This is a genomic window from Streptococcus sp. 9903 (assembly GCF_013276625.1).
Taxonomy (GTDB): domain Bacteria; phylum Bacillota; class Bacilli; order Lactobacillales; family Streptococcaceae; genus Streptococcus.
This window is the reverse complement of record NZ_VMLI01000001.1, coordinates 161,049-213,902: the sequence shown is the minus strand read 5'-3', so window position 1 is coordinate 213,902 and position 52,854 is coordinate 161,049. Positions and strand designations below refer to the sequence as shown.

Sequence of the window (52,854 nt, the reverse complement as noted above, 5' to 3'; positions counted from 1 at the left end):
AATCCAGCTGTCGTTGACCCAGAGGACCTTGAAACTCTTTCTGATATGACCGTTCAAGCCATCAACTCTGCTCTTGAACAAATCGATGAAACTACCAAGAAAAAACTGGGTGCTTTCGCTGGGAAATTGCCATTCTAAAAACAAGGACCTAGAACAATACTTGTCGATAACAAAGGCTAAGAAAGGTGCAAAAATTATAAAAAACGCATAATAGCAGGTGTCAAAAACACTCAATATTATGCGTTTTCTAATGAAAAAATTCTCTTTTCATACTCATTTAATACTCTTCAAAAATCAAATTCAAACCATATCAGCGTCGGCTTGTCGTACTCAAGTACTGCCTGCGCCTATCTTTCTAGTTTGCTCTTTGATTTTTATTGAGTATAAAAAGCCTCTTCCCAAGGGAAAGAGGACTAAATCTTATTGATGAACAGCTTGAGCTGCTGTGATAAGAGTCAAATTGTAAACATCTTCTGCACTACATCCACGTGAAAGGTCATTAACTGGCTTATTCAAACCTTGTAAAACAGGTCCCACAGCTGAGAAACCACCGAGACGTTCTGCAATCTTGTAACCGATATTTCCAGCTTCGATACTTGGGAAAATAAATACAGTTGCTTGTCCAGCAACTTTACTTCCTGGAGCTTTTAAAGCTGCCGTTTCAGGGTGGAAGGCAGCGTCAAATTGCAATTCCCCATCTATTTCAAGATCTGGGCGTAGTTCGTGCGCACGTTGTGTAGCTGCTACTACCTTATCAACGTTATCACCAAAACCAGAACCTTTACTTGAATAGCTCAACATAGCAATTTTTGGTTCTATACCAAACATTTTCGCAGTGATTGCTGAATTAATCGCAATTTCAGCCAAGGCATCTGCATCAGGATTGATATTGATAGCACAGTCACCAAATAGGTAACGTTCTGAACCACGAGTCATTAGGAAGGCACCTGAAGTACGAGTAACATTAGGACGAGTTTTAATGATTTGAAGGGCTGGACGAACTGTTGCAGCAGTTGAGTGAAGTGCACCTGAAACCATACCGTCAACCAAGCCCATATATACTAGCATTACACCAAAGTAGTTAACGTCTTCACGTAAGAGTCTAGTAGCTTCTTCTTCTGATATCTTACCGTTTCGACGTTCAACGAGCGCAGCAACCATTTCGTCAAACTTAGCGTAGTGGTCAGGATCGATGACTTCATAACCCTCGTGAATCCCTTCAATTTCAAGGTAAATTTTAATTTTTTCTGGTTTACCAAGCAAGACTGGAATAACATCTGTTTCTTTTACCAAGCGTTTCGTAGCTTGAAGAATACGAGGTTCTTTTCCTTCAGGTAGAACGATGCGGACATTTTTACCAACTAGGTTGGCTCTTAGACTTTCAAAAACTTCCATGAGTTTTCTCCTTTAAAATAATAAATTATACTCTAATATATTTTATTGAGTATTAGTTGATAACTGTTTAATAAGGTTACTGAAATCATCCGGCAAGAGACTTGATACCTGCAAGTCTTGCTCTAAAAATGGATGATAAAAGGATAGGTAATGGCAATGCAGGGCCTGACGTTGAATGCCGTCGTCCAGACTACCTCCGTACAAATCATCGCCCAACAAAGGGAAACCAATATGAGAAAAATGGACTCGGATTTGGTGGGTACGTCCAGTATGCAGGCGAATGTCGACCAAGTGGATATTTCCATAAGAAGCGACAATCTTGTAGGAAGTATGGGCGTACTTCCCACCTTTAGCTACTCTTCTAGTGATAATAGAGTCTTCATCACGCGCAATCGGAGCAATAATTTCTCCTTCAGGCTCTAAATATCCATCTCCTTTAACCAGAGCAAAGTAGCGTTTTTCAATGGACTTCTTCTGCAACTGCTTGTCTAATCGTGCATGGGCATAGCCGTGCTTGGCAAAGAGCATCAAGCCAGAAGTATCTCTATCAAGCCTGGTTACAATGTGAACCTGCTGATTTTTATAATTTTGCTTGACATAGTAACCCTTGATAAAATTGGCAATGGTATTGGAGTGGTTGACACTAGGAATAGACGCCACTCCATAGGGTTTATTCAAGACTAGAAAGTGGTCATCCTCATAGAGAATATCCAGTGAGCGCTCGATAGCTTCCAGAGTTTCAAAGCCTTCCTCAGCGGGAATATCAATAGTAACGCGGTCCCCAATATCCAATAGATATGTTGCATTTTGCGGTTGGTCATTGACCAGAATAGCCCCACCTCGAAACTTAATCTTGGCCAGCAGCCCCTTAGAAACCTCGTGCTTTTTTAAGAAGGTCTTAACCTTGATATGTTCATCTGCGATAAATTCAAACCTCATTCGTCCACCTCGCCGATAAAGGCATCCTTAACGCGGTTCCAGAAACTGGTATGGCTAGGAGTCGCGACAAAGTGAATCTTATGATGATCAATTTGATACTCGATTCGCTCGATACTACGAAAAGAATAGACACTATTGTCAACCGAAATGGTGTGGTAATCATTTCTTGTTGGAATGAGTTCAATCTTATCCTTCTTAGGCACAATAATGGAAGAGCCCAGCGTTCGATAGACACGATTATTAAGGCTGGCAATTTCCGTTAATTGCAAAGCTTCAATGGTAGGATGTAAAACAGCACCACCAAGAGACTTGTTATAGGCAGTACTACCAGTCGGTGTCGAAACTGTTAGCCCGTCTCCACGAAAACGTTCAAAGGGAACACCATTGATGACAATATCTGCCACCATGGTTCGATCAGACCTGCGAATGCTGGCTTCGTTGAGGGCACGAAAAATCTTGACCTCTCCATTTCCAAGAAAAACCTTCACATTTAGAACAGGGTAAGAAACCCTTGCTCCGGTATCTAGCTGCAAATTGGTCATTAACTTATCCAACTCAAAATCACGATAATCGGTATAAAAGCCCAGATGTCCTGTATGAAGACCGATAAAGCGTACCTTATCAAGTTGGTCTTCGTACTTATGAAAGGCCGACAAGAGCATGCCATCTCCACCAATGGAAATGACAATGTCCGGACTGCTATCATTGAGTATAAACTGATTTCTCTTCAAACGATCTCGCAATTCATACAAAACCCTTTGACTCTGCGGTTTTCTATTGGCTATCAGATCAATTCGTTTACCTGTATTCTTCATCTGTATCGTCACTGTTTCCTACACCGTCATTTAATTTTCTACTCAAGGGATCAAAAAGAGCCTGGGCTTCCTGGATATCATCACGAATTTCACCCATTTCTTCATCCAACTGATGGGCGATTCTAGCTGTAATTTCCAGTCGCTTCTTAATCTCATCTGGGAAATCCCCTTGGTACTTGTAGTTGAGAGAATGTTCTATCGTTGCCCAGAAATTCATGGCCAAGGTACGAATTTGAATTTCTGCCAAAATGGTCTTGGCTCCATTGATGGTATCAACCGTATATTCTACTACCACATGATAGGAACGGTAGCCTGAAGCCTTTCGATGAGTAATGTAATCTCGCTCCTGTATGATTCGCATATCCTGACGCTTATGCAAAATCTCCACTACTTCCTTGACGTCATCTACAAACTGAACCATCACACGTAAGCCAGCAATATCCTGCAAATCGTGCTCTAAGGTCGCATAAGTAATGCCACGACGAGCCATTTTTTCTTTGATGCTCTCAATTGGCTTGACCCGACCCGTCACAAACTCAATCGGAGAATGCTTATTTTGCTTACGATATTGCTTGCGAATACCACGAAGTTTAATCTTTAACTCACCAACAGCTTGAATGTAAGGATCTAGAAATTCTTCCCATTCTAAGGTCATATATTCTCCCTTGTTCTCATATTATCCGTCAAAAATATCTTTGATTTTTTCTCCAGATTCATATACAATAAATACAATGCTTATTATACCATAAGTGAAAAACGTTTACAAATAGTTATCATCACTTGTAAATAGTTGAGTTTTTACTTATTTTTCCTTAAAATCATTTACACTAATTTCCATCGTTTTTTTAAATCGTATTCATCTTCGTATTCATTTTTACAATCATCTTTGCCCGTATAGTTGAGAAGGTTCCAACTTAAAGTTCAATAGTTTACAAATAGAAAACTGTGATTACTCACGGTCTTTTTTTTTAAAAAATAAAATAAAAAAACTCCATCAAAACTCTTGACTTTCTCGGTATACCGTGATATAATATAATCAAGATAAGGAAAGGGGGTGATGAAGTTGAACAAAGAAGATTGGCTTAGGTTACTTGAAAAGGCAATAGACAATATTCCTGAAACAGTAACTGCTATCGCAAGTCTAGTGACCGCAATAACGGTCGCAAGGCAAAACAAAAAGCGTAAACCGAAATCCCGCAAAAGAAAAAGGTAAACGCTAAGAGGTTGGGGCGAAAGCCCCTCACACCTCTATTTTATCAAATGGAACGAGGAAATGCAATGGTTAGTGCAATAGCTATTTTTATAATTGCAATTAATGTATACATTTATCTAAAAAACAAAAAGGACAAATAAGATGAGAAAAGTTATTCAAGAATTGTTAGACAGTTCGATGTCTACATCTGCTATTTCGCAAGGCGCTGGAGTTCCATGGACTACCGTTTCTGACCTCAGAAAAGGAAAAACAAGTATGGACAAAATGGCACTTCTCACAGCGGAAAAACTTTATGAATTTGCTACAACTGATAAGCAGTGATTTCGGTCACTGTTTTTTTATTTTTAACAAAACACCGTTTTTGACAATAATACCCTGCCATTACTCCTCCCTATTCTTCAAGAAAACGCTTTTTTGAACAATAGGATTTAGATTTTGATTTCTAATCGTTCAAAATACGTGTTTTTGCAAAATAGAAATACAAACTCTAATTTTGTTAACGTCAACAAAATTGACAACCAAGCGCTTTGTAAAGCTATTTGTTGATGTCAACAAGTCAATTTCAGAGCAAACAAAAAAACCGCAAGCCTGAGCCTGCGGTGAAAGAACATTTTAGAAAGTTTCCTTTCTATTTATTTAACTGTAATCAAGCCTTCTGGCTCAACTGTGAACTCTGGCTTGTCTGCCATTGTTCCGTCTGGTTTGATGTAGTACCAGCCTGTTCCGTCTGCGGACTGGATAAAGGCGTTTGATACCATGGCACCTTCTTTACCGTCTAAGTAGTACCATGTGTCCTTGTACTTGACCCATCCTGTCTTCATGGCACCTTCTACGTCGAAATAGTACCACTTCTCAGCGATTTTCTTCCAGCCTGTGGCCATTTCGCCTGATTGATCAAACCAGTACCAGTTACCATCTGTGTGCTTCTTCCAGCGGTTCGCAAGCATGTAGCCTGAGCCGTCGAAGTAATACCAGGTTCCGTTGACTTTCTCAAACTTGTCTTTTTGATAAGAGCCGTCTGAGTGTACATACCAATAGCCTGTATCATTCTTCTGCCAGCCTGCCTCAATCGTCAAGCCGTTTTCAATATCCTGCTTGAACTGTTCACGGCTAACGCCCCATTTGGCAAGATAAGGATACGGGTCAACATGGTCTGAGTTGTTGTTAGGCTGGTTATTGGTACAGTATTCATGCGTCTTGATACCTGCCAAGTCATCTGTATCAAGCGTTTTCGGCAAACCTGCTTCATCAGCTAGATTGCGTAAGAGTTCGATATAGAGGCGGTAGTCAGCCATGAACTCTTCTTTAGTTGAATGGCTTTCAATCAATTCAACTGCTGCATAGCTTTCCGCATTCCAACCGCCTCCAACGTCCCAAGATCCGTTATTTACAGGGCCTACTTGCATGACACGACCGTTACCAACGACATGAGAAAAGAATCCAAGTTCAGGGTTCTTTCTATAGTGGTAGTCCGCCTCATTCTGAGCGGTTGAGTTGCGGTTGCCTGTTGAGTGAGCATGTACTTGTCTATAAGGTTGCACTCCGACTTGTGGCAAGCCTGTACGTAGTCTGCTTGTATCGATATCCATTACTCTTGTCCTTTCCAAGCGTCATTCATCTGCTTCACTGCGGACTCCACAAAGGTATCCAAGTCCTTGTCGGTCATGCTGATGTTATATTTGAGCAGCTCTGCACGGATTTTAGCGCGAGCCTGTGCCAGTTTTTCATCTCCCTTGTAGCCAGTTTCAGCAGCAACCTGCTCCACGGCATTAACTGCGTTCTTGGCTAGGATTTCAGCGATGATAACCGCTTTCTCTCCACCTTTACGCAAAAGATAGTCTTTCACTGCTTTTACAATACCGCCTACTGCTACTGCTAAAAAGCCTGTCGCAAAGGCAATGATGAGTTCGTTAAATTGTGTCATATGTTGTTTCCTTTCTATTTTGGTTCATACACATCATAGATAGTATGGGGGTCTTTCGTTCTGATAGATTCATATTGAGCCTTTGTACCAACCCAATATTTCAAGGCTTGCCCACCGTTTTGGTTGATGATGTTTTGGCCGGGCGCTCCTGCTGGGCCACGTTCTCCTGTGGCTCCTCTAGCGCCTGCTGGACCTGTTGCACCATCACTGACATTATCAAGACGTGTGCTAGCAGCTGCTTTAATGCCGTTGTGCGTTACAACTATGTAGACCTCAAACCAGCCTCCTGAACGCTGAGTAGCGTTCCACTGACCAAATTTACCATTTGCATCAGGCGTTTGATTTCTCAAAACACCCCAGCTATTATTCCCAAAACCTCTGTAGTAATAATCAAGAGTATAGCCACTGGTTAACCGTGTTCCGTCATAGTAGACGTCCGCGATCAAATTCAACTGACTAGTCGCACCGTTTCGATAGCTTCCCTCAATACGTACATTCGCATTTAAGCTGTGGCCATTTTCCCCTTTTAAGCTTTCTCTCTGGCTGGAGGTCAGATTGTCAAATGACGGGCGATTTTCCAAGGCGGAAATCCTAGCCTTGATGGGGATATCATTGTACAACTCCCATTTTTGGGCATAAGTAGACAAGTCTTGGTGGGAGGTCAAGTAGCCTTTCTTTTCCAGCTCCGCTTTTGTAACGAGGGTTTCTGGATTGACTCTCGGTCTACTCTCAAGGGAGCCCAGTCTTTCCTGGACTTCCCTATCCTTTAACTCTGAATCTTCTTTGATTGCCTTGACATCCTCACCGATTGCTCTTGCTAGATTTTCAAGGTTACTCATAGCACTCACGCTTTCGCTGCGTTATAGGTTGCGACCAAGTCAACATTGGCAATCTGATCTACACGTCCGCTGACTTCAGTTACTTTGCCAAGAAGTGCGCTATTTTCATCTTGTCCCATACTTGTGATTTTTTCCGCGATTTCTTTCAGTGTGTCAAGATTTTCAGGCGTTCCCTCACCCAAGATTTCAGCCTTAACTTCAGATTTAGCTTGGGCGATTGCCTGATTCATGGCAGACGTGCTGACTTTCGTTTTCAGCTCTTCGTTTACCTTTTTGTTATCTTCCCCCACTGCCTGCGCAAATGCTGTTAATTTTGTAGTATCCATTTTGTGTTACACCTTTCCTAAATTGTAATAAAAGAGCAGGTCTGGCAATTCCTGACCTGCTGGGCTCTCGCCTACAGTTCTACCTGCAAGCTGTTTTTCGACTTCTTTTGCAATATCCAGCTCTTTTAGAGCGTGGACTTCTTCTGTGACCAATTCCTTATCTGAGGCGACTATCTTGATATGGACAGATTTATCACTGGGGAAAACATAGCCTCCAGCCGTGATTTCCAAGCGATAACTCCCAATGGGCAAGATAGCGTCCAGATGAAAACTCACACCTTGACTGGTAACAGCTACCTGCTTTTTCCACTGGTAGCCCTCCTTGGTCAGACTGATCAGCGCCTCCTCCCCTTCCAGAGAGGAGATGACTTGGTAGTCTTCGTCTAAGAGGGCAAAACCAAAGGTGGAAGCCAAGTCCCCTTGTTTAATCAGGTGACCGCCGTCAATCTGCCGCAAATTGGTCATATTGAGATTACAGACCATTCTGCACCTCTTTCTATCTAATCATCTACTAAGATGTCTTCCTTAATCTCCAATTTTCCAAAATCGTTGAATAAGCGGTCTATGTAGCCATTACCTCCTAAAGCCTTGTAGCTTTTGTGCAGACTTTCCACTAGGGAAAATTCGTCTTTTGAAGTGAACCCTCTACGAATAGCCCGTCGCATATCACGGTCAAGGCGCAACTTCATAGTATTTAGATGCGCCTCGTCGTGCACTTTTAGCTTTTCCTGTACTTCATCGATTTTGGAATTGCTATCTTTAGCGGTAGTCTGGACATCTTTGATCTGTTTCTTGACTTCGCTCAACTCTGAAATGATTTGGTCTGTCTGTTCCTTTGATTTCTTCGGCAATTTGTAGCTGAGCCAAGCTATAATAATCGGTGAAGCTGCTGATAGCACGTTCATGAAGAAATGCTCTATTGATTGTAAGACGTCCATAAGCACCTCGCTAGTCTGCCAGATGGCTCAAACCACGTCGCTTCAATTCCTTGCGCACACGGTCTTTCCAGCGTTTATGTACCCATGAAAAGTCAACTGCTCCACGTTCCAGTAGGTTGATGTACATATCGATTTTTGCTTGGTCTAGTGTAATCTTACTCATTGCTGCTACCTCCATTGTCTTCACTAGGGCTCTCTTGGTTTGTCGTTTCAGAAATGTCATCTTCTTTCTCGCTTTCTTTGTTATCTTCTACCGCTGGGGTTGGTTGTGTAGGCGCTTCTGCTACTGGTTGTTCAGTAGTTGGCTGCGCTGAGGCTGGGTCATCAGCTTGGTTTTCTGTGTCCGTAACCTGAGGGGCTTCCTCTTCTGCCCCCTCTTTCTCCCCCTGGTCAGGCTCTCCTTGAGCTTCCAGCTCTTCCAATCGCGCTAAGATATCTTCAATATCCTGAGCATTCTGGAGATTGACCTTCTGCATGCCATCCATGAGTTGGTTGGCTTTCTCCAGCGCTTCCGTCGTTTTAGCCAACTGTTCTTGGTTTTTGACAATAGCGCTTGTTGGGTCAAGTTCGGTGCGAACCAATTCCAAAACCGCTTGGATAAGGGCGTCCTCACTATCCTGTGTATGGTCATCTAGTAATTCGCACTGCTCATAAGAATAGCGCCCCTTGTTTTCCATCTTGATGGCGACAACTGTTACATTTTCCCCACCTTTCAAGTAGGGCTTAATTGCAAGTTCATAGCTCATTTGTTAGCTCCTTTCATTTTTACTTGCGTTTCTTCAAATAGTTCTTTAAGGGCTGGGTCATATTCCAGCACCGCCTTAAAGGCCTGTAATTCAGCCAAAGTCAGCGTATAACGTGCCTCTAAATGAGCACGACCCAATTCGCCTTCTGCCAAGCGGTTAACGAGTGACTCAGCGACTAGCTTGTCGATTGTGTTATTATCCATGTAGTTTCTCCATTTCTTTGATTTTTTGGTCTAGTTCTTGGACTGCTTTCAGCAAGTAGGGGACGAAAGCAGTATAGTCGATGTGCAGATAGCCATCTGGATTCTCAGGGTCTCGTGAGATAACTTCTGGAACGATAATCTCAGCCTCTTGTGCAATCAAACCGATTTCTTCGTGTTTCTTGCTTTCTATGAAATCAAAAGCGACTAAGTTCAGTCTGTTGATTATATCCAAGGCTTTCACAGCTGTTTCTGTGATGTTTTCTTTCAAGCGTCTATCTGAAGATTTGTCTATCCAGTGCTTTACCGTTCCCTCGCCTACCTGGTTCCACCACACGACCTTATTTTGATGTCCCTCCCTCGGACTCCAACCATTTCCCAAAATTTCTTGTTCGTACATATGAATCCCATTGACAAAAATAGGCGATTTTTGAAATTCTGTCCGTCCATAAAACCTAGCATTTGATGTGTTTGAAAAGTCGACCTTAGCGTGAAAATCCGCATCATTCTTACAATTCATTTTTCCTGCGGTTGTCACGTACCAGGCATTAGGTCCTGCGTGATTCCAATTACTCCCCCAATTCGCCCAGAAGGCTGTTCGGGTATCACCGAAACTTCCACCATTTCCCATTCCTACCGCAAACGTATTTGTGCCAGATATCCACTTGCCACTCCCGTTTGGGAAACTCCCGATGGTAAACCCTCCAATTTCACCCTGATAGGCTTGTAGGAAGGTTGAACTAGATACGACAGACTCAATCTTGGTTGTGAAGATTTCCTTAGATGTCAACTTGTCAATCAAGGCATCTCTAGCGGTCAGGTTCCGAATCAGGGCATCGTCTACGCTGATTTTATCGCCTGTGATGGCACCTGCTTGGATATGGTCAGCAGTGACAGAACCAGCGGCCATCTTCCTAGCTGTTACAGCACCATCTACCAACATATCTGACTGTACTCGAACGTGCGGAGCGATGATATCCACACCTCTAGGGCTTGCGGAAATGGTAGAAGCTAACTGCTCGCCCGTCAAGGTAGTTGAGCCGATGGTCACACCTTCAGGCGTCACTTGTACCCTCGCACTATTAGCAGCATCTCGCACTTCCTGCCTGATTTCTCTGGCAGTTTGAGCAATAGCACTCTTGACATTCTTGTCAAAGAACTGAGTCAGCGCCCCTTGGTTATTCTGCTGGATTTTGCCCCATAGAGTACTGTTTGGATCTCTCAGTTCCAGTTCAATAGAACGCATATCCTTGAAAAGACCTGACAGGGTACGTTGCGTTACAGTAGGCTCCACGAAGCTAGTCGGGAAATCCCCCTGCTCCAGCTGAATATCCGTCAGCACCGTGTCACCCACACAACCCATATGGTGCAGTTTCAGCAGTTCATCTCGTGTCCGTGGCTGAAAGACCTTATAATACCGCCCGTTGTGCTCAAGAGCAGGCGAACGGACGTTTTGAATGGTTATGTCCATGTGTTACTACCTTTCCTCGTAAAACGTCATGTAGATATCTGCGTTTCGTGTATCAAATAACCTTTGAGCTTCATTAAAATCACCTGGGCTTTTTAGTTTAGCAATAACGTGAGAATTTCCATATCCTGCTCTCAAGGTGATTGCTATAAGTCTTTCGCTCCGACCTATATAAGCAACTTTTGGAAACGAAATATCCCTAAACGCATCACTGTAATTAAAAATATTCATTTCACTTGAATAGTAATTGTGTGAAACAGTCCCCATAAATCCCAAGTAAGGCACTATTGTTTTCCTTTTCTCCCAAACCAACTTATCACCTACATAACGCTGAGTGATTTCCTTGCCACCCACGTAAATTCCTTCTCTAGCCATACTACCTCCTATTGACTAAAAATATCGTAGATAGTGTTACTATCCTTGTTGGCAATCGCGTCATATTGAGACCTTGTACCAGACCAATATTTCATTGGTTGCCCGCCGTTCTGATTGATGATGTTTTGCCCTGGCGCTCCATCCGCACCTCTAGCTCCTGCCGGTCCTGCTGGACCCTTTGCACCAGTCAATCCTCTAGGCCCTTGAATGCCCTGCAGTCCTTGTTGCCCTCGTTCACCTTGGACACCCTGCGGACCACGCAAACTTTCTCTCTGTTGACTCGTCAAGTTCTCGAATCGCATAACACCGTCCGCGCCTCGTGGTCCTGTTTCCCCACGTTCTCCACGGTCACCTTTCGGACCAGTCAGATACTGCAGGTCTGAGAATTGGTCAGTACCGTTTCCGACCTTGACCTTACCAGTGTCGCTCTCAATACCTAACTCACCATCGAGTAAGACCAGAGTGCTACTTGCCCAGTCACTCGCTGACATACGTTTATGTTGTACCCTGATAGGTACTACTTCAGGCGTTGTTTCCGTCATGTTCTACCTCCATCAAAAATAAAAGTTGGGGTCTCACTCCAACTTCCCTCATATCTAGCATTTTGTCCGTCAGCAACCGTCTTGTAGACTGGCGCTAGTTCAATCCGTCTTGTCTGATTATCAATCGTCAAAGACTGCTCTACATTCTGATACCAGTCCCCTGAGAAGGTCAGACGATAGGCACCGTAGTAGACTGCCAAGACCTGCTCCTCTTTCTGGACAAGGTCTTTGTCAATCACTGGCATGACTGTATTAGCAGGCGCAAGATGAACGTGTCCACCGTAAAATATAGGCTTATTCACTGCCACAATCACATCAGTCTTCCCGTAAGGTGTACAGGTTGCGGACCAGCTGATGACATACTGCTTGCCTAGTTCGAAACCCTCTCCATTGTGACCGACTTCTACGAAATCCATTCCGTAACTGATTTTCTTAGCCGTGCCACCATTGAGACGGTTCTTGTTGTACTGAGTATTCCCGTCACCACCAATCAGACTAGCGTTAACCCTTGCAGTCTCACTGACCTGCTCCAGTTTCTTGCTTAATTCAGCAATTGAGTCAGCACCACTCATCAGCTCCTCACGGATTCGCTTCACGAACTCAGGACGCTCTTTCTCCATTTCCTCGTGGATTTTAGCGCCCATTTCTTCCGCCTTAGCCTTGTACTGCTCGATGGCATCCGTAATAGCTTTCTCACGCTTGGCAAACTCAGCGTCAAACGCACGGTCAGCGTTTGCGATTTCCTTTTTCAAACGTTCTTCAAAAATCTGATGCAGATTTCGGCTTTCATTCAAAACGGCATCATTGACAATCCCACCTATCGCATTCGCAAGACTGGATTGGAAGGTTCCGAATCCAATTGTCTTTAAGCGTTTTGCCATTGGCGAATAGGTGTATTTCGTGATTTTCTTACGAACATCAAGACCATACCATTCATGGTAGATACTGACAACATCGAACATCCGAACCGCTACATCGCTCTGGCCGACAACCGAGATTTCAAGATTATCTTCTAGCATGTCGCACATACTTGTCCGAAAATACTGCTTACCGTATTCAATCAAGCTAGCTTGGTCTTTGACATTCTGATCATTGACCTCAACAACTGCTTCATAGATTTGGCTGTATTTCCCAAGCAAGGGACTATCAATCACCACTACATAATCAATGTCAGGCGCCTTTTCTCCTTCACCTTTAACAGCCGTTTTAAAGGTTATCCGAGTTTTCAAAGACTTCGTTGAGGTCTTATGTTGGTAGCTAGACAGGTTTTTCTTGTACATAAAAAGCGATTCATTCTCAGAACCGCCATTTTTCAACAAGCGTAAATTGTAGCCATTTCGCACCATATCTCCGCCCCACTGACCAAGGATAGAATGCTTGTCTTTCGCCAAGACCTCCATCGCATTCTTGTCCTTGATGTTGAGCGTATGCCTATCGTCAATATCTGAGAAGAAAGAAAAAGGATTGGCTCTAGTAATACTACCAGCAAAAGCACTCAACACCCTTGTGCCACTGACACGATCCACATCGATAGAGCTGACGATGTAGTTATTTAACAGGCTGATAACCTGATTGGCATAGACTTGGATATATCCTTGTTGTTTTTCAACCTCAAAAATATAAAAATCCTGCTCGCCATGCAGGTCATCAGCTGTCAGAAAAGTTTCCTCTTTCAGCAATTCCCACTTGGGATCCGATGTAGGAAAACGAAAGGTCAGTTGATAGGTATTGTTTCGTTCCTGGACGATTTCGTCATTGTAGGCCTCATTTAAAGGCGTATTGCCTTCAGTAAGATAAATCATAAAATATACCTCCAATTCGGCCGAACTGTGACCTTACGAACCGCACCAGTAAAGACCAGACCGTTACTACCGACTGCCAACTCAAAGAAGCCTCCACGTTTTCGTAGCGTATTTTGAACCGCACCATCTGCGTTGTAGATATTCTGTTTCTTATGTCTACAATCAATAGTCACTTTTCGTCTAATGGTCAAGTGCATGGTTGTCCGTCCGATAGTCAAAGAAATATCACCGTCCCCTTCAATCTCAATCACAGGCTCACTATAGACAGAGCCTGGATTGTTGACATTACCGCTTGCGGTAAAGATAAGAGGAGCAACATTTTTCTGATAACGGAATGGTTGCATACTCAGCTTGATTTCTAATTTCCAGCCGTGCATACCTTGGGGCTTGTATTTTGCACTGACGAAATCAGCATAAAAAATAGAGCCTAGTTGGTAGCTAAACTCTAGCGTATTATCATTTGGTTGGAATCTCTCAACGATTTTAGACGGGTCTACCGTCCTTGGAAGGTAAAATGCAAAAGTCCTTTCGTAACTTTCGTAAGCACCGTCCAAGACACGGTAATTCCCGTTAACCCCAAACAGGGTAGCATCTTCAGCCACCCTAGGCTTAGCAGCCTCTACCTCGCCAAAATCCGTCACCACACAGTTAGGAATGGTTGAAGTATTGAAACCATTGATAATCATGTATTCCATTAAATTCCCTCCCTAGCATAAATTGCACCTTGACGTTGGTAGACGCTCATTGAAATTTTATCAGCGTCCAGGTAAGTATCTGACGGCTTTTCAAGGATAGCAGTAAGGATCTTCTCCATACTTGCTCTCAGAATCGCTATCTCAGACACGGTTTGACTGTCTTTTGCCTCAATTTGAGCACTTGGCATGGCCAAACTTGCTTCAATATTTTTGGCAATAGTCGGTGTTCCACTCAAACCAAAATCATCGTTTGAAAATGCGTTTGAGATTTCACCAGCCATTCCACTGACAGATTTCTTAACACCCTTAAAACGGTCTTGCAACCCTCTATTCAAACCTTGCATAATCGCATTACCAGCAGGAATCAAGAGCTTACGGTCATACTCAATCGGACCTTTGTGGTCACGAATCCAGCTAGCAATACCACCAACGAAGTCAGTTACTGCACTCCAAGCAGATTTCAAACCATTTAAAAAGCCATCAAGGATAGCCTTACCAGCCTCCCAAAGGTCAATGTTTTTGATTCCATCGAATATGCTTGTAACCTTATCAACAAGATCACGAACACCTTGTTTCATGCTTTCCCAAGCATTTTTAGCTCCTTGTACAAGTCCATCAATCAGACCTAAGACGGTTGATTTCAAACCTTCCCAAGCACTGCTTGCGACAGATTTGATCGTGCTCCAGATGTTAGATAATATCTGAGCGAAACCATCAAAGATAGCCTTACCTGCAGCAGACAACCCTTTCCAAATTGTACTAAGAGTGGTAGAAAAGTTTTCAAAAATAGCAATACCATATCCAACAATAGCATCTACAATACCAGAAAAGAATGTTTTAATCCCTTCCCATATCATAGAAACACTATTTTTAATACCTTCCCAAATTAGAGAAAGATCTGCACTTAGTTGGTCAAAATTCCCTGTCACAAGGTCAATGATGATTAAAATAGCACCTAAGAAAATAGACTTGATGAATTCCCAAGCACCTTGGAAAATCATCTTAACCCCTTCCCAAATTTGGGTAAGACCATCTGAAATATTGTTCCAAATATTCATGAATCCATCAATGAACGGTTGAACAATAGCCATCACTGCTGTTGTGATAGCTGTCCATGCCACAGATGCAGCTTCTTGAATACTTACCCACAAGTCAGAAAAGAATGTTACAACGGCATTCCAGGCTGTAACAACTCCATCCCACAATGTACTAGCACCTTCAGAGATGCCAGACCAAAGGTTTACAAAGAAATCAGCAATCCCCTGCCATGCCTGTTTGATCCAAGCTACAAAAGATGACCAAATTTGTCTACCTGTTTCAGTTTGAGTAAAGAACCAAGCCAAGGCAGCAACTGCAGCTGCAATCCAACCAATCAAAGGTATGGATGATATTGCTGCCGTTATACTTGTAGCAAACGTTGTTATTGCCGTCTTAGCAATTCCAAGCACTCCACTAATTCCACCCAAACCTTGTAAAAAGTTTGCGAATTTCACTACTGGTAAACCAACACCAAGTGCAACTACCGCTGTCTTCAGTAAATCAGCTGCTAATTTATTTTCTTTGAAAAAACTAGTGATTTCTTTTAGGATAGATGAGCCGGTTCTCAATGCTGAACTCAAAATTTCAAAAGCAGTTCCAAGAAGATTGACTCCCTGCTCACCACCCTGAATTCCTAAGAGATCGCCTACAAAATCAGCTACGATGCTACCAACATTACCGATAACTGAACCGATATTCTCGAATGTTGTTCGGATATTCTCTGCAATATTGACAATTTGGGTTGCCGCTTCATCACTAAATCCAATGGTGTTTAGGATGTCTATATTTCCTTGCCTATCCATAGACCCGAAAATCATATCGAAAAAGGTATCGAAAATTCCTGTTACATGCGCAATCTGTTCAAAGACTGCATTTCCAAAAGCTTCTCCAAAAAGCTGAGAAGCTAAAGAGCTTACACCTTCGGTCAGTACTACTCCTAGTCCTGATAAGATATTGCCTATCATTGGTAAGAAGTTACCAAAAAGGAAAGTCTTTGTGGTTTCTAATAGCGATTGCAAAGCTGGCGTTACATTTTCGCCAATCGCAATTTTACCAAGGACATTCTGAGCAGCTGCTTTCATCGATTCAAAGGATCCTGTGAAAGTCGTTGCTGCCTCTCTCGCTGTTGTACCAGTGATGTCCAAATTCTCTTGGATGGCGTGAATGGCGCTATAAACATCTGACAAGTTATTTATGTCATACTTAACACCTGTCAATTTTTCTGCATCAGCTAAAAGCCGTTGCATCTCTTGTTTTGTACCACCATAACCCAATTTCAAGTTGTCAAGCATGGTGTAGTTTTGCTTGGCAAACCCTTGATAAGCCAGCTGAATGCTTTCCATAGATGTTCCCATCTTGTTAGCATTATCCGACATATCAATCATGGCCATGTTTGCCGTTTCTGCTGCTTTATCTGTATCTCCGCCAAGAGATTGCAACAGACTGGCTGAGAAGCCTGTTACATTTTCCATATAGGCATTGGCTGACAGACCTGTTGTCTTGTAGGCCTCATTCGCAAAGCCTTTAACCTTATCAGCTGAGTCTTTAAATAAGGTTTCAATACCACCAAGCGATTGTTGAAGTGCTGCCCCTTCGTTTATCGATGCTCCAATTGCCTTACCAATTCCAGCAGCAGCAATAACTCCTGAAACAGCCCCCATCATTTTGGATCCGAGGGATTCGCCTGCGCTAACGCCAGCTGAGGCGACTTCACCACCCATTTCCTTTTGAATCATGCCACTAATACCTTTAGCAGATGGAATGATTTGAACGTAGGCTTTTCCTAATTCGGTCGCCACTATTCCTCACCTCCTGTTTTCGCAAGTAAAGCCTTGCGATAGTTTTCAAAGTCCTCACCAGATTCAAAGACGAGATAATCCCTTTCGTCACTCTTTTCTTTGTGATTTTTTGTTAGCATTCCAGCAATTGATGCAGGACGATTGGTACCCTTTTGCCCATCCTTAGTTTGCAACCACAAAGAAAGAGACAGTCTGTCTACGATATTTGCAAGTAACGTCGTTTCCAGAGGGACGATTTGGTCAGACATCATCTGCTTTATCCGCGAATTATCACGCAACCCATACGCAAAAACAGCCACCTCATTTAAAGGTAGCTGTTTATAGTCGTATATTTGATAGGTTTCTGCTAAATCACAGACAAGAGCATCCTCGTCTAAGCTAATCATCTGAGCAAGGACTAGGATTTTTTTAGGTCTTTGTTGGACTCAAAAATACTCTTGATATCTGCGAATAGTACCTCAGTATCAATGAAGTCGTCTCCATCATCTAAATGAGACAAGAATGCTTTCGCTTGTTCTTTACCAAAGAGAAGATTCAGCAATTTTTCAGCAGCTTCAAAATCCCCCTTCTCCATTTTGGACGCTTCGCGCATGAGATAAAAGTTTCTCAATCGTTTTTTAGGGATTTTGTACTCAAACCCTGATTCTGTTGTTCCTTTTAAGATTTCTTCCATTTACTTTACGCTCCTTGAATATATTCGTAGTGAGTATTCTCACTGTTGTCTGGTAATGCAGTGATCGTCAATTCATAGCCGATAGGCTCGCCGTCTTTATAGCTAATTTCGCCAATTTCGCTAACCTTACCACGAGGAATGACAACACGTTTCACATAGCCGTTTTTCAACAATGTATCAATAACCAAGCTATGTTCTGGCAATTCTTTACCATTAGCTTTTACAGTGATACCTGTTTCAAGGGTTCCTGAAACGTTATCTGGCCCATACACTTCTTTCAAGACTTCAATGTTCAGACCTTCAATCAACTTGTATTTGAAAGTATCTTTCTTTTCAGTTTGAGAAGACAAGACTGTTTGTCCTCCCCAAGCCTTGACTTCTTCTGACTCTGGTGAGTTCTCGTTGGTCAAGCCATCTTCTGAAATGTATCCTAGCGTTTTAAATGCAGCATCCAATACTGTTTTGGCATTTAGTGGTAGGTTTGTTCCAGCTGGTGCAGTAGATACTGCTCCTCCAATTTTAGGCTTAGCAGCCGTTACATTTGATGCTGATGCAGTCGTCATATTCTTTCCTCCTGTTGATTCTGCATTTGGTGTTCTTATTTCTGTCGCTTCTAATTCTGGCGCCAAAACTACACCTCCTTTTTAAAAATAATTGATGTCATATACCGCTTGATAGCGATATTGCTTCGTTTCCGTGTCTGTAAAGTTGTAGTCACTATTGTGATGCACACCGCTGACTTCGTTGACTGTGATGAGATTCTCAACTACTTTCTTGACTTTCTCATTCAGCTCAGCAGCCTTTTCGAGTGATGGTGCATAACTTTGAAAAGCGAATGTGGCGGAATGAACGTAGTCGCTTCCACCGCTTCCAGTCTTTTCTAAAATGACATAACTTTCAGGCATTTTCGGTTTATGCTCAAAAAAAGACGGAACATCTAACTGTCCGTCCAAAAATTTCTTTATAACTAATTCGATCATCTCATAGCCTTCAGTAAAATATTATGTTTTTTATTTCTAGCCATGCTCTTGATGTCAGTTGTACTAATCTTTGCATTGGCACGCTTTTGCCCTGGCGATACAGTCAATTCAAACCCCTCACCAGCTCTTTCAGCAATCCCTTGCCCTTTCTCTTCTAAAATAGCTTGCATTTCAGGAGAGCGTAATAGAGCAGATACCCCTAGTGGATTCAATTGAAACTTCATATTACTCATAAACTTCAACCATAACCTTTCTATTCCAAGATAATGGAATCATTGACTCAATCCCCTCTTGAGGGATGCCAATCGTCCGCCATTTACGACCAAAAAACTTGACCTCACGGTTTTCCCACTTGTTAGTATCTCCTTTGGGAATACCAAGTGTATAGACCGCCTTCTTTCCAGTCAAGTTCATTTGATTGATGACGTCCTCTGATGAAGTTGGGGCAACTAATACATTTTGAACCTCAATCTCAACATCACGATGGATTGGATGACCGAAATCGTCGTTACCAATTTCTACCTTGTCCACTAAAATGACAGGGATCCCTTTTAGGTAGGTCATAAATTTCAATCGCTCCATATCGTTGTTTTTTCTTCAAACCAAGCCTTTTGAGTTCGGTGTCTTTGATAAAAAGACCGCCCCCAGGAACAAGGTAAGAGCCACTAAACGAATAACCCAAGGCACTTTCAGCAACCTGAGTCATTGGTTCATGGTCTGTTGAGGTCATGAGGGTTCGTGCCACGATATCGACCGTGACAGACTTGGCAACACTAGCGAATGACACGCTTTCCGCCACCATATCGTCAAGATCTTTACCGACTTTTTCAGCTTCCACTCGCAAAGAATTAGATACAACTTCCAACAAAGCCTCAGCCCTTGCACGCTCATCAAATTTCAACGAGCGCCACAACAATTCCAAGTCTTCAATCTTTGCAAAATTTCCCATAGCTTAACCCTTGTTTTCCTCGTACAAGGCTACCAAATCGGATTTTTTTGAACTCTTATCGTAATCAATGCCCAATTCATCCAAACTAGACTTCAATTCCGCTACGGTCATATCTCCTCCGCTTGGTGCCGTATCTTCCACAGGTACCCAATCACCTCCGAGAATACACTCAGAGGCGATTATAACACCTGATTTTAAATCACGGTATAAAGCCATAAAATTTACGCTTTCACACGAGCGAAGGCTTCTTCATCAAGAATACCCCAGCCGATAAAGGCTTCTGCACGTAAACAGATTTCATTGTAAGCTTTAAGGTCACGACCAGCGCCGTCTGGATCCCCGTATTCAATGATTTCCATAGGAATGTTTTCGGCACAGCCCCACTTGAAGCGATTTTGGAAGTCACCTACAATAGCGTGGTCTGTTTCAGCAGTACCGCCATTAACAGTAAGATTCTTATTGATGTCTGATTTCATACCGTAGAATGAATCAGGGTTTTGACCAAAGCGGAACTCTGGATATTGAACAACACCGTTGACTTTGATTTTAGCCAAGTTTTGGCCTGCAGTTGGTGACAAGGCAATACCTGTCACTTCACCACCTTTTGCTACAATTGTTTGAACTGCGGTATCAATATTGTCATCAATATGTGCTTCATCATAATTAACAATATTCCCAGTAATCAATCCGTCAAATGAGTTTGTTGCACGGAAAGAAGCGTCCGTCATTGTTTTTGGTTCCAAACCATGAAGAGCAGCAAGGTCAAAGGCTTCCGCAATCTTCTTAGCAAATCCATCCATATAGGCTGACAAGAAGTTCATTTGTTTTTCTTCTGAAGCATATTTGAACTCATCTGTGATACGAGCTTGATAAACAAATTTAAGTGGTTTGATTACTTTAGATGTGATTTTAGCTTTACCAGCTTGTTTTTGTTCACCTTCTCCAACAATTTGAGCATTTCCTTCAAGGTTGAAGATAAATTGCTCCACTCCATTGAACGGAATTGGGGTTTGTGCTGACAATTTAGCTAGTACAGATTTACCCTGCACCTTGCTAATCAATTCTTTTACTACTTCTGGTTTAAAAAGTGTTCCAGCTTTCATTGCATTATCTGCCATAATTTCTATTCTCCTTTTGGTTGTAATTCACGAAGCATTTGCTTCATTTGCATAGTTTTGTCATCACCGATAGGGGGCTCCGTATCTCTTAGTGGCGCTGGAGGTGTCGCTGGACGCATAAAGCCAGCTAGACGCTCAGCGTCAGCCTTTAATGCCTCTTCGTCAGCGCCTTGAAGACGATCAGCCAAGTCATAAGGCAAGCCATTTTGTAAAGCGATACGAGTTCGCAAGCTAGCAGTTTCATAATTGCTTACTTGCCCCTGCAATTCAGTAATTTGAGCGTCTAATCCCGCTCTAGTTTGCTTGTCATCTTCAACAGTAGACTTCAAAGCACTGTTTTCAGATTCCAGTTCTGAAACACGTTTCTTGAGTTCATCATAATCACCGAATTTTTCACGCTCACGTCTGATACGTTCCTTCACGATGTTATCGAGTTCTTCTTGTGTTTCAATCGTTTTAAATTCAGACATCTTCATGTCTCCTTTCTCCTGCTTTCCCGGCAGTTCGGTAATTTTTTAGGCATCAAAAAAAGCAGTCTTTCAACCGCTCTTCTTAATAACTGATTTTTTGTTTTTTCTTAGGCTTAGTTGTCACACAAGCCCAATGCGCAAGCAAGGCGCTATCCATCAAAGAAATATCCATATCCGCAAAATGCGAGCGATAGCCAAACCCACCGTTTGAACCGATGTTCCGCTTCTCACAGTTGGTTGTGATTTTCTTTAAAGATGGTTGACCAGCATGGCACAAGGTTTTTTGATAAATCCCTTGTTCCCACATCGAGTTAGCCACGATGATTTCCTTAACCGTGGGCAATATCACGCTCTTCATGCGTTCCTTTTTCAACTCTTCATCAAGGATTTTCTGACCGCTTGCCCCATCGACTACGATAGTAGCTACATCGGCACGCTTGACAAAATCCAAGATCCAGTCATTCCCATTACGAACTGACTGACAGTCAATCGTCTCAACAAAAATCCGCTCATCTGCCGTACGAACAGCAATACTTAATGCCACGTTTGCGCCATCTTGACCATATTTGACTCCGACAAACAACTTACCTGACAAATCAGGCATAGAGTCCACGCACAACTCATTCCATTCCGTTTCCGAAATAGCAGATTTCTGGTTGTATTCAGGCCAATAACCCAAACGCTGAACATTATGGTCTAGCTTATCATCACCAAGCTCAGCTTCTATCTTCCGCTCATTCAAATGGTAACCCATTGAGGGATTGGAGTTATACCAGGCATCGACATCATCGATTTCTTTTTCCTCAGAGACCGACCACTCCGCCCAACCAGAGTATTTTCCTTTCCCGAAAAGGCAAGTCTTACGGTAATTTGTGAATACCGTCCCATTTGAAACAGGTGTAGGAGGTGTCCCACACATGATTGTGATTGGATTACTACTATCCGTTACCGTATATTTCAAAGCTGATTCCTGCTCAGTTGTATATTCCTGAGCCTCATCGATTACAAGAAGGTCAAAACCTTCTCCCAAACCACCATTAGATGTTCTGGTACGGAATTGTACAATCCCACCGCCGTCAAACAGTTCAATCCGCTCTTGTCCCTTGGCTCGTATAGAGCTAAAGTGTTCACCGTCCACATACCCCATTTTCTCAAGGTAACGTTTAACCTTTTCAAAAGAGGAATGGGAGGTAGATATTCGGTGGGCCGTGTGTAGGATATTTAATCCATTGTGCAGGCCCCAAAGTTCAAAAAGGTACAAGAGTTCGGACTTCCCATTACGACGAGGAATAGAGTAGCCAAATTTTTGATGCACCCACAAACCATTCTTGTCAACCGCCATGATGGATGTCAGTAAGTTGATTTGCCAAGCATAGCAAGAAAGACCCGTCCGTTCGTAGATTTCTACCGCTTCTTTCGCCTTAGAATTTTTCTTGACGTACTTTAAAATTACCGATTGAGTAGGATTCTGATTGCCAAGTTTCTTTCTAGCCATCCACTGCTCCTTTCAATCGTACCGCATGATAACCCTATCGCTGGGATGATTTAATTGATTACGTTCAAAATATAGTTTTTAGCAACATCTAGCATTCCCAATGCCTGCAAACTACTATCCCAGCTATAGCCAAGATTTATCTCACCATCTTTATCCAAAGAAACTACCAATACCGAAGTGTAGTCATGACTAGCCTCAAGATTTTCCTCCAAAATTTCTTTCACGGAAGCACCGCGCTCCAGACTAGACTTTTTCTCTGAAAAATCAATCGTGTTTCCCATTGTTACTCCTTTCTAAGCATAATAAAAGCACTTAGATTTCTCTAGGTGCTTAATACCAAGCAACTTGCCCTGATTCTTTCAAGCTGCCATCTTCATTTTTTAGATTTATGATGCATTTTGACACATAATCAAAACCATATTTCGGGGGATCATTTCGCTTTATCTCACGGGTAGAAGGGTTAAATTCAAAAATCTCCCTTCTACTCACATCACCCTCAGGAAAGACCTCGTAATGGTAAAAACCGTTCACAACTTCAATCAAATTAAATTTTAACATTATTCTTCCTTTCCAAATATCGAGTCAAAGCATTACCATAATTATATGTTTCATCTGTTTTAGCATGAGCAGTATCATAATCCATATTCCCTCTGACATACATATAATCATGCTCCAATCGCTCGTGTTTCAATAATATCAAATCATGTGATTGGATATCCTTACCAGTAATCAGACGCTCCCACGACTCTGCCATATTGACTTCTGGATGAAATAAGCTTTCCCCGTCTTTTAAAAGATGGATATCATTAAAAACATGATTAAAAGCAATATCAACATCTTCCTTGGTAAAGTCTTTCATTTCCTTAAACTTTCCAATGTTCGAGTAAATTTTTCGCTTCTCTAATTCTTGATTACTATTTTTTATTTTGTCATACGTAAGATAAGCGTGCTTTTCTGCTTTAATAAAATCTTTTGGCAAAATATCATCATTCGATTCATCACGAAAATAATTTCTTGCACCAGATTGAACAGGTAAGCCTACACCTTTTAATACTTCTATTTTAGCACTTTTTTGAGATTCCGCCCAACGTTTAGTATGAACATTCTGTTTCTTCCCATTACCAGGATGATAGTCAACAGTACATCTACAATTGCCATGCCGTCTATATATATCCTTGGGAACTTCTGGATAATTGTATGAACCTTCTAAACTCTTGCACCACTTGCACGGATGACCGACAACTCTTCGAACAATTTTCGGACTCAACCCCACTTTATGATGAAATTCCACATTTTTCCTAATGCTATCATCAACAATGCTCTGACTAAAATTTACAATCGGATCATCAAGCAACCATTTTACATCATCAAAACTTTCCTCACTTGCTAAACGATTAACCAGACCATCAATTTTGTCTTGATTCAATTCAGGAACCTGAGCAGCTAACCCAATTTTAGCCTCAGAGTTCAAATTCTTCTGAACTTGCTCAGTATAATCACTCACAAGCTCATGATTTCGCCCCAGAACGTCCGTCAGCACACGTTGAGCGATATTGTAATACATTTTACCGTCTGGTAGCGTTTCGTTCGTCAGAGAGGCTCCCAGAGCCTTAGAAAGTATCTCCCCAATTTCAATTGCATATTGATTGGCATCCAAATAACTTGCCTTGCTATGCTGCAATTTAGACAGCAAGTCTTTCAAGACCTCACTATCTAGCCTAGCACCTTCAAATTCAGACTTGATTTTCTTGAGCAGGCTCGGAACGATATCCTCCACCATCTGCAACCTCCTTCACTACTGGAGCAGGCTTGTCTGACCCTTTAATTCCAGTCAAGTCACGGATGGTTTCAGCATCCATATAGCCAGGCACCGCTTGGTTCAGTTTGATAACACCATCACCAATTAAGGTCAGCATGTTAGCATCCGCCTCAAACAAAGGCTCCCACTTCACGACCGTTTTATTGAACTGTTTCCTCAAATACGGAAACTCATCACGTAAACAAGTAGCCACATAAGCCACATTCAGCAAACCAGAGCCCAGAGAGCGCTGAGCCTTCCGACCAGCTAACCGCAAGTTCTCATGACTAGCCTTAATAGCTTCAACAGATGACGGATTGTCAGATACAAAGCCAAGATCATCTAAGGTCAAGCCCATCTCCCCAGCAAAGCCAGCAGCTGCAGTCCGTAACTGCTCAGTAAAAGGAGACATGCTGGATGTGGTGAATTGTCCTACATTCGGCTTATCTCCTTCATCATCTTTGGTAAAGGTCAGCAAGCTAGACACAGTTGCTTTCCAAGTATCAATCGCCTCAGCATCTTGACTCAATCCCAACACATACTTCTGAGGGAATGAATAGAACTCAGCAGTCACATCTGACCGTTCAAGCGTTCGTTTAGCGTATCTCTGATAGTACATCCCTGCCCGAGTAATTCGTGACCGACCAAACGGACGAACCGCATCAGGTCTATGAATGACTGGCACCAGCAAAGGAACACCCGTTGGATTTCCGATTGCAAACGGCTGACCATCTTTCGGATAGAACCAAGTCACATCACTAGTGAAGTAAGCCTCAAGCACGGCATAACCATTGTCATCCCTTTTCAAAACGGCATAGCCCTCTGTCAGCAAGCCAGTGATAGGATCCAGAACACCAGTCGCGTTGCTTGCCTCAATAACCTGCAACCGAGGAGCATCATCATCGTCTCCTTGCGAGATGTAGACAAAACAACACGACCCAATCAATGCTGAAAGGATCGCGCTATCAAAGAATACATCTGGATTGTTCTGAGCAAAGATTTCGTTTGCCCCAAACTCATCATTAGCAAACTCACGAAAGACCAAACGGTCTGCTAGACTATCAACACCTTTAGCAGCCCAACCTAAGACCGCCCGATATTGTTGCCTGATTTGAGGTGGTATCGTAATACCAACATCTATGTCATTGTGTTGCATAGCATACTGATTATATCTAGTATCTACACCCATTTTGTAATTGGCTAACTTCTTCCTGAGATAGCCCATACCTTTCAATGTCATTTTATACAACTACCTTTCATTTCCCGCGAGAAAAAATGTACAGTGACGGTGTGAAGCCCTGAAGCACCGAGGGGGAGGGGGTCATCCCCCCCACCTTGGCAGGAACACTCGTCCTCTTTTTTAATCTCTGTCTAATTATTTTTTTAAAACACGGTCTATTTATTTTTTAAATGATTACTGATGGTTTTAATATTAACTCTTATATTTAAACCAATCTGTACTTTGTGGCAAGTTCCTATTACCGATAACCTTTGTTCCATTTGTCTTCTCATCAGCATATAGCTTGTCAGACTTCTGTCTATTGCATTGCCAATGTGCTAACTGCAAGTTAGCAATATCAGATGGATGTCCATTCTTATTTACTGGAACGATGTGGTCAATGACTGGACTTAATGGATGAGGATATCTCAGGTCTTTGTCTACAGGCTGGCCACATATCCCACAAGTGTTTCTTGTCTTTAAGATAATCTTCTTGTTCTTCTCAAAGGCTACTCTATGTGGTCCGCTACGGTCTGCACGGAGGGGGTTGGTATTCATCTAAGGAGGGGGTCCTTTCTTTTAGGGTAGGGGGGTTGGTGTTCTCAAATATACCCCCTCGGTATCTTTCAAAACAGGGGTGTTTTTAGTGCACCCACCCCCTCTTGTATTTAACATATCTTATATTTTGTGACTTTCGAGAGAACCTGCTTTAACTCAGTCTAGGCAATGCTTCAACTACATTTCTGATTTATTGAATTTACCGTTTCTCAATATGATAAATAGACATGCTTTTAATACGTAAAAGTAAGCATACTTTCATCTATTTCATCTTGATTATAGCCTATATAGTCCAATGTTATATCTGGTGCAGAGTGATTAAGTATCTGCATTAAGATAGCTATATTACCATTCTGTTTGTAGTGATGGTACCCAAATGTTTTTCTCATTGAGTGAGTACCAATATGTTCAAGTCCAGAATGATTTGCTGCATCATTTAGAAATTGATACACAGCTACTCTTCCTATATGCTTGATTCTAAGTCCATCGCCCCTAACTTTCTTCCGGCTCGGAAAGAGGTAGTCGTAACTTTCAAGATTATTTTCTTTTATGTAGCGATTCAAGGCTTTTCTTAACTCTGGGTTAACTGCGAACCTTCTTACTTTCCCTGTCTTTTTCTCTTTTATTTCTATTCTGTCTTGGGTAACATGTTTTACTTGGAGAGGAACAATATCGCTTACTCGTAAACCTGAGTATATCCCAAATAAAAAGAGAATATAGTTTCGTTCACTTTTTGATTTTAAATAATTTTTCATTCGTTCGATATCGTCTAAATCACGAATTGGTTCTACTTTCTTCATGTACCTCTCCTTTCTACATAAAAAGCCACTAGTCGTGGCATTGAATATGACAGTAGCTGGAATTGAACCAGCTGGTCTAGCAGTAAAACGCACGCTTGGTAAAAGTTTCAAGGAGACCCAAACAACCTGCTAACCTGTCCTTACTGTCTAAGAGGTCGAAACCTCTATATTTTTAGGAGTCCTCATGACTGTTCGTTGCCAATCATTGGATAATACTATTTTAGCACCTTTTTCCGTTCCAATTCTCCCAAGATTTTCCCAGATTTTTCCCAAGATTTTCCCAGAAATCACTTGTAAACCAGAAGGTTGCTTGCTTGATAGGACTCCGCGAACTCTAAAAGAGCTTTGTTTAATATCCGATAATACTCACTGGATGAGTAGCCTAGTTCTGAATAAATACTGTAGTCTTCCCTCCTTTTCTTCCTGCAATATCGTTCGATTAGGATACGTGTGTATTCCATATCAGAAAGATTGTTGATTGCTTTAGCGATTAGTTCTAGGTCCTGCTGAGCTGATACTCTACGCAAGACCATGCTTTCTACCTGCTTACTTGTCTGACCACTTGATGATTTTGGTTCAAGCGAGTAGGATATTGTTATTTTTGGAGCGTATTCTTCTCCAGCTATCCGTCTCAGACGACTGTATTTTTTAAGGACTTTGATAGCTTCCTTTCTTGTCTTCTTTTCATCGATGATATCCAATAACTCTATTTGCACACGAACTCCTCCTCATGATATAATAGTTATGCGAAACTATAACACGAGAAGTCAGCTGTGCTGGCTTTTTTCTTGCCTTGCTCCCTTTTTAGGTGTATACTGTATGTATACTAAATAAAGGAGAAACAAATGAATACTGTTAAAACTCGTAAGGTTGGGAACTCTGTCACTGTGACCATTCCCAAAACACTCAACGTTCCAGAAGGTCAGGAAATGTTTGTCTACAAGGGTGTAGATAATGTCATTGTCCTAGCTCCAAAAATTCCAGACCCATTTAGCGGCGATGCAGACCTACGCATGGAAGATGACTTCGAGGGGGTAAAATTCCTTGACAGCGAAATATGATTACATTCCAGAAAAACAGGACATCATCTGGATTGACTTTGACCCGTCTGTTGGGCGTGAGATTCAGAAACGCCGTCCTGCTATTGTCGTCTCTCGTAGAGAATATTCGGAGCGGACTGGATTTGTGGCTGTATGCCCTATTACACACGGTCAAAACAGACTAGAAGAACAAGGTCTGCTCGTTCCAGTGCGTTCCAATAAGGTAGATGGCTCTGTCAATCCACTCCAACTCTATACTTTTGACTTTAGAGAGCGCAGGGCTCAAAAAATCACAACCATGGATACAACCAGTTTTCAGAAGGTTGTCCAACTCTACAACTTCATCTTCGAAGCCTAGTCCTTATGGATTGGGATTTTTTATTCCTCCAAAAATTCAGGGTTTTCGTAGATGTTGCCGATGACTTCTTCATGCTCAGTCCACGCATATCCTTCTCCCAAGTCTTTTAGGTATACAGCTGGCATTCCACCTATGAATGTACCACCATATTCTTTTTCTAAATACACTTCATGTGGACATCCTCTTGTGCATTTGATAATATCTCCGACAAAGACCTCTTTGCCGTTCTTATCCTTGAGTCCTGTTGATTGCATGATAGAGTCATAATCATCAAAATGTAACCACTTTTTTCTATCTTCAATCCAAATGACAGGACAAGTCCAGTTTTCATCATCTGTGTCACAATTGCCTACCATGACTTTGTAATTCATTTCTTTTCGCAGTCTATCCCACGCTCTAAATTTTGGTATCATAACATCACCTCATCCCCAACTTTCACTTTCTCATACACGTCCTTCGTAACCACGAACACCCCGTAGTCACGTATAGTAAGCATGTATAGCTTCCCGTGCCGTCCTTTCTCAAGGACCTTGCCAAATATCTCAGCGCCTGCGTTATCAGCCTTATAGATAACCATCGGCTTCTTTTCTTCTAAATCTCGAATCCTGTCCATCTGCCAGATGTTTAGTCCAGCAGATAATAATATCCATATTGCGATAAATCTTTTCAATCTGTGACCTCCTGCTGTGGTTTAAAAGGCAATTCTTTTCTTGCTTCACTCATAATATAAAGATTGTCTGTTGGCAATGTTGCGAAGTATGTTCTCGATACTGCCGCTTGACAAAAAATCATTTCGTCAAAAACTAGCTGACATAACTCTACCAAACACTCTTCAATATCAAATACTTCGTCATCGTCTTCACTATCCATTTGCTCTTCATAAAACTCTGCAATTTCACAAGCTTTTCTGTACAATTTACCTGCAAACTCTCTTTTCATTTCTTCCATCACTCAACCTCCTCAATCTCAACACCTTCACAATTGAAAACCCATCCAAATCCAGCTTCTTCTAGTTCTTTACAGGTGTGATGTGCTCTGTGTCCGTCTGAATTATTTTTATCTGTGACCGTCCATATATCAGCATTTTTGTGATAGCTCAAAAAGCTCAGTGCGTTTACGATACCTTTCATCTTTACCCGATACCGCTTCTCTTCCTCGACATCGTAGCCGTCAAGCCATGCACGAGCAAGTGTTTCTTGATTGCATTCGTGATAAAACCATCTTTGAAGGTCCTCACTATCTTCATCATCTATAGACTTCATTAAATCTTGTAAGTCCCAATTATATTCTTTTGCTTCTTGAATATATTTATGAACACACTGCGGAACTTTGACTTTTTCTGGTTCGTCTAGTTGTTTGATTGTATCGATGATTCTGTCTACATCAATACAATTGATAAACCTACTTTTACTTTCTTTTAAGACGTTACAATAATCAATCAATTCCTTAAGTTTCATCTTAGCTTCCTCCATAAATCAAATAAACTGCAATAACTACCTGAGCCATGCTTGGCGAATAGCTAATCCAATCATCAAACTCCTTAGATTTTGGCAACCAATCCTTGGTAGCTCCCAAATCGTATTCTTTAGGTCTTTCATCAGCGAAGATACATTCCATCACTCCCATAAACGTCATGCCATCTTCTGTCATTTCCCAGAAATAATCCGCCCGGTCTTTTACCGCTTGTGGTAAATCTTGCTTGGGAGGTTTGGGTTTCCCGTCTTCTACCGTCCAGTTGTATACTTCATTAACTTTTTGCTTTAACTCTTCCATCATCTTCCAACTCCTCTACTTTCTGTCTTAATTCTTTATTCTTTTTCTTCAACAAATCGCGCTCCAGCGCTCTAATCCGTCTCTTGCGTGCATCGCACGGTTTCGAATACTCGATTATCTTCTCTTCGTTTTGCTCGATTGTGCGTTTCAGTCCTTCAATCTCAGCCTGTTTGTCATACTTCAACCAAACACCTCCCACTAAAACGGAAAATCATCTTCTTCAAGGGCGTATCCTGGCATTTGTTCCTCAATGTTCGAACGGTTAGCAGTATCATCACGCTTTTCAAGTCGCTCAAAACCATCTGCGACCACCTCAGTCAGATAGACCCTGCGCCCCTCCTGATTCTCATAATTCCTTGTCTGGATGCGCCCTGTCACACCGACCAGATTGCCTTTCTTGCACCATTCTGCGAACAGTTCCGCCTGCTTGCGCCACATCATACAGTTGATGAAGTCCGCCTCTCGCTCGCCGTTTGCTCCCTTGAAGTTCCGATTGACCGCCAGAGTAAAGGTAGCAACCGCCACATTCGACGGCGTATATTTTAATTCAGGGTCTTTCGTTAAGCGCCCTACCAATGTAACGTTATTGATCATCTTTCTTTTCCTTTCTTGCTGCACGTTCCCCTATTAAGTAGCCGAGAAATAACCACAGAATCGCCATTCCAAATTCTTTAATAAGTTCAATCATTTTCTTCTCCTCCTGAAAAAGTCGCTAAATAGTAACAATCCTTCGCACCATAGTCAAACCGTGTCGTCCGCTGACCAATGTGCTTCTGAAACCTTGGATGAGTGATAGCCGAGAAAGCCCACTGATGATCTTCCATTTGCTCAATGAGATCATCGACATTGTCAAACCTCCCAAGGAAAAACTTGCAGTGCCCGTTATAGACGAAGTAAAGATTTAACATCAATACCTCCTAAAATTTCATAAAAGCCATCCAGTGAGTTGTCCCACGCTGTTGCCCAAAAAGTGGTTGTTGTGGGACTAATTCCAAAATTTCCTTAACATTTACTTGAGCATCAGACCACTTGAAAATAAGTGTTCCTCCTGTTTTCAAAACCCTAAAACATTCTTCAAAACCTTGTTGTAAATCTAATCTCCAAGTCAACAAGTCTAGTTGTCCATATTGCGCACGCATGAATGATTTCTGGCCAGCCCATAAAAGGTGTGGCGGATCAAATACAACAAGGTTAAATGTTTCATCATCAAATGGCATATCTCGAAAATCTGCAACAATGTCTGGCTTAACGTTGATTTTCTTTTTGTGAATCTCAAATTCCTCTTCACGTCTATCCATGTATGTTGTGTGTGGTTCCTTTTTATTAAACCAAAACATTCGAGAGCCACAACACGCATCTAGTATTCTGATATCTTTCATCACTCCACCTCAACAGGGTAAAAGTTCCCAAAGCAACCCCTCAATGCCTTACCAACCTGTACGGCTGCCCCACGAGAAACAAACCGCATGGCTTTCTTCTCCTCAGAATATGAAATGTCCAAACCAGTCACTCCGATAACTGCGGACATCAGAAAGGGCTTATCCTCTCTTGTCCCATGTCTTAAAATAAACATCAGCCACCTCTATTTTCAAGCCTTTCAAGTAATTCACGTTTCCGTTTTTCAAGCTCTTCCTTGTCCTCCTCGCTCGTGGTATTCACATAGTTAGGTTGAGACCATTCAGGAACATTTGATTTTTGATTCCCTGACTGACCCTTGATTTTACTTTCTTTGTAGGCTCGCTCACGTTCATCGACTGCTGCAATCGTCAAGACTCCGTCTTTTTTCCAATTCGTCAAAATTGCTTTAATATAACTAAAATTCCGTTTACCATTGTCAGCAGCAAAACCAATTGCTTTCAGAACAACTTTCGCTTCCATTCCATCCAAAGTGATGAACTCTTTCAAGATTTCAAATTGAGTTCCATCTAACGGAGCAATACGAGATTGATATTCTTCCACGATGAGCTCGACTGGATTTTTATTTTTATTTTTATTTTTATCTATATCTTTCTCTATCTCTATATCTATCTCTTTATCTATATCTATATCTCCGTTACACTTTGTTTCATCGGTGTTACAATGTAACACCTGTTTGTTCTCTCGAAACTTGCGAACCCTTCTGGCAGTTGCTGTTTCACTCCCAACCATCTCAGGAACTTGCTCTAAGAAATAGTCCCTGTCATTTTTTCTAGTCAACAATCCTTTGCTTTCTAAAAAAATCAATGTAATTTTAATATCTTCGACATTTTCGTCAATGACAAGAGCGATTTCTTCAGCTAGATTGTCAGCCAATCCATCGTAGTAAATATGCCCTCCGTCTTCCAAGCTAATTAACATCATTTTGAGATAAATGATGGTATGTGTATCTCCGCCAGCAATCTTGCGAAGTAGTTTCATCTCCTTTGACTTAAAGAAGTCCTGAGCAAGCTGGATCCAGAAATACCGCTTGTTTTTTAACGCCATAATTTCACACCCCATTTCCTACGGTTAGCGCGGTACTTCATCCGCATATCCTCATAGATGTACCTGCCTTCTAGCGCCATCTTCTCAACCTTTAGCAGTTTATTCTCAGAGACCACATCACGATAGTCCTTTGCTAGTTTTCCATAGTCGGTTAGGTATTCTTTGATAAGTGAAATTTTCCTGTTCTCGTCCTCTAAATATATTTCGAAATCAGATTTTTCTTCATCAGACGACATCATTTCTTTATTCACTCTCTCATGCCAGAATAGCCATTCAATCAATTCTTCCATTTCCTGCCCTCCTCATGACAAAAGTCTGATTGCAGACTGTTTAGGTTCTGGTAAGCCTAACGGCTCTGGACGCAAGCCTACAGGCGGTTCATTGTCGTAGGTGAAGCCCTTGAACGGACGACGAATATTCTTGCGAATTTCTTGCCATTTGTCCTCTCTACCACGTTCGTATGCATGATTACGCACTTGGATAATCATAGACGCAAATTCTTGCTCTTCTCGTCTCTCTTCTTCCTCTCGTTTTTCTTGCAGTTTGATATGACGATAAGCCCCTGCAAATCCAAGCAGCAAGGCTCCAACACCCATCAACTGGTCTAAAATCGGTGGTTCAAACATTTTTCTATCTCCTTACGCTCTTAATTTTCGTACTTCTTTCTCTAATTCCAAAATTTCATAAACATCATTGACATCGTACATAATATCTTTCCCTTGCTTACGAAATCTTAACCCTTTACGTTCTAATTTCTTAATATAGGCATGAGTAAAGCCAAACTTCTTCATCAAAGCCTGTTGATTGATTGGCATACGATCATTCTCTAACTGCTCCTTGACCTGCTTTTCAGCAAAAGCCAATAATTGATTTGTGAACAATTCAGCACTTTCGCCGTCTAATCGTAATTGTAACGTTATACCTTCCATTTTCTACATCCTCTCAACTATGCGGGCAAGCATTTTTGTGATATAATGGTTTAAATTGTTTTAGTATGCGCCTGACTTCGTCAGGTGCTTTTTTGCGTTCTTGTCAAACTGTATTACTTTCCAGCGCTCTGAGTTCTATCTCATGGCTGACTTGTCTAAATAGCTTCTCACACGCTATTTTAGCTTCTCTGTACGTTGTAGATTCACTGAGTAACTATTTTTAAATTCCTTATTTGCCATCTCTTCCTCTCCTTTCTATTTTTCTCTCCTTTTTGCTATAATAAAAGCAGAAAGGAAGTGATCTAATGCCACAAATCACCAATGATAATGTCCAGATTTGGACACTCTATATCACAGTAATAATTGCAGTTATCGGTTTTGTTTTTAATACCATTTCACTCTGGCAAACAAAGAAAGCTACAGAGGATATGGCAAAGCCTTATATTAATGTTTATGTAGATGTCTATGCAGTTAAAAATCAACAACGTACCTTTGTTTTTAAAAACTTTGGCCAAACTCCAGCATATATAGATAATATTCAGATAGATGGCGAATTGGATCCATTGAATTCTGTACACCGCTTCAACTCACTTATCGGAAATATGATTGCCCCAGGACAAAAATTTACATCATCAATAGACCCAGATTATAAAGGTCGAATTACACTGACAATTACTTACTCCGATAGCAAGAAACACAAATATATAGACAAGTTTGTACTTGATGCTACATTGGCATCTGCAATGTTCTACACTGTAAACGAGAGCAATAAAAGCGATTCTCCAGCTACAGCTATCAGACAATCGACCATGGCTCTATTACGCGATCTACGATAGAACCATCTCCGAGCGATTTTACAGTTCAAACATCACGTAAGAATTCAATTTTTATCTCAACAGTTTCATCGTCAAGTGTATTGGCGATGATTTTATTTTTTGCGTCAATCGCTTCGTTCAAGTCTTTACAAGTTAATTCATAAAATACATTTACATTTGCATTCATCTCTTCCCCTCCTACTCCAGCACCTTACTGCCGACTACCAACCGTTTAACGACAACGTCCATCTCCTTAAACTCGGCATTCTCTGCACAGTAGCGGACGCTCTCACTGATGATGTGACAAATAGATACGCCGTACTCGTTCGCCAGCTCCGTAGCGATCTCCCAGGCATCTCTGTCAATCCGTGTTACTTTTTGCGCTGCGTTGTTCATAGTATTTCCTCCTACAACATATCTTCTACCCTACACCCTAGCGCCTTGGCGATGACCACCGCCTGCGATAGCGTCACCGCCTTCAGGTCGTTCTCGATCCGAGACAAGGTCGTGTAGTCTATCAAAGTTCGCTTGGCAAGCTCACGCAAGCCCAGCTTTTGAGCCGTTCTCAGCTCCCTCATTTTCGCTCCATACATTGACTTTTTCCTTTCTACTAATAGGTCTTTTCAAAACTGTTGGTACTTGTCAACAGTTTTGATAGAATTATTCTATCGATTTTGAAAAAGTTTGACCTTTTTGACTTTTGTTTATTTTATCTCTTTTTGAGATATTTTCAACTGAAGAATAAGTCAGTTTCACTCATTCCGAATTTATTAGCAATAATTGCCATTTCATAATCCTGAAAAGGAAACTGACCTTTTTCTTTAAGTTCATACTGACGACGATTTTTTAACCCAATCAAGTCCGCCATGTATAACGTAGTAAGCTCTCTTTTTCTACGTTCTTCCCTTAATCGAATTTTAGGAAGAAGAAATTGAGAACGTATTTTCTCTTTATTTGTCAACAATAATTCTCCTCTCTTATATAAGCCAAGTAATAATGATAACTAGAATAGTTAAGGCAATCAAAGACCAAGTGATAAATTTAGCGGTTTTGTTTTGCATTTTTTCTACCTTGTGCTATAATGAAATTACACAATAGTGGTTGGGGCTTTCGCCCCTTCCACTCTCTTCCTAGAAGAGTTTTGATATAAGATTTACCAGTGCAGAGATTAGATTGATGAGGGCTATTATCAAACCGATCTTGACTTCATTGGTAAGTCTTTTCTTTTTGTGCTTTTTCATTTAGTCCATCCTTTCTGTTGTTTTCCTTGTCTTAAGATTGCCTTTCTCAACCTTACAAGACTATTATATCTCATTTTGAGATATAAGTCAATGATTTTTTATCACTTTTTGAGATTTTTTTATTTATTTTTTTATCTCATTGTGATATATTATAGGTAGAGAAAGGAAATGTTTATGAATATACTAGGTAATTCTATTAAAGAAATCAGAAAATCTAAGAAAATGACACAAAACGAATTGTCACAGTTGACTGGTTTTAAACAAAATACTATATCCAATCATGAAAACGGCAAACGACAATTAGACGAAACAGATATTAGAATTTATGCTGCTGCTCTCGAAGTTGAGCCACAACAACTATTTAGTCTTTCTAAAGTTACCACCCCCACAACGTCCCCAGATTCGCTCACACAGCAGATAACGGACAAGGTAGTACAATTAACCCCAGATAATAAAAGAATCGTGCTACGGACGTCTGACGAGCTTCTGAAGAGTCAAGACGCAAACGGCGAGATGTACACAGAGCAAAACGAAGAAGAAACGAAGATAAACGAAGTGTCGGAAGTTATCAGCTTGTATCAAGTTGAGGTTGTATCTGAGACGGCAGCAGCTTCTGGATTTAACTATGGATTCGGTTACGACGATATAGATAGAGAGACTATAGAGGTTGACGAGCAACCACCACGTCACGACATTGCGACTAAGGTCAGCGGAGACTCCATGCTGCCTGACTACCAAGACGGAGATATTCTTTATTTAGTAGACAAAGGACTGACCACCTACAACGGAGACCTAGCAGTTATCGCATACGGAGACCGTTCTTACTTTAAGAAGATCTATACCGAAAACGGACGCTTACGCCTGGTATCACTCAATGACAAGTACGAAGACATCACCCTAGACTTCCCACCAGCCGAAGACACACACATCAAGATCTATGCAGTAGTCGGGGTGTATAGAGGGGAGTAAGGAAAAAATGAATTACAACGACTTAAATGATCAGCAGGTACAAGAATTAATTAACAAACTGAAGTACCCAAAAAACGAACTTTCTTTTAATGAAATCCATACTACAATCTCGTCTTTATTTGGTAAAATAGATATAGACGAAGCTATTATTGATGATGATGACATTCAATATATACTTCACATATACAGAGGAAGGATGAATCCTGAGCGCTACAGCATTCATATTAGATTTAAAAATTCCCATAATCATTTAGTTAGGGTAGACATTAATCCATCTAATAGACATGTGAATCCTGATGACTCAATTGTAGAGGGGAATCACATTCATATATACTCCAATCACTACGATAAAAAGGATAGAGTTGCTATCCCGCTTGAAGATTCTGACTTCCCTAATTTAACTCACATTGTGGACGTATTTTCTGAATTCATCAAATATACACATATCAAGACGGAGGCTGATGATGAATAACTCAAATACACTAAAAAATATATATTTTGATTGGTTATTAAAAGAGTATAAGTTCAATGATCTAGAGAAAAATATAGTAGAAATTAGAACACCGTTTTTAGATAATGATTTTGATCATATCATCCTATATGCTGAGTTTTTATCAGATGGTAGGGTCACACTCACAGATGACGGATGGACCATTAACAATTTAAAAAGTCACGGCGTTAGTTTCTCAAATCGTTCAACATACAAAAATAACTTACTAAATACAATCGTAAACAATTTAGGTACGAGAGCTGAAAATGGAGAGTTGTTTATCACAACCAGCCTCGAAAAATTCCCACTTGCAAAGCAACGGTTGCTCCAAACTATTATGCAGGTGAATGATATGATAGTCTTACGAGATACAACAATTAAAAATGTTTTCCATGACGAAATAGAAAACACCTTAGTACAGAGAGAGGTTCTTTTTACAAGAAGGCCGTCTTATTCAGGTAAAGAGGGGATAACTGTGCAATTTGACTTCGCAATTCCCACAATCAAAAAAGAAAGACTTGTAAGGACTATTTCAAACGGAAATGATCTCAACAGGGCTAAATTACTCGCAATGGATACACGTATTTTACAGAACCATAAAGATAACGTTGAATATATTGCTGTAGTCGACGATATACACCATAGATTTGATAAAGTGGCAGAAACCCTAGCGGTATTTAACGAAAATAGCAAAGATAAAATAATATTGTTATCTCATAAAGATATCTTAGAAAATTCTCTTTTATTATCAAATGTGATATAAAAAATCCCCGCACTCGGCAATAGTCCCCCATATCCAAGAAGTCTATTGTGCAAAATTGATATTTTTTGAAAATTATATTACAATACAGCTATCAGGAGTTTAGCTCCATAAAGTTTAGGTTTGGATTTTAGATCCATATCGTGATGGTAGCCGTATTTGATACGGCTACTTTTCTTTTCATATTCTAGTAAACATAAGTCGTTAAAATAAGTTGACGTTTGACAGAAATTAAAAAAAGAAATACACTAAGAATGTAAAAAAGCCTTGTTCGTCAAGGATAAAATCGTCTGGTGTACTTCTAAGAGGTACACCTTATTTTATTATCTGACGAGCTGCCAACTGTTTCCATTTTGGAAATAGTTGGCATGTAAAAAACAGAAATAAAAATATGTGCAATAACTGATCCACACTAAAAGCTGATAGAGAGGTTTCATTATGAAACAAGAACGCAAAGTTTTAGGTATTTTAGCTATTATTTTTGGAGCAATTGCTCTACTTGGCTCATGGATGCCTATCATCAATAATTTTTCATTCATTTTGGCTATTTTAGCTCTTATCTTCGGTTTAATTGGTTTTGCAGTAAATCGAAAAAGACCAAAAACACTAGCTATTATTGGGACGGTTCTAGCAGTCGTGTCTATTGCTATTGTATTAGTAACTCAAGCAATGTACGCTAAATCATTGAAAGAACTAGGTAAAAACGTTGAAGAGACGGTTAGCTCTGTAAGTTCTTCTATCGAATCATCTCAAAAAGAGGAAGATGCTAAATTTAACTGGACAAAAGAACAGTTTGATGCGCTTCAAGTTGGCGATATTATCAACTATGGAGCCGGTGGAACTAACTACGATGACGTTGCTAGCGTTCACGGAGAACCTAACAATGTAACAACTAGTTCAGTAAATGACCACGACAGTAAGACAGTATCATACACTTCTACTGGTAGCAAATATAAGAGCGTTATTCTTTCGTTTTCAAAACAAGACGACGGTTCTTTCTTGTTGACTTCTAAAATCAGCTCAGGTCTAGAGTAAAAAAGACAACAAAAAATCCCCACACTCTCCATCGCCAAACTTTGAGTGTGAGGATTCAACTTTCCATCAAGCAAGCAATGGAAAGGATGATAAAAAAATACAACTATAGTTTATCATAAGTTCTACACCTTTTCAACTATGCGGGCAAGCAATCGAAAAGAAAGGACTTTTTTATGATAAAAAAATACATCACAAAAAAAGGAGAGACTAGATATCTCTTTCAAACATATTTGGGCATAGACCCTGCTACTGGAAAAGAAAAACGCACAACAAGACGTGGTTTTAAAACCATTAAAGAGGCAAAGGCTGCCGAACGTGACCTTCTCTTAGATGTTGAAGAGAACGGTTTTTCAAACAATGAAGATTTTCAGAACCCTACTTTCGCTGAAGTTGCTGAGTTATGGCTTGATAGCTATAAGAGCACTGTGAAACCAACAACCTATCAGAACGTTAAGAAAAAACTTGATGTTATGATTGACTTGTATTTTACAGATATGAAAATCCAGCAGATCAGTGTAGCTTATTGTCAAAAGGTTGCTATCCAGTTAAGTAATCGCTATATCCTCTATGCTAATTACTACTCTGTAATCAGCCGTATTTTCAAGTATGCCGTTTCTCTTGACATCATTAAGTTAAATCCCTTAGACAAGATTATCAAGCCTAAAAATAGACCCTTAAAGGCCAAAGAGAACCACTATACAAAACAGGAGCTAACGGAGTTTCTTAAAGTTTGCAGAGTAGATTGTAAGCCTGTAGAGTATACCTTTTATCACTTACTAGCTTTTACTGGTTTGAGATGTGGTGAGGCTCTTGGGCTCATGTGGTCAGATGTTGACTTTGAAAATAAACGATTAAGCATTTCTCGAACAGCTGTCGTTGTTAATAAAAAACAAACTGTTCAGGGCCCTAAAACCAAAATGAGTAAGAGGGTTATCACTTTAGATGATGAAACTCTAAATATATTAAAAATCTGGAAGCGTCAGCAGATAAAAGAATATTTTCGGGCTGGCGTACCTTACAAACATGATTCGAATTATATCTTTACGAATAGTTTCGGAGGATGGATTTCTCCTTCAGCTGTGAAAGAGAGACTTAGAAGATTCTTTTGTGAACATAAGGATGTCAAAAAAATCACTCCTCACGGTTTCAGGCACACACACGCTTCTCTCCTCTTTGAAGCAGGTGTTACAGCTAAAATCATTTCGGACAGATTAGGTCATAACAATGTTCAAACCACCCTTGATATGTATACCCACATCAATGATAATCAACGTTTTGAAGTCGTCGATCAACTCATGGATTTCATCCGCTCCAGCTAAAAGTCATGCCGTATTCAATCTCGTATTCACTTTTAGATATACACTATAAAACCACTGATTTCAAGGGACTAGGAAACCGTGAGCAGTTTATACCATAATCCGCTTTCATAGATAAAGAAAAGGTAAGAAAAATGAAACATTTAGAAATTGAATTGAAAACACTCTTGAAAAAAGATGAGTATGATCGTCTAAAAGACCAGTTCACAGGTGTCACTTCTGTTCTTCAAAAAAATTACTACATCGACACACCTGATTTTGAGCTGCGAGAAAAGAAAGTTGCTATGCGCATTCGAACCTTTGAAGACTGGGCAGAATTGACACTCAAAGTCCCACAAAGTGTTGGGAACATGGAATACAACCAAAAATTGCAACTAAAAGATGCTGAGAACTATCTGAGTAAGGAAGAACTTCCTCAAGGGCTGGTTCTTGATGAATTGGCTAAACATGGTATCCAAACTAGTGAATGGCAGGTTCTTGGTTGTCTAACAACGCTTCGCTATGAAATGCAAACAGCTATCGGTCTCATGGCTCTGGATGAAAGTCAATACTTTGATATGACGGATTACGAATTGGAGCTTGAAGTGGAAAATCACGAGCAAGGCAAACAGGATTTCCAACAATTTTTAGAGAAAAATCAGATTTCCTATCAAAAAGCTCCTTCAAAATTGGTTCGATTTGTCAAAAGTATGAAAAATAGCTGAAATAATCTCCATTTTTTGGTAAAATAGAAAAGATAAAAATACAAAAATCCCAGTTCATATATGTAAGGCAAATATCACTAGGATTTATAAAGTTTACAGAGGACGGTCTATAATGTCAGATAGAAAAAACATGAAACTTTTCGCACTCAACTCTAACCAAGAGATTGCACAGAAAATTGCCCAAGCTGTTGGTGTCCCACTTGGAAAACTATCATCACGTCAATTTTCAGACGGAGAAATCCAAGTAAATATCGAAGAAAGTGTCCGTGGTTATGATGTGTACATCATCCAATCAACAAGTTTCCCTGTTAACAACCACCTAATGGAATTGCTTATCATGGTCGACGCTTGTGTGCGCGCAAGTGCCCACAGTATCAACGTTGTCCTTCCATATTTTGGCTATGCACGTCAAGACCGCATTGCTTCACCACGTGAGCCACTTACAGCTAAACTAGTTGCTAATATGCTAGTTAAGGCTGGGGTTGATCGTATCCTGACTCTTGATTTGCATGCCGTTCAGGTTCAAGGTTTCTTTGATATTCCAGTGGATAATCTTTTCACTGTTCCCCTATTTGCAAAACACTATTGCGATAAGGGCCTCCTTGGCTCAGATGTTGTTGTCGTCAGCCCTAAAAATTCAGGTGTCAAACGTGCTCGTAGCTTGGCTGAGTATCTTGATGCTCCTATCGCCATTATCGATTACCCTCAAGACGATGCAACTCGTAACGAAGGTTACATTATTGGTGATGTTGAAGGTAAGAAAGCCATCTTGATTGATGATATTCTTAACACAGGACGTACCTTCTCTGAAGCTGCTAAAATCGTTGAACGTGAAGGGGCTACAGAAATTTATGCTGTTTCTAGCCACGGTCTCTTCGTCGAAGGAGCTGCTGAACTTCTTGACAATACTAAGATTAAAGAAATTCTTGTGACTGATTCAGTAGCAACAAAAGAAAAAACTCCTAAAAACGTATGCTACATCACTGCTAGTGAGTTAATTGGTGATGCCATCGTCCGTATCCACGAAAGAAAACCAGTCAGCCCACTCTTTGCCTACAACAAAAAGAAATAAGGTGATTATTTGATTTATTTGGACAATGCTGCGACAACTCCTATGTCAGCAGTTGCTATTTCAGCTATGACCAAGGTGATGCAAGAAACCTACGGCAACCCTTCTAGTATTCATGGTCATGGTCGTCAAGCTGGTAAACTCTTACGAGAAGCCCGTCAGGAACTAGCCCAGTTACTGGGGACAAAACCTCAACATATCTTTTTCACTTCTGGTGGGACTGAAGGCAACAATACTGCTATCATTGGCTACTGCCTTCGTCACCAAGAACAAGGAAAACATATCATCACAACTGCCATTGAACACCATGCTGTCCTTGAAACCATTGATTACTTGGTTCAACACTTTGGGTTTGAAGCAACCATTATTCAACCAGAAAATCAAGAAATCACAGCCCAGCAAATTCAAGAGGCCTTACGTGACGATACGATTTTGGTTTCTACCATGTTTGCCAATAATGAGACTGGAAACCTACTGCCCATTGCTGAAATTGGCCAAATACTCAAGCAACACCCAGCCGCCTATCATGTCGATGCAGTTCAGGCTATTGGTAAAATCCCTATACACCCAGAAGAATTGGGCATTGATTTTCTCACTGCTTCTGCCCACAAGTTCCATGGTCCTAAGGGAATCGGCTTTCTCTACGCATCTAGCATGGATTTTGATTCCTATCTACATGGCGGAGACCAAGAACAGAAAAAACGTGCAGGAACTGAAAATTTAGCTGCTATCGTAGGCATGATTGCAGCCCTAAAAGAGGACCTAGAACAGCAAGAAGAACATTTTCAACATGTACAAAATCTAGAAACTGCCTTTCTGGCAGAGCTAGAGGGTATTCAATATTACTTGAACAGAGGAGACCATCATCTCCCTTATGTCCTCAATATTGGATTTCCTGGCCAGAAAAACGACCTCTTACTCCTTCGTCTAGATTTAGCTGGAATTTCAATCTCTACTGGCTCAGCCTGTACGGCAGGCATTGTCCAATCCAGCCATGTTCTTGAAGCTATGTACGGAGCAAATTCAGAACGCTTGAAGGAATCCGTTCGTATCAGTTTGTCGCCACAAAATACCGTTGAAGACCTACAAACCCTCGCAAAAAACTTAAAAGAAATTATCGGAGGTTAGCCATATGGCATTTGAAAAAACCATTCAGTTAAAAAATTGTCGTTACGACTACACTCTTAGCCCTTCTGTTAAAAAATTCACCCTCAAAGATAACACCTTTTTTGAGACAAAAGTTGGTAACTATGAACTGACTCGCCTTTTGGAAAAAGTGCCAAACAGCGGTGAAGGATTCCAACTCAAAATCATCATTAACAAGGAACTTACAGGGGCTAAAATCAATATCACTGACAAGTTTGGCCTTCGTCTGGTTGATATTTTCAAATCAGAAGACCACCACATTCATCAGGAAAAATTCTATTTCCTCATGGATAGCTTGGTAGAACGTGGTGTCTTCACAAAATCGGAAAGATAGGTCCCATATGTTTGAACTGACCTATAAGGACAGCTATCATGTAGAGCGCACTCTCAAGTATGAGGATTACGAGGCTCTCATGCTGGCTCTATCAGGATGTGTGACTCTGCCAGATACACTTTATGTAACTTCTTTGACCTTTCAAGAGCAGGAAGTTTACCAAGGACTGGTCGGAGACCTCTACCGTTTTCTATCACATGCAGATTTTTTACATCAAAACTAAGATTTTTCTTAGTTTTTTCTTGTTTTTGTTGATTTTTTCACAATGTTTCTATAAAATAGAAGAATAGAAAGGTTGTGATTTTGTGAAAGATAAACAGTCTGCTATTCCAAAAGCTACAGCGAAAAGACTCTCTCTCTACTATCGAATTTTTAAGAGATTTCATGCAGAAAAGATTGAACGTGCCAACTCTAAGCAAATTGCAGAGGCTATCGGTATTGATTCAGCGACCGTACGTCGGGATTTTTCCTATTTTGGTGAACTAGGTCGTCGTGGTTTTGGCTATGATGTTAAAAAACTGATGACGTTTTTTGCCGATTTACTCAATGATAACTCTATTACCAATGTCATGCTGGTTGGTATTGGAAATATGGGCCATGCCCTTCTCCACTACCGCTTCCACGAGCGTAACAAGATGAAGATTATCATGGCCTTTGACCTGGATGACCATCCTGAAGTCGGTAGCCAAACTCCTGATGGGATTCCCATTTACGGAATTTCTCAAATCAAGGATAAAATCAAGGATGCTGATGTCAAAACTGCTATCCTGACCGTTCCCAGCGTCAAGTCACAAGAGGTTGCCAATCTCTTGGTGGATGCTGGCGTGAAAGGAATTCTCAGTTTTTCACCAGTCCATCTGCATTTACCAAAGGACGTGGTCGTTCAGTATGTCGATTTGACAAGTGAACTCCAAACCCTCCTCTATTTCATGAGAAAAGAGGATTAGAAAGCGAAAATCATTTTATGAAAAAACCAGTTATAGGGATTACAGGAAACGAAAAAACTCATCCAGATGATGACATCATGATGAGCTACGCAGCAAAAGGCTTTGTTGAAGGCGTTAAAGACGCTGGAGGGATTCCCATCATCCTACCGATTGGTGATCAAGAAATGGCCTGCCACTATATCAGTATGATTGACAAGCTCATCTTGACAGGTGGGCAAAATGTTGATCCAAAATTCTATGGTGAACCAAAAACTATTGATAGCGATGACTACCACCTTCAAAGAGATATATTCGAACTAGCCCTCATCAAGGAAGCTATCAAACAGCAAAAGCCGATTTTCTCTGTCTGTCGTGGGACTCAGCTTTTTAACGTTGCCATGGGTGGAACTTTGTACCAAGATATAGAAGACCACTGGCAGGATTGTTCTGCCGAATACACAACTCAACGCTTGGTGACAGAACCAAATACTGTTCTTCGAGAAATCTATGGAGAAATCTCCCATATCAACTCCTTCCACCACCAGAGCATCAAGGATTTAGCACCAAATTTAAAGATTGCGGCTCATGATCCTAAAGATGGTATTATAGAAGCTGTTATGAGTACGGATGATGTCGCCTTTCTCGGTGTCCAATGGCATCCAGAATTTCTATTTGAAAATCGTCCCAAGGATAAAAATCTCTTTGATTATGTCGTTAATGAACTTTAGATTAAATCCGTCTTTTCACGGTAACTAAAGTAACTAGATTGTGAGACAATCAAATGGTCCAAGAGGACAATCCCCATCAGTTCGCAGGCTTCTTTGACAAGTTTAGTGACATGATCATCATTTCGGCTAGGCGCTACCGCTCCTGAAGGATGATTGTGAACCAAGATGAGAGAAGTCGCCATATGCTTGATTGCATAGTGAAGGATCTCTCGCGGCTCAGCGATACTACGAGTGGCAGAACCGATAAAAATGGTCTGTTGATGGATGATTTGATTTTGAGTATTGAGATAGAGCGCCACCAGGTGCTCTTGTTTTTTGTCCCCTAATTCCTGTTGCATCTTCTTGGCCAACTTTTGACTACTGAGAATACTTTCCATTTCAAGGGTCTCGTATTTGTGAATACGATGCCCCAATTCAATCATAGCTTGCAACTCTATAGCCTTAACACGACCGATACCAGACAGACTCTGCAATTCCTGCAGGGTCATTTTTTTCAAATCCGTTAGGCTTGAAAGATTGCTCAAGACTTTCTGGGCAATTTCAAAAACGCTGGCTTGACGTGTTCCTGTCCTAAGTAAAATAGCTAGCAACTCTTGATTACTGAGCGCTTCAACTCCTTCCTTGGCCAGTCTTTCTCTTGGCAATAATGAATCTTCTTGAAATGAAATACTGTACATAAAAATCCTCCTCACTTTATTATTCGTGAGAAGGATGAAAAATTAGATTTTTTTCTCAATTGGAGCCACACTGGCTAAAAGTTTTTTCAAACCTACTTCTGGGAAATTGATTTTCAATTCCTGCGTAGCACCACTACCTGAAACTTCCAGAACGGTTCCCTCTCCCCACTTCTTGTGGAGGGCAATATCACCAATGGACCAATTTGTCTCACTAGACGCTGATTTTGCGCCAGCTGTAAATTGACCAAATGGGAGACCGCTTGATTGGATAGTTCTTGGGGCGGCACTACGTTTACGGTCTTGAAGAGCTTGAGCCAGACTCATACCTTGACCGAAGGCAAGACCACCACTGCTATATGATGCCTTAAAGCTTGCATTGGCTGGACGGGCCAATCCTTGATACTCAAGCAAGTCTGAACTAATTTCATTAATAAAACGAGTCGGACGGTTGTAGTTGGTACGACCGAAAAGCAGGCGCGAGTTGGCATTGGTCAGATAGAGAATTTTCTCTGCACGCGTAATTCCTACATAGGCTAGACGGCGCTCTTCTTCTAGTTCATCTTGATCTTCAGCTGCACGGCTAAGCGGGAAGACATTTTCTTCCATCCCAATCAAAAATACAACTGGAAACTCTAGACCTTTGGCAGCATGCAGGGTCATCAAGGTCACTTCTGATGTCTCCTGACTACCTGAATCTGTGTCGGCAATCAAGGCCAAGTCATTTAAGAAACGACTCAGTTTGTCCAGACCAGTTTCTTCTTCTGCCACATCAGAGGTGTCATCAAAGTTTTTTGTCACAGAAAGGAACTCTTCGATATTTTCAACCCGAGCCTTGCTTTCTAGAGTTGCTTGGGCATTAAGAATATCGACGTATCCTGTTTTTTCTAGAACAGCCTCAACCAACTCTGTAATAGTTAAGTGATCTAGCTGCTCTCGTAAATCTAGAATCATATTGGCAAAATCCCAGATAGACTGAGATACCTTACCCTTGATACCAGATAACATGATATTAGCTGAAGCATCTAACATAGACATGTCTTGCATATTCGCAAAATCACGGATTTTCTCAACAGTACCTGGGCCAATTCCACGTTTAGGCTCGTTAATAATACGTTCAAAACTAATATTATCACTCAAATTAGCAATAAGGTTGAGGTAGGCAATAATATCACGAATTTCCTTACGGCTGTAGAACTTGGTCCCTCCGACCATTGTATAAGGGATATTTGACTTGAGCAGGGCTTCTTCAATGGTACGAGACTGCGCATTTGTACGATAGAGAACTGCAAAATCCTTGTGAAGAAAGTTTTGACTGCGACTAAGTTCATCGATGGTTCTGGCTACAAATACAGCCTCATCTAGCTCATCATCGGCACGATAGTAAACGATTTGTTCCCCATCAGCGTTTTGGGTCCAGAGATTCTTAGGACGGCGGTTTTTATTATTTTTAATAACCTCATTGGCCGCTTGGAGAATAGTTTTGGTTGAACGGTAATTCTCCTCCAACAAAACAACCTTGGCTTGAGGATAATCTTTCTCGAAGTCCAAGATATTCTGCATATCAGCACCACGCCAACCGTAGATAGACTGGTCCGCATCTCCAACAACACAGATATTTTTAAAACGGGAAGCCAAGAGTTTGACCAATTGGTACTGAGCATGGTTGGTATCTTGGTACTCATCAACGTGGATGTATTGGAATTTCTGTTGATAGTAAGTCAAAACATCAGGATTTTGATCAAAGAGACGCAGGGTCAGCATAATCAAATCATCAAAGTCAACCGACTCCGACTGACGAAGCTCTTTTTGATAAGCAGTGTAACACTGGGACACGATTTGCGTATACATATCGCCAGCTTGAGCAGTATAGGCAACATCATCAATCAAATCATTCTTAGCATTGGAAATGGTCCCCAAAATAGTTCGTTCATTCCATTTTTTAGGATCCAAGTTCAACTGCTTGAGAATGCGTTTCATGAGAGTTCGCTGCTCCCCTGGATCTACAATAGTAAAATTGCGGTTGTAGCCAATATGATCCGCATCGCGACGCAAAATACGCACACACATGGAGTGGAAGGTCGCAATCAGACAGTCCTGAGTGGCTGGATTAAGGTTATAAGCACGCTCTTTCATCTCACGCGCAGCCTTATTAGTAAAGGTAATGGCCAAGATATTCCACGGATTGATCAGCTTTTCATCAATCAGATAAGCAATACGGTGGGTCAAAACTCGGGTCTTTCCAGAGCCAGCCCCCGCCATAATCAACAAGGGACCTTCTGTCGTTTGCACCGCCTCAGCCTGACGGTCATTCATTCCATTCAATAATGCGTTCATCTTCTCTTCCTTACTCTTGAAGTCAATATTTCTATTATATCAGAATTCAGGGAAAATAGAAACTTTACGGGGAGTAGCAAAATATAGTGGATTGAAACTAGAATACTACACTGTAGGTTTCTAAAACACTCAACTCTTTCATTCAATTTTTTCATAAACTAGCTCAATACTTCAATATGAAAAAGGTAAATTTAAGATTGGCAATACGAACGTTAAACAGAATTTCATTGCTCTTTTTAGAATCAAAACGACAATATTGTGGAACCTCTACAGAAACAATAGATTGCGACACTAAAATATTCTCCCCTAGTTTTGCTTTACTAATAGTATATAGGAGGAGAGCTCTGAATCCTAGGCCCTTTGTTATGATGTGGTTACAAACAGAGTTGGAAAAAATCTTAAAATCAGAAAAACGCATGATATCAGCCCCTAATATGATACAATGCGTTTTATTATGAAAAGATCTACTGGATTTTTTATCAAAATAAACTTCCAGTAGTCTTTTCACTTTTTATTAATAGGTTCCTTCTTCACCTTGGCTAGTCAAGATTACCGGACCATCCTTAGTAATGACAAATTGGTGTTCATATTGACAAGATAGTCCACCGTCAATAGTCTTATGGGCCCAACCAGTCTTCATATCTGTATCAATTTCCCAGTCACCTGTATTGATCATCGGTTCAATAGTCAAGACCATTCCTTCACGGAGACGGAGTCCACGACCAGCAATACCATAGTTAGGAACCATTGGTTCTTCGTGCATGGTTGGGCCAACACCATGACCAACCAAATCACGCACTACACCGTAACCACGACTTTCAGCGTATTCTTGAATGGCTGCACCGATATCACCAATGCGATTTCCAACAACAGCTTGCTCGATTCCCTTGTACATAGCTTTTTTGGTTACATCCATCAAGTTTTTCACTTCTTCGGACGGTGTACCTACAGCATAAGCCCAACATGAGTCTGCAAGACCACCAGAATAGCTCTGAGTGTATTTTTTCATTTGCTCAACATTGTTGAAGTTTAATTTTGAGACATTCAAATCAGATTTAGCAATTGGGCCTCCCAAAACCATATCAACTTTGAGCAAATCACCATCTTTCAAGATATAGTGACGAGGGAAAGCGTGAGCTACTTCATCGTTAAGAGAGCAACAGGTAGCATAAGGATAGTCCATCATTGCACCGTCAACCCCAATCTGAAGCGGAAGGAAATTTTCTTCCTTACAACGACGGCGGACATACTCTTCAACTTCCCACATATCTACGCCAGGCTTAATCAAATCACGTAAGCCGATATGAATACTTGCTAGAAAATCACCGGCCTTATCCATAGCTTCGATTTCACGAGCTGATTTTAATGTTATCATTTTTTCTCCTAGTTTCTAATTAATTTTAACGGTTACATTTGCTTTTGAAACAATCTGGTGACCATGATAAATATCGTAGTCAATAATAGCTGATCGTCTCGTATGATGAATAATCCGTGCTTGAATGCGCAGTATATCATCTATCTGAACAGCCTGCAAAAAGTAGATCAGCATTTGCTCGATAATGAGATTGCGGCCACTATTCACAACCAAATCTTGGGTCATGTGAGTCAGTATCTCCGCCAATACACCGTTAGCTAAAACACCGTTTTTCTCAAGCATAAAGGGTTCCACTGTAATCACTACTTCATCATGGTGATAAGAAAGTTTTTGTCCAATCTGCTCAGAAAAAGTCGGTAGAGCCGAAACTTGGGAACGGCTCATCTTCTCCATGACATCTCGTCGTGTCACAACTCCAAGCAAGGTTTGATTATTCCGAACAACTGGTACCATTTCAAAGTCTTCAGCAATCATCCGTTGACTAACATTGGCAATATTTGTCGATAATCCAACTAAAAATAGACTACGCGACATAACCTTGTCAATTGTGGTACTTGGTGACTTATCGCCCGCATCTCTCATAGTTACAACTCCAACGACAACCTGATGTTGGTTAATAACTGGAAAACGACTGCTTCGATTCTTACGAACTAAGTCCAAATAATCTTTAACAGTGTCTGTCTCTCTCAGAAAACCATACTCATGACTTGGATGATAAAGCTTCTCAACAGTTAAAATATCCGTTTTGATTTGGACATTTGACAAGGCTTTATTGATCATGGTCGCGACAGTGAAAGTATCATGCTTGCTTCTCAGAACAGGAATCCCTTTTTGATTGGCCAGTTTAAGTACATCATCATGAACCTGAAATCCACCTGTAACCAGAACGGCATTTTCATTTTCAAGTGCTAACAGTTGGATACGGGTACGGTCTCCGACAATCAAGAGTCCCCCATCATGAAGGTAAGACAAGATATTTTGTTCGGTCATAGCACCGATTGAAAACTTACTAAATTCTCTCTCTAAACCTTCTTGCCCAGCCAGAACCTCAGAAGAGGTCACTTCAGCAATTTCAGCAAAAGTTAATCTTTCGATAGCAACTTTCTGGGATTTGACGCGGATTGTTCCACTTCTAGGACGGGTCTCCACAATTCCACGGTTTTCAGCTTCTTTAATGGCCCGATAGGCAGTTCCATCACTGACTCCCAGATGGTTGGAAATACTACGAACACTGACCCTTTTACCTACTGGTAATTCTTCCAAATAGCTTAGAATTTCCTGATGCTTACTCATTGAATTCTCCTTTTACATACCGAAATTCAAGATAATCCCGCATTTTTCTTGTGTAGCGATCACTTCCTTTAAACTGACGAAACAAACGGAATCCAGACTTAAGAGCAACCCGTTGGCTAGCTTCATTTTCAAGGTGGGTAATGATGGATAATTGTTTTAAGCCAACTTCTTCAAAAGAAAGTTGACAAATTTTTCTAACAACCTCTGTCATAAATCCTTGCGACCAAGCATCTTTTCTCAAAAAATAGCCAAGTTCAGCTTCTTTTTTAATTTCATCTAACTTTTCAAACTTAACAGAACCAATCATTTTTTCAGTTTTCTTGTCACAAATAGCCCATACCCCCAAAGGGGACTTCATAAAGTAATTAGCCAACGCATATTGGCTCTCTTCCAGACTTGCTTGAGTCGGGAAAATAAATTGAAGATTTTCTGGATTCGAAGCTATCTCATGGAAGTCCTGACTATCACTAAAAAAGAAAGGACGCAAATACAAGCGATCCGTTTCAAAAAAAGAAAACATTGCTAATTTGGTCCAAATATTCATAAACACCTCTACGGTTTAATCCTCAACAAGTGTAATATCCGCTCCTAGATTACGTAATTTTTCGATAATATCAGAATAACCACGTAAGATAAACTCGATATTGGTAATTTCAGTTTGTCCCTCGGCCATCAAACCAGCAATGACTAAAGCTGCACCAGCTCTCAGGTCAGTTGCTTTAACACTGGCTCCACGTAAATCACGACCACCTGTGTACAAAATATGACCATTTGTTGTCGAAATATCCGCATCCATCTTTGCTAGTTCAAAAACATGATTTACACGCTTTTCGTAAATCGTATCAACAATTGTACCACGACCATTCGCTCTTAGTAAAAGTGGGGTAATCGGTTGTTGCAAATCAGTTGCAAAGCCTGGGTAAGGAGCTGTCTTAATATTGATTGCTTTCAAATTAGACTGCTCTTCGACAAAAATGCTGTCTTCAGATACAGTCATTCTCACTCCCATTTCTTCCAGCTTAGCAATAAATCCTTCCAGGTGTTCGTAAAGAACATTATTGATACGAATTCCTTTACCAACTGCAGCAGCTAAGGAAATATATGTTCCAGCTTCAATGCGGTCTGGAATCACCTGATGACGGGTTCCATGTAATCTTTCGACACCATCAATAATGATGATATTGGTTCCTGCCCCACGGATATGGGCACCCATATTATTCAAGAGGGTAGCTACATCAATAATCTCAGGCTCACGGGCTGCATTTTCAATAATAGTACGACCATTCGCTTTAACCGCAGCAATCATCGTATTGATCGTTGCCCCTACACTAACCGTATCCATGTAAATACTTGCACCATGAAGTCCTGTATCTTTAGCAGATAACTTCATGTTATCTCCCTCGTAGCTAACAGTGGCACCCATAGCTTCAAACGCCTTAAGGTGTAAGTCAATCGGACGAGGACCAAGATCACATCCTCCCGGTAGACCAACTGTCGCTTCACCAAAACGACCCAAGAGGCTCCCATAAAAATAGTAAGATGCACGAAGACTGTTGATTTTCCCATAAGGCATTGGAATATTTTGAACACCTCTTGGATCAATCTCCAAGACATCGTCATAACGCTTAACAGTAGCTCCCATCAATTCCATGATTTCGACAAGACTTGCTACATCCGAAATATCTGGAACGCAATCCAAAGTCACCACATCATCAGCCAAGATAATAGCTGGAATTAAGGCTACAACACTATTTTTAGCACCACTAATAGTGATTTCACCTTGTAGTGGTAATCCACCATTGATAACAATTTTTCTCATTCTAAGTTTTCAATACTCTTTCAAGATTTCTAATAAGGTCTTTAAAATAAATTATATCATAAATGCAACCTTTTTTCCATCCTTTTCAATTTTATTGGATAAATCAGAGTTGATGATTTAGTCACTGATACTCAATGAAAATCAAA

78 protein-coding genes and 2 pseudogenes (1 of these 80 cut by a window edge) are annotated in these 52,854 nt (G+C 40.9%); 18 read left to right on the top strand and 62 right to left on the bottom strand.

Features of this window, described 5'->3' with window-relative positions:
* Positions 1–138: the final stretch of a YbaB/EbfC family nucleoid-associated protein gene (locus tag HT696_RS01205; RefSeq protein ID WP_000981526.1), read on the top strand. 162 nt of this gene lie to the left of the window's left edge; the window shows 138 of its 300 coding nt (coding positions 163–300); its start codon lies beyond the left edge, outside the window; it ends in the stop codon at positions 136–138.
* A gap of 282 nt (positions 139–420) precedes the next feature.
* Here HT696_RS01205 and pta read toward each other — a convergent pair whose 3' ends face one another.
* From pta to HT696_RS01185, 4 genes are read right to left on the bottom strand one after another with little or no spacing between them, the layout of a single operon-like run.
* Positions 421–1,395 carry a phosphate acetyltransferase gene (gene pta, locus HT696_RS01200; protein WP_173217834.1) on the bottom strand — a complete coding sequence of 325 codons (975 nt, stop codon included), beginning with the start codon at positions 1,393–1,395 and terminating at the stop codon, positions 421–423.
* 42 nt (positions 1,396–1,437) lie between these two features.
* The gene (locus tag HT696_RS01195; RefSeq protein ID WP_173217832.1) at positions 1,438–2,334 is read right to left on the bottom strand and encodes an RluA family pseudouridine synthase; all 897 of its coding nucleotides are present in this window, start codon (positions 2,332–2,334) and stop codon (positions 1,438–1,440) included.
* Complete coding sequence (locus HT696_RS01190; RefSeq protein ID WP_000799049.1) at positions 2,331–3,149, bottom strand: NAD kinase; 819 nt, start codon at positions 3,147–3,149, stop codon at positions 2,331–2,333. Before HT696_RS01190 ends, HT696_RS01195 begins: the two co-directional genes overlap by 4 nt.
* Positions 3,133–3,804: a GTP pyrophosphokinase family protein gene (locus HT696_RS01185; protein WP_000171681.1), complete on the bottom strand. Its 672-nt coding sequence runs from the start codon at positions 3,802–3,804 to the stop codon at positions 3,133–3,135. The genes HT696_RS01190 and HT696_RS01185 overlap by 17 nt, the downstream gene beginning before the upstream one ends.
* A 408-nt stretch (positions 3,805–4,212) precedes the next feature.
* Here HT696_RS01185 and HT696_RS01180 point away from each other — a divergent pair, with 408 nt between their 5' ends.
* Both HT696_RS01180 and HT696_RS01175 read left to right on the top strand, forming a co-directional pair.
* Positions 4,213–4,362 (top strand): hypothetical protein, encoded by a 150-nt coding sequence (locus tag HT696_RS01180; protein WP_162489709.1) that lies wholly within the window; start codon positions 4,213–4,215, stop codon positions 4,360–4,362.
* Between the two features lie 141 nt (positions 4,363–4,503).
* On the top strand, positions 4,504–4,683 hold the full coding sequence (locus HT696_RS01175) for a hypothetical protein (RefSeq protein ID WP_023937752.1): 180 nt from the start codon (positions 4,504–4,506) through the stop codon (positions 4,681–4,683).
* Positions 4,684–4,994: 311 nt separating this feature from the next.
* On the opposite strand, the gene HT696_RS01170 is transcribed toward HT696_RS01175, so the two are convergent.
* The 34 genes and pseudogenes from HT696_RS01170 to HT696_RS01010 all read right to left on the bottom strand — a co-directional run bounded on the left by HT696_RS01170 (position 4,995) and on the right by HT696_RS01010 (position 27,830).
* On the bottom strand, positions 4,995–5,951 hold the full coding sequence (locus HT696_RS01170) for an N-acetylmuramoyl-L-alanine amidase family protein (protein WP_173282885.1): 957 nt from the start codon (positions 5,949–5,951) through the stop codon (positions 4,995–4,997).
* Entirely contained in the window at positions 5,951–6,286 is a 336-nt protein-coding gene (locus HT696_RS01165) for a phage holin (protein WP_173218459.1), read from the bottom strand. The genes HT696_RS01170 and HT696_RS01165 overlap by 1 nt, the downstream gene beginning before the upstream one ends.
* Before the next feature lie 14 nt (positions 6,287–6,300).
* A complete protein-coding gene (locus HT696_RS01160; protein WP_173218457.1) occupies positions 6,301–7,125 on the bottom strand; it encodes a collagen-like protein in 825 nt (274 codons plus the stop codon).
* A 5-nt stretch (positions 7,126–7,130) separates the two neighbouring features.
* Positions 7,131–7,451, bottom strand: coding sequence for a hypothetical protein (locus HT696_RS01155; RefSeq protein WP_112445809.1), 321 nt, complete (start codon positions 7,449–7,451; stop codon positions 7,131–7,133).
* A 6-nt stretch (positions 7,452–7,457) separates the two neighbouring features.
* Positions 7,458–7,934 carry a hypothetical protein gene (locus HT696_RS01150; RefSeq protein ID WP_173218455.1) on the bottom strand — a complete coding sequence of 159 codons (477 nt, stop codon included), beginning with the start codon at positions 7,932–7,934 and terminating at the stop codon, positions 7,458–7,460.
* A gap of 17 nt (positions 7,935–7,951) precedes the next feature.
* Positions 7,952–8,389 carry a hypothetical protein gene (locus tag HT696_RS01145; protein WP_173218453.1) on the bottom strand — a complete coding sequence of 146 codons (438 nt, stop codon included), beginning with the start codon at positions 8,387–8,389 and terminating at the stop codon, positions 7,952–7,954.
* Positions 8,390–8,399: 10 nt separating this feature from the next.
* Entirely contained in the window at positions 8,400–8,552 is a 153-nt protein-coding gene (locus HT696_RS01140) for a hypothetical protein (protein ID WP_173214043.1), read from the bottom strand.
* The gene (locus tag HT696_RS01135) at positions 8,545–9,135 is read right to left on the bottom strand and encodes a hypothetical protein (RefSeq protein WP_173218451.1); all 591 of its coding nucleotides are present in this window, start codon (positions 9,133–9,135) and stop codon (positions 8,545–8,547) included. The genes HT696_RS01140 and HT696_RS01135 overlap by 8 nt, the downstream gene beginning before the upstream one ends.
* Entirely contained in the window at positions 9,132–9,338 is a 207-nt protein-coding gene (locus HT696_RS01130) for a hypothetical protein (RefSeq protein WP_173218450.1), read from the bottom strand. Before HT696_RS01130 ends, HT696_RS01135 begins: the two co-directional genes overlap by 4 nt.
* A pseudogene (locus tag HT696_RS10615) lies at positions 9,331–10,239 on the bottom strand (tail fiber domain-containing protein); the annotation flags it as partial. The pseudogene HT696_RS10615 and the gene HT696_RS01130, both read right to left, overlap by 8 nt.
* Before the next feature lie 189 nt (positions 10,240–10,428).
* Positions 10,429–10,806, bottom strand: a pseudogene (locus HT696_RS10610) (gp58-like family protein); the annotation flags it as partial.
* Between the two features lie 6 nt (positions 10,807–10,812).
* Positions 10,813–11,178, bottom strand: coding sequence for a hypothetical protein (locus HT696_RS01120; RefSeq protein WP_173218446.1), 366 nt, complete (start codon positions 11,176–11,178; stop codon positions 10,813–10,815).
* An 8-nt stretch (positions 11,179–11,186) separates the two neighbouring features.
* Positions 11,187–11,720 (bottom strand): hypothetical protein, encoded by a 534-nt coding sequence (locus HT696_RS01115; RefSeq protein ID WP_173282884.1) that lies wholly within the window; start codon positions 11,718–11,720, stop codon positions 11,187–11,189.
* Positions 11,717–13,522 carry a phage tail spike protein gene (locus HT696_RS10605; protein ID WP_240150232.1) on the bottom strand — a complete coding sequence of 602 codons (1,806 nt, stop codon included), beginning with the start codon at positions 13,520–13,522 and terminating at the stop codon, positions 11,717–11,719. Before HT696_RS10605 ends, HT696_RS01115 begins: the two co-directional genes overlap by 4 nt.
* Entirely contained in the window at positions 13,519–14,217 is a 699-nt protein-coding gene (locus HT696_RS01105; RefSeq protein WP_173282883.1) for a phage tail protein, read from the bottom strand. Before HT696_RS01105 ends, HT696_RS10605 begins: the two co-directional genes overlap by 4 nt.
* Complete coding sequence (locus HT696_RS01100) at positions 14,217–17,054, bottom strand: PblA (RefSeq protein WP_173282882.1); 2,838 nt, start codon at positions 17,052–17,054, stop codon at positions 14,217–14,219. Before HT696_RS01100 ends, HT696_RS01105 begins: the two co-directional genes overlap by 1 nt.
* On the bottom strand, positions 17,054–17,440 hold the full coding sequence (locus HT696_RS01095; RefSeq protein WP_173282881.1) for a DUF5361 domain-containing protein: 387 nt from the start codon (positions 17,438–17,440) through the stop codon (positions 17,054–17,056). Before HT696_RS01095 ends, HT696_RS01100 begins: the two co-directional genes overlap by 1 nt.
* Before the next feature lie 11 nt (positions 17,441–17,451).
* Entirely contained in the window at positions 17,452–17,727 is a 276-nt protein-coding gene (locus HT696_RS01090; protein WP_112445655.1) for a hypothetical protein, read from the bottom strand.
* A gap of 5 nt (positions 17,728–17,732) precedes the next feature.
* Complete coding sequence (locus HT696_RS01085) at positions 17,733–18,290, bottom strand: phage tail protein (protein ID WP_173282908.1); 558 nt, start codon at positions 18,288–18,290, stop codon at positions 17,733–17,735.
* Between the two features lie 81 nt (positions 18,291–18,371).
* Positions 18,372–18,707, bottom strand: a complete 336-nt coding sequence (locus tag HT696_RS01080) for a hypothetical protein (RefSeq protein WP_173283070.1) — start codon at positions 18,705–18,707, stop codon at positions 18,372–18,374.
* Positions 18,704–18,931 carry a hypothetical protein gene (locus HT696_RS01075; RefSeq protein ID WP_240150231.1) on the bottom strand — a complete coding sequence of 76 codons (228 nt, stop codon included), beginning with the start codon at positions 18,929–18,931 and terminating at the stop codon, positions 18,704–18,706. Before HT696_RS01075 ends, HT696_RS01080 begins: the two co-directional genes overlap by 4 nt.
* Position 18,932: 1 nt before the next feature.
* Positions 18,933–19,271, bottom strand: coding sequence for a hypothetical protein (locus HT696_RS01070; RefSeq protein ID WP_042757330.1), 339 nt, complete (start codon positions 19,269–19,271; stop codon positions 18,933–18,935).
* The gene (locus HT696_RS01065) at positions 19,216–19,656 is read right to left on the bottom strand and encodes a phage Gp19/Gp15/Gp42 family protein (RefSeq protein ID WP_173282878.1); all 441 of its coding nucleotides are present in this window, start codon (positions 19,654–19,656) and stop codon (positions 19,216–19,218) included. Before HT696_RS01065 ends, HT696_RS01070 begins: the two co-directional genes overlap by 56 nt.
* A gap of 3 nt (positions 19,657–19,659) precedes the next feature.
* Positions 19,660–19,872, bottom strand: coding sequence for a HeH/LEM domain-containing protein (locus tag HT696_RS01060; RefSeq protein ID WP_061440032.1), 213 nt, complete (start codon positions 19,870–19,872; stop codon positions 19,660–19,662).
* Between the two features lie 5 nt (positions 19,873–19,877).
* A complete protein-coding gene (locus tag HT696_RS01055; protein ID WP_173282877.1) occupies positions 19,878–20,774 on the bottom strand; it encodes a phage major capsid protein in 897 nt (298 codons plus the stop codon).
* 5 nt (positions 20,775–20,779) lie between these two features.
* On the bottom strand, positions 20,780–21,244 hold the full coding sequence (locus HT696_RS01050) for a DUF4355 domain-containing protein (protein WP_173282876.1): 465 nt from the start codon (positions 21,242–21,244) through the stop codon (positions 20,780–20,782).
* An 82-nt stretch (positions 21,245–21,326) separates the two neighbouring features.
* Entirely contained in the window at positions 21,327–22,739 is a 1,413-nt protein-coding gene (locus HT696_RS01045) for a terminase large subunit (RefSeq protein ID WP_173282875.1), read from the bottom strand.
* Positions 22,740–22,789: 50 nt separating this feature from the next.
* Positions 22,790–23,020 (bottom strand): hypothetical protein, encoded by a 231-nt coding sequence (locus HT696_RS01040; protein ID WP_050216382.1) that lies wholly within the window; start codon positions 23,018–23,020, stop codon positions 22,790–22,792.
* Between the two features lie 49 nt (positions 23,021–23,069).
* A complete protein-coding gene (locus HT696_RS01035; protein WP_112445646.1) occupies positions 23,070–23,297 on the bottom strand; it encodes a hypothetical protein in 228 nt (75 codons plus the stop codon).
* Complete coding sequence (locus HT696_RS10600; protein WP_240150230.1) at positions 23,284–24,519, bottom strand: hypothetical protein; 1,236 nt, start codon at positions 24,517–24,519, stop codon at positions 23,284–23,286. Before HT696_RS10600 ends, HT696_RS01035 begins: the two co-directional genes overlap by 14 nt.
* Positions 24,473–25,777, bottom strand: a complete 1,305-nt coding sequence (locus HT696_RS01025) for a hypothetical protein (RefSeq protein WP_173252937.1) — start codon at positions 25,775–25,777, stop codon at positions 24,473–24,475. Before HT696_RS01025 ends, HT696_RS10600 begins: the two co-directional genes overlap by 47 nt.
* A gap of 192 nt (positions 25,778–25,969) precedes the next feature.
* A complete protein-coding gene (locus HT696_RS01020; protein WP_050228905.1) occupies positions 25,970–26,314 on the bottom strand; it encodes an HNH endonuclease signature motif containing protein in 345 nt (114 codons plus the stop codon).
* A gap of 233 nt (positions 26,315–26,547) precedes the next feature.
* Positions 26,548–27,114 carry a site-specific integrase gene (locus HT696_RS01015; RefSeq protein ID WP_138700361.1) on the bottom strand — a complete coding sequence of 189 codons (567 nt, stop codon included), beginning with the start codon at positions 27,112–27,114 and terminating at the stop codon, positions 26,548–26,550.
* A gap of 287 nt (positions 27,115–27,401) precedes the next feature.
* On the bottom strand, positions 27,402–27,830 hold the full coding sequence (locus tag HT696_RS01010; RefSeq protein ID WP_023940104.1) for an ArpU family phage packaging/lysis transcriptional regulator: 429 nt from the start codon (positions 27,828–27,830) through the stop codon (positions 27,402–27,404).
* A 129-nt stretch (positions 27,831–27,959) separates the two neighbouring features.
* On the opposite strand from HT696_RS01010, the gene HT696_RS01005 reads away from it, so the two are divergent.
* Positions 27,960–28,175 carry an AbrB family transcriptional regulator gene (locus tag HT696_RS01005; RefSeq protein ID WP_001098945.1) on the top strand — a complete coding sequence of 72 codons (216 nt, stop codon included), beginning with the start codon at positions 27,960–27,962 and terminating at the stop codon, positions 28,173–28,175.
* Positions 28,159–28,512, top strand: a complete 354-nt coding sequence (locus HT696_RS01000) for a type II toxin-antitoxin system PemK/MazF family toxin (RefSeq protein WP_138706349.1) — start codon at positions 28,159–28,161, stop codon at positions 28,510–28,512. The genes HT696_RS01005 and HT696_RS01000 overlap by 17 nt, the downstream gene beginning before the upstream one ends.
* Before the next feature lie 20 nt (positions 28,513–28,532).
* Here HT696_RS01000 and HT696_RS00995 read toward each other — a convergent pair whose 3' ends face one another.
* The 14 genes from HT696_RS00995 to HT696_RS00930 form a co-directional block, all read right to left on the bottom strand.
* On the bottom strand, positions 28,533–28,925 hold the full coding sequence (locus tag HT696_RS00995; RefSeq protein ID WP_172922637.1) for a YopX family protein: 393 nt from the start codon (positions 28,923–28,925) through the stop codon (positions 28,533–28,535).
* Positions 28,922–29,182 (bottom strand): DUF1372 family protein, encoded by a 261-nt coding sequence (locus HT696_RS00990; RefSeq protein WP_173283066.1) that lies wholly within the window; start codon positions 29,180–29,182, stop codon positions 28,922–28,924. The genes HT696_RS00995 and HT696_RS00990 overlap by 4 nt, the downstream gene beginning before the upstream one ends.
* The gene (locus tag HT696_RS00985; protein ID WP_173218428.1) at positions 29,179–29,460 is read right to left on the bottom strand and encodes a hypothetical protein; all 282 of its coding nucleotides are present in this window, start codon (positions 29,458–29,460) and stop codon (positions 29,179–29,181) included. Before HT696_RS00985 ends, HT696_RS00990 begins: the two co-directional genes overlap by 4 nt.
* The gene (locus HT696_RS00980; RefSeq protein WP_173218427.1) at positions 29,460–29,969 is read right to left on the bottom strand and encodes a DUF1642 domain-containing protein; all 510 of its coding nucleotides are present in this window, start codon (positions 29,967–29,969) and stop codon (positions 29,460–29,462) included. Before HT696_RS00980 ends, HT696_RS00985 begins: the two co-directional genes overlap by 1 nt.
* Position 29,970: 1 nt before the next feature.
* The gene (locus HT696_RS00975) at positions 29,971–30,288 is read right to left on the bottom strand and encodes a hypothetical protein (protein WP_173218425.1); all 318 of its coding nucleotides are present in this window, start codon (positions 30,286–30,288) and stop codon (positions 29,971–29,973) included.
* Complete coding sequence (locus HT696_RS00970) at positions 30,260–30,469, bottom strand: hypothetical protein (protein WP_173218423.1); 210 nt, start codon at positions 30,467–30,469, stop codon at positions 30,260–30,262. The genes HT696_RS00975 and HT696_RS00970 overlap by 29 nt, the downstream gene beginning before the upstream one ends.
* Positions 30,470–30,483: 14 nt before the next feature.
* The gene (ssb, locus tag HT696_RS00965; RefSeq protein WP_000609557.1) at positions 30,484–30,879 is read right to left on the bottom strand and encodes a single-stranded DNA-binding protein; all 396 of its coding nucleotides are present in this window, start codon (positions 30,877–30,879) and stop codon (positions 30,484–30,486) included.
* An 86-nt stretch (positions 30,880–30,965) separates the two neighbouring features.
* Complete coding sequence (locus HT696_RS00960; protein ID WP_173218421.1) at positions 30,966–31,193, bottom strand: hypothetical protein; 228 nt, start codon at positions 31,191–31,193, stop codon at positions 30,966–30,968.
* A gap of 9 nt (positions 31,194–31,202) precedes the next feature.
* Positions 31,203–31,664: a class I SAM-dependent methyltransferase gene (locus tag HT696_RS00955; protein WP_173218419.1), complete on the bottom strand. Its 462-nt coding sequence runs from the start codon at positions 31,662–31,664 to the stop codon at positions 31,203–31,205.
* The gene (locus tag HT696_RS00950; protein ID WP_173218417.1) at positions 31,664–31,858 is read right to left on the bottom strand and encodes a hypothetical protein; all 195 of its coding nucleotides are present in this window, start codon (positions 31,856–31,858) and stop codon (positions 31,664–31,666) included. The genes HT696_RS00955 and HT696_RS00950 overlap by 1 nt, the downstream gene beginning before the upstream one ends.
* Entirely contained in the window at positions 31,858–32,748 is an 891-nt protein-coding gene (locus HT696_RS00945) for a phage replisome organizer N-terminal domain-containing protein (protein WP_173282833.1), read from the bottom strand. Before HT696_RS00945 ends, HT696_RS00950 begins: the two co-directional genes overlap by 1 nt.
* Positions 32,739–32,987: a hypothetical protein gene (locus HT696_RS00940; protein WP_240147142.1), complete on the bottom strand. Its 249-nt coding sequence runs from the start codon at positions 32,985–32,987 to the stop codon at positions 32,739–32,741. The genes HT696_RS00945 and HT696_RS00940 overlap by 10 nt, the downstream gene beginning before the upstream one ends.
* 63 nt (positions 32,988–33,050) lie before the next feature.
* Positions 33,051–33,374 (bottom strand): hypothetical protein, encoded by a 324-nt coding sequence (locus HT696_RS00935; protein ID WP_173252939.1) that lies wholly within the window; start codon positions 33,372–33,374, stop codon positions 33,051–33,053.
* 12 nt (positions 33,375–33,386) lie between these two features.
* Entirely contained in the window at positions 33,387–33,677 is a 291-nt protein-coding gene (locus tag HT696_RS00930; protein WP_023937079.1) for a hypothetical protein, read from the bottom strand.
* 305 nt (positions 33,678–33,982) lie between these two features.
* Here HT696_RS00930 and HT696_RS00925 point away from each other — a divergent pair, with 305 nt between their 5' ends.
* Complete coding sequence (locus HT696_RS00925; protein ID WP_001135683.1) at positions 33,983–34,513, top strand: hypothetical protein; 531 nt, start codon at positions 33,983–33,985, stop codon at positions 34,511–34,513.
* Between the two features lie 25 nt (positions 34,514–34,538).
* Here the strand turns inward: HT696_RS00925 and HT696_RS00920 are convergent, their stop codons facing one another.
* The 4 genes from HT696_RS00920 to HT696_RS00905 form a co-directional block, all read right to left on the bottom strand.
* Positions 34,539–34,679 (bottom strand): hypothetical protein, encoded by a 141-nt coding sequence (locus HT696_RS00920; protein ID WP_000993373.1) that lies wholly within the window; start codon positions 34,677–34,679, stop codon positions 34,539–34,541.
* 11 nt (positions 34,680–34,690) lie between these two features.
* The gene (locus tag HT696_RS00915) at positions 34,691–34,888 is read right to left on the bottom strand and encodes a hypothetical protein (protein WP_001057655.1); all 198 of its coding nucleotides are present in this window, start codon (positions 34,886–34,888) and stop codon (positions 34,691–34,693) included.
* Positions 34,889–34,899: 11 nt separating this feature from the next.
* Positions 34,900–35,085, bottom strand: coding sequence for a helix-turn-helix transcriptional regulator (locus HT696_RS00910; RefSeq protein ID WP_000274132.1), 186 nt, complete (start codon positions 35,083–35,085; stop codon positions 34,900–34,902).
* Positions 35,086–35,222: 137 nt separating this feature from the next.
* A complete protein-coding gene (locus HT696_RS00905; RefSeq protein WP_023938094.1) occupies positions 35,223–35,453 on the bottom strand; it encodes a hypothetical protein in 231 nt (76 codons plus the stop codon).
* Between the two features lie 454 nt (positions 35,454–35,907).
* Here HT696_RS00905 and HT696_RS00900 point away from each other — a divergent pair, with 454 nt between their 5' ends.
* From HT696_RS00900 to HT696_RS00845, 12 genes are all read left to right on the top strand, one after another.
* Positions 35,908–36,702 carry an XRE family transcriptional regulator gene (locus HT696_RS00900; RefSeq protein WP_173282830.1) on the top strand — a complete coding sequence of 265 codons (795 nt, stop codon included), beginning with the start codon at positions 35,908–35,910 and terminating at the stop codon, positions 36,700–36,702.
* A 7-nt stretch (positions 36,703–36,709) separates the two neighbouring features.
* A complete protein-coding gene (locus tag HT696_RS00895) occupies positions 36,710–37,174 on the top strand; it encodes a hypothetical protein (RefSeq protein ID WP_031233729.1) in 465 nt (154 codons plus the stop codon).
* Complete coding sequence (locus tag HT696_RS00890) at positions 37,167–37,955, top strand: DUF1828 domain-containing protein (protein WP_173218409.1); 789 nt, start codon at positions 37,167–37,169, stop codon at positions 37,953–37,955. Before HT696_RS00895 ends, HT696_RS00890 begins: the two co-directional genes overlap by 8 nt.
* Before the next feature lie 435 nt (positions 37,956–38,390).
* Positions 38,391–38,987: a CD20-like domain-containing protein gene (locus tag HT696_RS00885; RefSeq protein WP_173282828.1), complete on the top strand. Its 597-nt coding sequence runs from the start codon at positions 38,391–38,393 to the stop codon at positions 38,985–38,987.
* A gap of 173 nt (positions 38,988–39,160) precedes the next feature.
* Positions 39,161–40,306 (top strand): site-specific integrase, encoded by a 1,146-nt coding sequence (locus tag HT696_RS00880; protein ID WP_173218405.1) that lies wholly within the window; start codon positions 39,161–39,163, stop codon positions 40,304–40,306.
* 131 nt (positions 40,307–40,437) lie between these two features.
* Positions 40,438–41,007, top strand: a complete 570-nt coding sequence (locus HT696_RS00875; protein ID WP_173218403.1) for a CYTH domain-containing protein — start codon at positions 40,438–40,440, stop codon at positions 41,005–41,007.
* Between the two features lie 112 nt (positions 41,008–41,119).
* A complete protein-coding gene (locus tag HT696_RS00870; RefSeq protein ID WP_004254210.1) occupies positions 41,120–42,079 on the top strand; it encodes a ribose-phosphate diphosphokinase in 960 nt (319 codons plus the stop codon).
* Positions 42,080–42,088: 9 nt separating this feature from the next.
* Complete coding sequence (locus HT696_RS00865; protein WP_023935874.1) at positions 42,089–43,204, top strand: cysteine desulfurase family protein; 1,116 nt, start codon at positions 42,089–42,091, stop codon at positions 43,202–43,204.
* 4 nt (positions 43,205–43,208) lie between these two features.
* The gene (locus tag HT696_RS00860) at positions 43,209–43,556 is read left to right on the top strand and encodes a DUF1831 domain-containing protein (protein WP_000863540.1); all 348 of its coding nucleotides are present in this window, start codon (positions 43,209–43,211) and stop codon (positions 43,554–43,556) included.
* 7 nt (positions 43,557–43,563) lie between these two features.
* Complete coding sequence (locus tag HT696_RS00855; protein ID WP_173218401.1) at positions 43,564–43,779, top strand: DUF4649 family protein; 216 nt, start codon at positions 43,564–43,566, stop codon at positions 43,777–43,779.
* An 82-nt stretch (positions 43,780–43,861) separates the two neighbouring features.
* Positions 43,862–44,503 carry a redox-sensing transcriptional repressor Rex gene (locus tag HT696_RS00850; protein ID WP_000653414.1) on the top strand — a complete coding sequence of 214 codons (642 nt, stop codon included), beginning with the start codon at positions 43,862–43,864 and terminating at the stop codon, positions 44,501–44,503.
* A 17-nt stretch (positions 44,504–44,520) separates the two neighbouring features.
* Complete coding sequence (locus tag HT696_RS00845) at positions 44,521–45,210, top strand: gamma-glutamyl-gamma-aminobutyrate hydrolase family protein (RefSeq protein ID WP_023935878.1); 690 nt, start codon at positions 44,521–44,523, stop codon at positions 45,208–45,210.
* On the opposite strand, the gene radC is transcribed toward HT696_RS00845, so the two are convergent.
* The 6 genes from radC to HT696_RS00815 form a co-directional block, all read right to left on the bottom strand.
* Positions 45,207–45,887 carry a DNA repair protein RadC gene (gene radC, locus HT696_RS00840; protein ID WP_054392765.1) on the bottom strand — a complete coding sequence of 227 codons (681 nt, stop codon included), beginning with the start codon at positions 45,885–45,887 and terminating at the stop codon, positions 45,207–45,209. The two genes, HT696_RS00845 and radC, sit on opposite strands and share 4 nt — an antisense overlap.
* 42 nt (positions 45,888–45,929) lie before the next feature.
* Positions 45,930–48,221, bottom strand: coding sequence for a DNA helicase PcrA (gene pcrA, locus HT696_RS00835; RefSeq protein WP_173283063.1), 2,292 nt, complete (start codon positions 48,219–48,221; stop codon positions 45,930–45,932).
* Positions 48,222–48,735: 514 nt separating this feature from the next.
* Positions 48,736–49,596, bottom strand: a complete 861-nt coding sequence (locus tag HT696_RS00830; protein WP_057488258.1) for a methionyl aminopeptidase — start codon at positions 49,594–49,596, stop codon at positions 48,736–48,738.
* A 15-nt stretch (positions 49,597–49,611) separates the two neighbouring features.
* On the bottom strand, positions 49,612–50,889 hold the full coding sequence (gene spxR / locus HT696_RS00825) for a CBS-HotDog domain-containing transcription factor SpxR (RefSeq protein WP_112443665.1): 1,278 nt from the start codon (positions 50,887–50,889) through the stop codon (positions 49,612–49,614).
* Positions 50,882–51,433 carry a GNAT family N-acetyltransferase gene (locus tag HT696_RS00820; protein WP_112443664.1) on the bottom strand — a complete coding sequence of 184 codons (552 nt, stop codon included), beginning with the start codon at positions 51,431–51,433 and terminating at the stop codon, positions 50,882–50,884. The genes spxR and HT696_RS00820 overlap by 8 nt, the downstream gene beginning before the upstream one ends.
* Before the next feature lie 15 nt (positions 51,434–51,448).
* On the bottom strand, positions 51,449–52,708 hold the full coding sequence (locus tag HT696_RS00815) for a UDP-N-acetylglucosamine 1-carboxyvinyltransferase (protein WP_061088064.1): 1,260 nt from the start codon (positions 52,706–52,708) through the stop codon (positions 51,449–51,451).
* Between the last annotated feature and the right edge of the window lie 146 nt (positions 52,709–52,854).

What these genes read in the sequence shown, in the direction of transcription:
- pta (WP_173217834.1), bottom strand. Translation starts at nt 1,395, where the DNA reads ATGGAAGTTTTTGAAAGTCTAAGAGCCAACCTAGTTGGTAAAAATGTC.
- HT696_RS01195 (WP_173217832.1), bottom strand. Translation starts at nt 2,334, where the DNA reads ATGAGGTTTGAATTTATCGCAGATGAACATATCAAGGTTAAGACCTTC.
- HT696_RS01190 (WP_000799049.1), bottom strand. Translation starts at nt 3,149, where the DNA reads ATGAAGAATACAGGTAAACGAATTGATCTGATAGCCAATAGAAAACCG.
- HT696_RS01185 (WP_000171681.1), bottom strand. Translation starts at nt 3,804, where the DNA reads ATGACCTTAGAATGGGAAGAATTTCTAGATCCTTACATTCAAGCTGTT.
- HT696_RS01175 (WP_023937752.1), top strand. Translation starts at nt 4,504, where the DNA reads ATGAGAAAAGTTATTCAAGAATTGTTAGACAGTTCGATGTCTACATCT.
- HT696_RS01170 (WP_173282885.1), bottom strand. Translation starts at nt 5,951, where the DNA reads ATGGATATCGATACAAGCAGACTACGTACAGGCTTGCCACAAGTCGGA.
- HT696_RS01165 (WP_173218459.1), bottom strand. Translation starts at nt 6,286, where the DNA reads ATGACACAATTTAACGAACTCATCATTGCCTTTGCGACAGGCTTTTTA.
- HT696_RS01160 (WP_173218457.1), bottom strand. Translation starts at nt 7,125, where the DNA reads ATGAGTAACCTTGAAAATCTAGCAAGAGCAATCGGTGAGGATGTCAAG.
- HT696_RS01155 (WP_112445809.1), bottom strand. Translation starts at nt 7,451, where the DNA reads ATGGATACTACAAAATTAACAGCATTTGCGCAGGCAGTGGGGGAAGAT.
- HT696_RS01150 (WP_173218455.1), bottom strand. Translation starts at nt 7,934, where the DNA reads ATGGTCTGTAATCTCAATATGACCAATTTGCGGCAGATTGACGGCGGT.
- HT696_RS01145 (WP_173218453.1), bottom strand. Translation starts at nt 8,389, where the DNA reads ATGGACGTCTTACAATCAATAGAGCATTTCTTCATGAACGTGCTATCA.
- HT696_RS01140 (WP_173214043.1), bottom strand. Translation starts at nt 8,552, where the DNA reads ATGAGTAAGATTACACTAGACCAAGCAAAAATCGATATGTACATCAAC.
- HT696_RS01135 (WP_173218451.1), bottom strand. Translation starts at nt 9,135, where the DNA reads ATGAGCTATGAACTTGCAATTAAGCCCTACTTGAAAGGTGGGGAAAAT.
- HT696_RS01130 (WP_173218450.1), bottom strand. Translation starts at nt 9,338, where the DNA reads ATGGATAATAACACAATCGACAAGCTAGTCGCTGAGTCACTCGTTAAC.
- HT696_RS01120 (WP_173218446.1), bottom strand. Translation starts at nt 11,178, where the DNA reads ATGGCTAGAGAAGGAATTTACGTGGGTGGCAAGGAAATCACTCAGCGT.
- HT696_RS01115 (WP_173282884.1), bottom strand. Translation starts at nt 11,720, where the DNA reads ATGACGGAAACAACGCCTGAAGTAGTACCTATCAGGGTACAACATAAA.
- HT696_RS10605 (WP_240150232.1), bottom strand. Translation starts at nt 13,522, where the DNA reads ATGATTTATCTTACTGAAGGCAATACGCCTTTAAATGAGGCCTACAAT.
- HT696_RS01105 (WP_173282883.1), bottom strand. Translation starts at nt 14,217, where the DNA reads ATGGAATACATGATTATCAATGGTTTCAATACTTCAACCATTCCTAAC.
- HT696_RS01095 (WP_173282881.1), bottom strand. Translation starts at nt 17,440, where the DNA reads ATGATTAGCTTAGACGAGGATGCTCTTGTCTGTGATTTAGCAGAAACC.
- HT696_RS01090 (WP_112445655.1), bottom strand. Translation starts at nt 17,727, where the DNA reads ATGGAAGAAATCTTAAAAGGAACAACAGAATCAGGGTTTGAGTACAAA.
- HT696_RS01085 (WP_173282908.1), bottom strand. Translation starts at nt 18,290, where the DNA reads ATGACGACTGCATCAGCATCAAATGTAACGGCTGCTAAGCCTAAAATT.
- HT696_RS01080 (WP_173283070.1), bottom strand. Translation starts at nt 18,707, where the DNA reads ATGATCGAATTAGTTATAAAGAAATTTTTGGACGGACAGTTAGATGTT.
- HT696_RS01075 (WP_240150231.1), bottom strand. Translation starts at nt 18,931, where the DNA reads ATGAAGTTTCAATTGAATCCACTAGGGGTATCTGCTCTATTACGCTCT.
- HT696_RS01070 (WP_042757330.1), bottom strand. Translation starts at nt 19,271, where the DNA reads ATGACCTACCTAAAAGGGATCCCTGTCATTTTAGTGGACAAGGTAGAA.
- HT696_RS01065 (WP_173282878.1), bottom strand. Translation starts at nt 19,656, where the DNA reads ATGGGAAATTTTGCAAAGATTGAAGACTTGGAATTGTTGTGGCGCTCG.
- HT696_RS01060 (WP_061440032.1), bottom strand. Translation starts at nt 19,872, where the DNA reads ATGGCTTTATACCGTGATTTAAAATCAGGTGTTATAATCGCCTCTGAG.
- HT696_RS01055 (WP_173282877.1), bottom strand. Translation starts at nt 20,774, where the DNA reads ATGGCAGATAATGCAATGAAAGCTGGAACACTTTTTAAACCAGAAGTA.
- HT696_RS01050 (WP_173282876.1), bottom strand. Translation starts at nt 21,244, where the DNA reads ATGTCTGAATTTAAAACGATTGAAACACAAGAAGAACTCGATAACATC.
- HT696_RS01045 (WP_173282875.1), bottom strand. Translation starts at nt 22,739, where the DNA reads ATGGCTAGAAAGAAACTTGGCAATCAGAATCCTACTCAATCGGTAATT.
- HT696_RS01040 (WP_050216382.1), bottom strand. Translation starts at nt 23,020, where the DNA reads ATGGGAAACACGATTGATTTTTCAGAGAAAAAGTCTAGTCTGGAGCGC.
- HT696_RS01035 (WP_112445646.1), bottom strand. Translation starts at nt 23,297, where the DNA reads ATGTTAAAATTTAATTTGATTGAAGTTGTGAACGGTTTTTACCATTAC.
- HT696_RS10600 (WP_240150230.1), bottom strand. Translation starts at nt 24,519, where the DNA reads ATGGTGGAGGATATCGTTCCGAGCCTGCTCAAGAAAATCAAGTCTGAA.
- HT696_RS01025 (WP_173252937.1), bottom strand. Translation starts at nt 25,777, where the DNA reads ATGACATTGAAAGGTATGGGCTATCTCAGGAAGAAGTTAGCCAATTAC.
- HT696_RS01020 (WP_050228905.1), bottom strand. Translation starts at nt 26,314, where the DNA reads ATGAATACCAACCCCCTCCGTGCAGACCGTAGCGGACCACATAGAGTA.
- HT696_RS01015 (WP_138700361.1), bottom strand. Translation starts at nt 27,114, where the DNA reads ATGAAGAAAGTAGAACCAATTCGTGATTTAGACGATATCGAACGAATG.
- HT696_RS01005 (WP_001098945.1), top strand. Translation starts at nt 27,960, where the DNA reads ATGAATACTGTTAAAACTCGTAAGGTTGGGAACTCTGTCACTGTGACC.
- HT696_RS00995 (WP_172922637.1), bottom strand. Translation starts at nt 28,925, where the DNA reads ATGATACCAAAATTTAGAGCGTGGGATAGACTGCGAAAAGAAATGAAT.
- HT696_RS00985 (WP_173218428.1), bottom strand. Translation starts at nt 29,460, where the DNA reads ATGGAAGAAATGAAAAGAGAGTTTGCAGGTAAATTGTACAGAAAAGCT.
- HT696_RS00980 (WP_173218427.1), bottom strand. Translation starts at nt 29,969, where the DNA reads ATGAAACTTAAGGAATTGATTGATTATTGTAACGTCTTAAAAGAAAGT.
- HT696_RS00975 (WP_173218425.1), bottom strand. Translation starts at nt 30,288, where the DNA reads ATGATGGAAGAGTTAAAGCAAAAAGTTAATGAAGTATACAACTGGACG.
- ssb (WP_000609557.1), bottom strand. Translation starts at nt 30,879, where the DNA reads ATGATCAATAACGTTACATTGGTAGGGCGCTTAACGAAAGACCCTGAA.
- HT696_RS00960 (WP_173218421.1), bottom strand. Translation starts at nt 31,193, where the DNA reads ATGTTAAATCTTTACTTCGTCTATAACGGGCACTGCAAGTTTTTCCTT.
- HT696_RS00955 (WP_173218419.1), bottom strand. Translation starts at nt 31,664, where the DNA reads ATGAAAGATATCAGAATACTAGATGCGTGTTGTGGCTCTCGAATGTTT.
- HT696_RS00950 (WP_173218417.1), bottom strand. Translation starts at nt 31,858, where the DNA reads ATGTTTATTTTAAGACATGGGACAAGAGAGGATAAGCCCTTTCTGATG.
- HT696_RS00945 (WP_173282833.1), bottom strand. Translation starts at nt 32,748, where the DNA reads ATGGCGTTAAAAAACAAGCGGTATTTCTGGATCCAGCTTGCTCAGGAC.
- HT696_RS00940 (WP_240147142.1), bottom strand. Translation starts at nt 32,987, where the DNA reads ATGATGTCGTCTGATGAAGAAAAATCTGATTTCGAAATATATTTAGAG.
- HT696_RS00935 (WP_173252939.1), bottom strand. Translation starts at nt 33,374, where the DNA reads ATGTTTGAACCACCGATTTTAGACCAGTTGATGGGTGTTGGAGCCTTG.
- HT696_RS00930 (WP_023937079.1), bottom strand. Translation starts at nt 33,677, where the DNA reads ATGGAAGGTATAACGTTACAATTACGATTAGACGGCGAAAGTGCTGAA.
- HT696_RS00925 (WP_001135683.1), top strand. Translation starts at nt 33,983, where the DNA reads ATGCCACAAATCACCAATGATAATGTCCAGATTTGGACACTCTATATC.
- HT696_RS00920 (WP_000993373.1), bottom strand. Translation starts at nt 34,679, where the DNA reads ATGAATGCAAATGTAAATGTATTTTATGAATTAACTTGTAAAGACTTG.
- HT696_RS00915 (WP_001057655.1), bottom strand. Translation starts at nt 34,888, where the DNA reads ATGAACAACGCAGCGCAAAAAGTAACACGGATTGACAGAGATGCCTGG.
- HT696_RS00910 (WP_000274132.1), bottom strand. Translation starts at nt 35,085, where the DNA reads ATGTATGGAGCGAAAATGAGGGAGCTGAGAACGGCTCAAAAGCTGGGC.
- HT696_RS00900 (WP_173282830.1), top strand. Translation starts at nt 35,908, where the DNA reads ATGAATATACTAGGTAATTCTATTAAAGAAATCAGAAAATCTAAGAAA.
- HT696_RS00895 (WP_031233729.1), top strand. Translation starts at nt 36,710, where the DNA reads ATGAATTACAACGACTTAAATGATCAGCAGGTACAAGAATTAATTAAC.
- HT696_RS00890 (WP_173218409.1), top strand. Translation starts at nt 37,167, where the DNA reads ATGAATAACTCAAATACACTAAAAAATATATATTTTGATTGGTTATTA.
- HT696_RS00885 (WP_173282828.1), top strand. Translation starts at nt 38,391, where the DNA reads ATGAAACAAGAACGCAAAGTTTTAGGTATTTTAGCTATTATTTTTGGA.
- HT696_RS00880 (WP_173218405.1), top strand. Translation starts at nt 39,161, where the DNA reads ATGATAAAAAAATACATCACAAAAAAAGGAGAGACTAGATATCTCTTT.
- HT696_RS00875 (WP_173218403.1), top strand. Translation starts at nt 40,438, where the DNA reads ATGAAACATTTAGAAATTGAATTGAAAACACTCTTGAAAAAAGATGAG.
- HT696_RS00870 (WP_004254210.1), top strand. Translation starts at nt 41,120, where the DNA reads ATGTCAGATAGAAAAAACATGAAACTTTTCGCACTCAACTCTAACCAA.
- HT696_RS00860 (WP_000863540.1), top strand. Translation starts at nt 43,209, where the DNA reads ATGGCATTTGAAAAAACCATTCAGTTAAAAAATTGTCGTTACGACTAC.
- HT696_RS00855 (WP_173218401.1), top strand. Translation starts at nt 43,564, where the DNA reads ATGTTTGAACTGACCTATAAGGACAGCTATCATGTAGAGCGCACTCTC.
- HT696_RS00845 (WP_023935878.1), top strand. Translation starts at nt 44,521, where the DNA reads ATGAAAAAACCAGTTATAGGGATTACAGGAAACGAAAAAACTCATCCA.
- radC (WP_054392765.1), bottom strand. Translation starts at nt 45,887, where the DNA reads ATGTACAGTATTTCATTTCAAGAAGATTCATTATTGCCAAGAGAAAGA.
- pcrA (WP_173283063.1), bottom strand. Translation starts at nt 48,221, where the DNA reads ATGAACGCATTATTGAATGGAATGAATGACCGTCAGGCTGAGGCGGTG.
- HT696_RS00830 (WP_057488258.1), bottom strand. Translation starts at nt 49,596, where the DNA reads ATGATAACATTAAAATCAGCTCGTGAAATCGAAGCTATGGATAAGGCC.
- spxR (WP_112443665.1), bottom strand. Translation starts at nt 50,889, where the DNA reads ATGAGTAAGCATCAGGAAATTCTAAGCTATTTGGAAGAATTACCAGTA.
- HT696_RS00820 (WP_112443664.1), bottom strand. Translation starts at nt 51,433, where the DNA reads ATGAATATTTGGACCAAATTAGCAATGTTTTCTTTTTTTGAAACGGAT.
- HT696_RS00815 (WP_061088064.1), bottom strand. Translation starts at nt 52,708, where the DNA reads ATGAGAAAAATTGTTATCAATGGTGGATTACCACTACAAGGTGAAATC.